At 37.4% G+C, this 57,671-nt stretch carries 54 protein-coding genes, 4 tRNA genes and 2 pseudogenes (1 of these 60 running past the window's edge); 14 read left to right on the top strand and 46 right to left on the bottom strand.

The window, feature by feature from the left end; translation table 11 throughout:
* Both rlmD and CP363_RS06330 read right to left on the bottom strand, forming a co-directional pair.
* Nucleotides 1-530: the 5' end (the start) of a 23S rRNA (uracil(1939)-C(5))-methyltransferase RlmD gene (rlmD, locus tag CP363_RS06335; protein WP_089146971.1), read on the bottom strand. It extends 820 nt beyond the left edge of the window; only the first 530 of its 1,350 coding nucleotides appear in the window; its start codon is at nt 528-530; the stop codon falls past the left edge of the window.
* A gap of 83 nt (nt 531-613) precedes the next feature.
* Nucleotides 614-1,649: pseudogene (locus CP363_RS06330) on the bottom strand (serine hydrolase domain-containing protein).
* A 400-nt stretch (nt 1,650-2,049) separates the two neighbouring features.
* On the opposite strand from CP363_RS06330, the gene nhaC reads away from it, so the two are divergent.
* Together nhaC and CP363_RS06320 are read left to right on the top strand one after the other, a co-directional pair.
* Entirely contained in the window at nt 2,050-3,423 is a 1,374-nt protein-coding gene (gene nhaC / locus CP363_RS06325) for a Na+/H+ antiporter NhaC (protein WP_005725243.1), read from the top strand.
* 84 nt (nt 3,424-3,507) lie between these two features.
* Nucleotides 3,508-4,542, top strand: a complete 1,035-nt coding sequence (locus CP363_RS06320; protein WP_089150005.1) for a hypothetical protein — start codon at nt 3,508-3,510, stop codon at nt 4,540-4,542.
* Here CP363_RS06320 and CP363_RS06315 read toward each other — a convergent pair.
* A complete protein-coding gene (locus CP363_RS06315; protein ID WP_005725239.1) occupies nt 4,517-4,864 on the bottom strand; it encodes a hypothetical protein in 348 nt (115 codons plus the stop codon). The two genes, CP363_RS06320 and CP363_RS06315, sit on opposite strands and share 26 nt — an antisense overlap.
* Before the next feature lie 162 nt (nt 4,865-5,026).
* On the opposite strand from CP363_RS06315, the gene CP363_RS06310 reads away from it, so the two are divergent.
* Nucleotides 5,027-5,737, top strand: coding sequence for a Bax inhibitor-1/YccA family protein (locus tag CP363_RS06310; protein WP_005725237.1), 711 nt, complete (start codon nt 5,027-5,029; stop codon nt 5,735-5,737).
* Between the two features lie 69 nt (nt 5,738-5,806).
* On the opposite strand, the gene CP363_RS06305 is transcribed toward CP363_RS06310, so the two are convergent.
* The 18 genes from CP363_RS06305 to CP363_RS06220 form a co-directional block, all read right to left on the bottom strand.
* Nucleotides 5,807-6,727 (bottom strand): diacylglycerol kinase family lipid kinase, encoded by a 921-nt coding sequence (locus CP363_RS06305; protein WP_098036015.1) that lies wholly within the window; start codon nt 6,725-6,727, stop codon nt 5,807-5,809.
* A gap of 24 nt (nt 6,728-6,751) precedes the next feature.
* Nucleotides 6,752-8,182: an Asp-tRNA(Asn)/Glu-tRNA(Gln) amidotransferase subunit GatB gene (gatB, locus tag CP363_RS06300; RefSeq protein ID WP_098036014.1), complete on the bottom strand. Its 1,431-nt coding sequence runs from the start codon at nt 8,180-8,182 to the stop codon at nt 6,752-6,754.
* 4 nt (nt 8,183-8,186) lie between these two features.
* Complete coding sequence (gene gatA / locus CP363_RS06295) at nt 8,187-9,626, bottom strand: Asp-tRNA(Asn)/Glu-tRNA(Gln) amidotransferase subunit GatA (RefSeq protein ID WP_098036013.1); 1,440 nt, start codon at nt 9,624-9,626, stop codon at nt 8,187-8,189.
* Nucleotides 9,626-9,934 (bottom strand): Asp-tRNA(Asn)/Glu-tRNA(Gln) amidotransferase subunit GatC, encoded by a 309-nt coding sequence (gene gatC, locus CP363_RS06290; RefSeq protein ID WP_089150004.1) that lies wholly within the window; start codon nt 9,932-9,934, stop codon nt 9,626-9,628. The genes gatA and gatC overlap by 1 nt, the downstream gene beginning before the upstream one ends.
* A gap of 11 nt (nt 9,935-9,945) precedes the next feature.
* Nucleotides 9,946-11,094 carry a CamS family sex pheromone protein gene (locus tag CP363_RS06285; protein WP_081305082.1) on the bottom strand — a complete coding sequence of 383 codons (1,149 nt, stop codon included), beginning with the start codon at nt 11,092-11,094 and terminating at the stop codon, nt 9,946-9,948.
* Nucleotides 11,095-11,106: 12 nt separating this feature from the next.
* Nucleotides 11,107-13,113 (bottom strand): NAD-dependent DNA ligase LigA, encoded by a 2,007-nt coding sequence (ligA, locus tag CP363_RS06280; RefSeq protein WP_098036012.1) that lies wholly within the window; start codon nt 13,111-13,113, stop codon nt 11,107-11,109.
* A 34-nt stretch (nt 13,114-13,147) separates the two neighbouring features.
* Nucleotides 13,148-15,394, bottom strand: a complete 2,247-nt coding sequence (gene pcrA, locus CP363_RS06275; RefSeq protein WP_098036011.1) for a DNA helicase PcrA — start codon at nt 15,392-15,394, stop codon at nt 13,148-13,150.
* An 85-nt stretch (nt 15,395-15,479) separates the two neighbouring features.
* On the bottom strand, nt 15,480-16,127 hold the full coding sequence (locus tag CP363_RS06270; RefSeq protein WP_005720931.1) for a glycoside hydrolase family 73 protein: 648 nt from the start codon (nt 16,125-16,127) through the stop codon (nt 15,480-15,482).
* Between the two features lie 85 nt (nt 16,128-16,212).
* A tRNA-Leu gene (locus tag CP363_RS06265) sits at nt 16,213-16,297 on the bottom strand.
* Between the two features lie 76 nt (nt 16,298-16,373).
* Nucleotides 16,374-16,832: a SprT family protein gene (locus CP363_RS06260; protein WP_065989442.1), complete on the bottom strand. Its 459-nt coding sequence runs from the start codon at nt 16,830-16,832 to the stop codon at nt 16,374-16,376.
* Between the two features lie 59 nt (nt 16,833-16,891).
* Nucleotides 16,892-17,590 carry a glycosyltransferase family 32 protein gene (locus CP363_RS06255; RefSeq protein WP_057726159.1) on the bottom strand — a complete coding sequence of 233 codons (699 nt, stop codon included), beginning with the start codon at nt 17,588-17,590 and terminating at the stop codon, nt 16,892-16,894.
* 2 nt (nt 17,591-17,592) lie between these two features.
* Complete coding sequence (locus tag CP363_RS06250) at nt 17,593-19,023, bottom strand: oligosaccharide flippase family protein (RefSeq protein WP_098036010.1); 1,431 nt, start codon at nt 19,021-19,023, stop codon at nt 17,593-17,595.
* 1 nt (nt 19,024) lies between these two features.
* Nucleotides 19,025-20,179 carry a CDP-glycerol--glycerophosphate glycerophosphotransferase gene (locus CP363_RS06245; protein WP_005720925.1) on the bottom strand — a complete coding sequence of 385 codons (1,155 nt, stop codon included), beginning with the start codon at nt 20,177-20,179 and terminating at the stop codon, nt 19,025-19,027.
* An 89-nt stretch (nt 20,180-20,268) separates the two neighbouring features.
* A complete protein-coding gene (locus tag CP363_RS06240; RefSeq protein WP_098036009.1) occupies nt 20,269-22,938 on the bottom strand; it encodes a calcium-translocating P-type ATPase, SERCA-type in 2,670 nt (889 codons plus the stop codon).
* A gap of 186 nt (nt 22,939-23,124) precedes the next feature.
* Nucleotides 23,125-23,955: an ammonia-dependent NAD(+) synthetase gene (nadE, locus tag CP363_RS06235; RefSeq protein ID WP_005727201.1), complete on the bottom strand. Its 831-nt coding sequence runs from the start codon at nt 23,953-23,955 to the stop codon at nt 23,125-23,127.
* Nucleotides 23,952-25,430, bottom strand: a complete 1,479-nt coding sequence (locus CP363_RS06230; RefSeq protein ID WP_005722468.1) for a nicotinate phosphoribosyltransferase — start codon at nt 25,428-25,430, stop codon at nt 23,952-23,954. The genes nadE and CP363_RS06230 overlap by 4 nt, the downstream gene beginning before the upstream one ends.
* Nucleotides 25,431-25,516: 86 nt before the next feature.
* The gene (locus tag CP363_RS06225) at nt 25,517-26,608 is read right to left on the bottom strand and encodes a glycosyltransferase family 4 protein (RefSeq protein ID WP_013085951.1); all 1,092 of its coding nucleotides are present in this window, start codon (nt 26,606-26,608) and stop codon (nt 25,517-25,519) included.
* A gap of 10 nt (nt 26,609-26,618) precedes the next feature.
* Nucleotides 26,619-27,350, bottom strand: a complete 732-nt coding sequence (locus tag CP363_RS06220; RefSeq protein WP_023488291.1) for a WecB/TagA/CpsF family glycosyltransferase — start codon at nt 27,348-27,350, stop codon at nt 26,619-26,621.
* Nucleotides 27,351-27,476: 126 nt separating this feature from the next.
* Here CP363_RS06220 and tagD point away from each other — a divergent pair, with 126 nt between their 5' ends.
* A complete protein-coding gene (tagD, locus tag CP363_RS06215) occupies nt 27,477-27,863 on the top strand; it encodes a glycerol-3-phosphate cytidylyltransferase (protein WP_005720918.1) in 387 nt (128 codons plus the stop codon).
* Between the two features lie 47 nt (nt 27,864-27,910).
* Here tagD and CP363_RS06210 read toward each other — a convergent pair whose 3' ends face one another.
* The 5 genes from CP363_RS06210 to CP363_RS06190 all read right to left on the bottom strand — a co-directional run bounded on the left by CP363_RS06210 (nt 27,911) and on the right by CP363_RS06190 (nt 33,824).
* On the bottom strand, nt 27,911-28,612 hold the full coding sequence (locus CP363_RS06210; protein WP_005720917.1) for a GntR family transcriptional regulator: 702 nt from the start codon (nt 28,610-28,612) through the stop codon (nt 27,911-27,913).
* Nucleotides 28,613-28,699: 87 nt separating this feature from the next.
* Nucleotides 28,700-29,815 carry a hypothetical protein gene (locus CP363_RS06205; RefSeq protein ID WP_023488289.1) on the bottom strand — a complete coding sequence of 372 codons (1,116 nt, stop codon included), beginning with the start codon at nt 29,813-29,815 and terminating at the stop codon, nt 28,700-28,702.
* Between the two features lie 110 nt (nt 29,816-29,925).
* Nucleotides 29,926-31,509: a peptide ABC transporter substrate-binding protein gene (locus CP363_RS06200; protein ID WP_098036018.1), complete on the bottom strand. Its 1,584-nt coding sequence runs from the start codon at nt 31,507-31,509 to the stop codon at nt 29,926-29,928.
* A 356-nt stretch (nt 31,510-31,865) separates the two neighbouring features.
* Complete coding sequence (locus tag CP363_RS06195) at nt 31,866-33,017, bottom strand: tyrosine-type recombinase/integrase (protein WP_068813864.1); 1,152 nt, start codon at nt 33,015-33,017, stop codon at nt 31,866-31,868.
* A 156-nt stretch (nt 33,018-33,173) separates the two neighbouring features.
* Entirely contained in the window at nt 33,174-33,824 is a 651-nt protein-coding gene (locus CP363_RS06190; protein WP_089143574.1) for a helix-turn-helix transcriptional regulator, read from the bottom strand.
* Nucleotides 33,825-33,970: 146 nt separating this feature from the next.
* Here CP363_RS06190 and CP363_RS06185 point away from each other — a divergent pair, with 146 nt between their 5' ends.
* From CP363_RS06185 to CP363_RS06155, 7 genes are all read left to right on the top strand, one after another.
* On the top strand, nt 33,971-34,192 hold the full coding sequence (locus tag CP363_RS06185; protein WP_089143575.1) for a helix-turn-helix transcriptional regulator: 222 nt from the start codon (nt 33,971-33,973) through the stop codon (nt 34,190-34,192).
* Nucleotides 34,185-34,403, top strand: a complete 219-nt coding sequence (locus CP363_RS06180) for a hypothetical protein (RefSeq protein WP_089143146.1) — start codon at nt 34,185-34,187, stop codon at nt 34,401-34,403. The genes CP363_RS06185 and CP363_RS06180 overlap by 8 nt, the downstream gene beginning before the upstream one ends.
* A 2-nt stretch (nt 34,404-34,405) precedes the next feature.
* Entirely contained in the window at nt 34,406-34,633 is a 228-nt protein-coding gene (locus CP363_RS06175) for a hypothetical protein (protein WP_089143145.1), read from the top strand.
* 2 nt (nt 34,634-34,635) lie between these two features.
* Nucleotides 34,636-34,842 (top strand): hypothetical protein, encoded by a 207-nt coding sequence (locus tag CP363_RS06170; RefSeq protein WP_089143144.1) that lies wholly within the window; start codon nt 34,636-34,638, stop codon nt 34,840-34,842.
* Nucleotides 34,843-34,846: 4 nt separating this feature from the next.
* Nucleotides 34,847-35,155 (top strand): DNA-binding protein, encoded by a 309-nt coding sequence (locus CP363_RS06165; RefSeq protein WP_198995781.1) that lies wholly within the window; start codon nt 34,847-34,849, stop codon nt 35,153-35,155.
* A 128-nt stretch (nt 35,156-35,283) separates the two neighbouring features.
* Entirely contained in the window at nt 35,284-36,651 is a 1,368-nt protein-coding gene (locus CP363_RS06160; RefSeq protein WP_089143143.1) for a VapE domain-containing protein, read from the top strand.
* A 356-nt stretch (nt 36,652-37,007) separates the two neighbouring features.
* On the top strand, nt 37,008-37,355 hold the full coding sequence (locus CP363_RS06155) for a hypothetical protein (protein ID WP_089143142.1): 348 nt from the start codon (nt 37,008-37,010) through the stop codon (nt 37,353-37,355).
* Between the two features lie 1,116 nt (nt 37,356-38,471).
* Here the strand turns inward: CP363_RS06155 and CP363_RS06150 are convergent.
* The 8 genes from CP363_RS06150 to CP363_RS06115 form a co-directional block, all read right to left on the bottom strand.
* A complete protein-coding gene (locus CP363_RS06150) occupies nt 38,472-38,843 on the bottom strand; it encodes a hypothetical protein (RefSeq protein WP_089150532.1) in 372 nt (123 codons plus the stop codon).
* Between the two features lie 453 nt (nt 38,844-39,296).
* Nucleotides 39,297-39,368 (bottom strand) — tRNA-Gln (locus CP363_RS06145).
* Between the two features lie 34 nt (nt 39,369-39,402).
* Nucleotides 39,403-39,484: transfer RNA gene (locus CP363_RS06140), tRNA-Tyr, on the bottom strand.
* A gap of 122 nt (nt 39,485-39,606) precedes the next feature.
* A complete protein-coding gene (locus CP363_RS06135; RefSeq protein WP_098036008.1) occupies nt 39,607-40,974 on the bottom strand; it encodes an FAD-dependent oxidoreductase in 1,368 nt (455 codons plus the stop codon).
* Nucleotides 40,975-41,180: 206 nt separating this feature from the next.
* Nucleotides 41,181-41,402, bottom strand: a complete 222-nt coding sequence (locus CP363_RS06130) for a hypothetical protein (RefSeq protein ID WP_233187144.1) — start codon at nt 41,400-41,402, stop codon at nt 41,181-41,183.
* 19 nt (nt 41,403-41,421) lie between these two features.
* Nucleotides 41,422-41,751 carry a PD-(D/E)XK nuclease family transposase gene (locus tag CP363_RS06125; RefSeq protein WP_233187143.1) on the bottom strand — a complete coding sequence of 110 codons (330 nt, stop codon included), beginning with the start codon at nt 41,749-41,751 and terminating at the stop codon, nt 41,422-41,424.
* Between the two features lie 145 nt (nt 41,752-41,896).
* A complete protein-coding gene (locus CP363_RS06120) occupies nt 41,897-43,294 on the bottom strand; it encodes an SLAP domain-containing protein (RefSeq protein WP_098036007.1) in 1,398 nt (465 codons plus the stop codon).
* 328 nt (nt 43,295-43,622) lie between these two features.
* The gene (locus tag CP363_RS06115) at nt 43,623-44,456 is read right to left on the bottom strand and encodes a MurR/RpiR family transcriptional regulator (RefSeq protein ID WP_005720908.1); all 834 of its coding nucleotides are present in this window, start codon (nt 44,454-44,456) and stop codon (nt 43,623-43,625) included.
* A gap of 152 nt (nt 44,457-44,608) precedes the next feature.
* On the opposite strand from CP363_RS06115, the gene CP363_RS06110 reads away from it, so the two are divergent.
* Nucleotides 44,609-45,292 (top strand): ribose-5-phosphate isomerase A, encoded by a 684-nt coding sequence (locus CP363_RS06110; protein WP_098036006.1) that lies wholly within the window; start codon nt 44,609-44,611, stop codon nt 45,290-45,292.
* Entirely contained in the window at nt 45,279-46,268 is a 990-nt protein-coding gene (locus tag CP363_RS06105; RefSeq protein WP_098036005.1) for a Gfo/Idh/MocA family protein, read from the top strand. The genes CP363_RS06110 and CP363_RS06105 overlap by 14 nt, the downstream gene beginning before the upstream one ends.
* Before the next feature lie 54 nt (nt 46,269-46,322).
* Here the strand turns inward: CP363_RS06105 and CP363_RS06100 are convergent, their stop codons facing one another.
* The 12 genes and pseudogenes from CP363_RS06100 to CP363_RS06040 form a co-directional block, all read right to left on the bottom strand.
* A complete protein-coding gene (locus CP363_RS06100; protein WP_089143502.1) occupies nt 46,323-47,495 on the bottom strand; it encodes an aminotransferase class I/II-fold pyridoxal phosphate-dependent enzyme in 1,173 nt (390 codons plus the stop codon).
* Nucleotides 47,496-47,626: 131 nt separating this feature from the next.
* Nucleotides 47,627-47,698, bottom strand: a tRNA-Gln gene (locus CP363_RS06095).
* A gap of 252 nt (nt 47,699-47,950) precedes the next feature.
* Entirely contained in the window at nt 47,951-48,637 is a 687-nt protein-coding gene (locus tag CP363_RS06090) for a glycerophosphodiester phosphodiesterase family protein (protein WP_057726149.1), read from the bottom strand.
* 47 nt (nt 48,638-48,684) lie between these two features.
* Nucleotides 48,685-49,344 (bottom strand): putative quinol monooxygenase, encoded by a 660-nt coding sequence (locus CP363_RS06085; RefSeq protein WP_098036004.1) that lies wholly within the window; start codon nt 49,342-49,344, stop codon nt 48,685-48,687.
* A 68-nt stretch (nt 49,345-49,412) separates the two neighbouring features.
* Nucleotides 49,413-50,003, bottom strand: coding sequence for a histidine phosphatase family protein (locus CP363_RS06080; protein WP_098036003.1), 591 nt, complete (start codon nt 50,001-50,003; stop codon nt 49,413-49,415).
* Between the two features lie 6 nt (nt 50,004-50,009).
* Nucleotides 50,010-50,585 carry a histidine phosphatase family protein gene (locus tag CP363_RS06075; protein ID WP_005720898.1) on the bottom strand — a complete coding sequence of 192 codons (576 nt, stop codon included), beginning with the start codon at nt 50,583-50,585 and terminating at the stop codon, nt 50,010-50,012.
* A gap of 75 nt (nt 50,586-50,660) precedes the next feature.
* Nucleotides 50,661-51,725: an SEC10/PgrA surface exclusion domain-containing protein gene (locus CP363_RS06070; RefSeq protein ID WP_089143386.1), complete on the bottom strand. Its 1,065-nt coding sequence runs from the start codon at nt 51,723-51,725 to the stop codon at nt 50,661-50,663.
* Nucleotides 51,726-51,886: 161 nt separating this feature from the next.
* The gene (locus CP363_RS06065) at nt 51,887-52,558 is read right to left on the bottom strand and encodes an SLAP domain-containing protein (RefSeq protein WP_005724342.1); all 672 of its coding nucleotides are present in this window, start codon (nt 52,556-52,558) and stop codon (nt 51,887-51,889) included.
* A 367-nt stretch (nt 52,559-52,925) separates the two neighbouring features.
* Nucleotides 52,926-53,742 (bottom strand): annotated as a pseudogene (locus CP363_RS06060) (PTS transporter subunit EIIC).
* Nucleotides 53,743-53,935: 193 nt separating this feature from the next.
* The gene (locus tag CP363_RS06055; RefSeq protein WP_089143388.1) at nt 53,936-55,255 is read right to left on the bottom strand and encodes an RNA-guided endonuclease TnpB family protein; all 1,320 of its coding nucleotides are present in this window, start codon (nt 55,253-55,255) and stop codon (nt 53,936-53,938) included.
* A gap of 4 nt (nt 55,256-55,259) precedes the next feature.
* Nucleotides 55,260-55,886 (bottom strand): IS607 family transposase, encoded by a 627-nt coding sequence (locus CP363_RS06050; protein ID WP_013085924.1) that lies wholly within the window; start codon nt 55,884-55,886, stop codon nt 55,260-55,262.
* Nucleotides 55,887-56,333: 447 nt separating this feature from the next.
* Nucleotides 56,334-57,206 (bottom strand): metallophosphoesterase family protein, encoded by an 873-nt coding sequence (locus CP363_RS06040; protein ID WP_098036002.1) that lies wholly within the window; start codon nt 57,204-57,206, stop codon nt 56,334-56,336.
* A gap of 141 nt (nt 57,207-57,347) precedes the next feature.
* On the opposite strand from CP363_RS06040, the gene CP363_RS06035 reads away from it, so the two are divergent.
* The gene (locus tag CP363_RS06035) at nt 57,348-57,548 is read left to right on the top strand and encodes a hypothetical protein (RefSeq protein WP_013085922.1); all 201 of its coding nucleotides are present in this window, start codon (nt 57,348-57,350) and stop codon (nt 57,546-57,548) included.
* Nucleotides 57,549-57,671: the final 123 nt, after the last annotated feature.

Genomic DNA, 57,671 nt, shown 5'->3' with positions numbered 1-57,671 from the left:
TTGCGCAACACATCACGCACTGCAACCAATACACGATCAATTTCCGGATCAGTGGTAAAGAAATTTGTCAAAGGCACTAAATCATGTGAATGTCGTCTAAAAAAGCCAATCTCAAGCTGTCCATTATATTCTCGCACAGGAACTTGGGCCTTGTTGCGATACCCTGTTTGCTCAGGACTAGGCAAAGTTTGTCCTACTTCAATCTCATCTAAATGTGCCTTCTTAAGTAAGTTAACAACTTGATTACGCTTGAATTCAAGTTGCTTATCATACTTGATATGAGCTAAAGAAGCGAGTCCCGTTTGAACCCATTGATTCAACTTGATCTTAACTCGATCAGGACTTTCTTTTTTTATTTCTTCAATTTTAGCAAAAGCAAAGTTCTTCTTAACCTTTAAAATCTTTGCACTAACCACTTCGCCTGGAAGTGCATTAGTAACAAATACGGTCATTCCCTCGTAATGGGCCACACCCATTGCTTCATACGAAAGATCGGTAATTTCTAAATCTATAATTTGATTCTTTTTCATACTCACTCAACCTTAAAAAAATAGCTCTCTATTATTATAATACTTGACCAATCTTTGTGCTTCAAAAAATAATCGACTGCTTTTTAGAACCAACTATCACCCATATACGCATGCAAAATGTGGTTAGCCGCTACTTTCAACCTCAAATAATTAATATTATTAGAAAATAGCATAATCATACGCTTGGTCTTGTAATTCGCAACAAAGCAGCAATTATAACCAGGGATACTGCCATTAGCGCGAATGATGTCACCATTAAAATACACTCCACCAAAATAAGCTACCGTCTGATGCTGGGCTTGGTGGTAATACTCGTTTACCATTTTAGGATTTTTCAGCACATCGTTATATACAAACTTCCAATAATCAATTGGTGACATGAATAAGTTCCCTGCTCCAAAGTCCGACGACGTCGTCACTGTCACTTGGTGCCAGTCAACATTTTTACTCATTGGCTGAGGGATCTCGTTTTGGTTAACCTCAGAAAAATCCTTAACTTTCTGGAGCTTAAGTGGCTTAGCAAAATCGGTCTGAATATAAGCATTATAACTTAAATTAGTCTGCTTGCTAATAATAGCTGCTAGCAATTCATAATCAACATCTTGGTAATCCCAAGTATGAAGATGATCATTCTCCATGTGATTAAGCATATAAGCTATTTGCTCTTTCTGATTTTTAAGCGGAGAAGATGGTCGAGCATTGTTAACCAAGCCACTAGTATGATTCATCAGCTCACGAATTGTAATATCTTTACTACCTGAAACTTGAGGATAATAGTTAGATAAAGAGGTATTCCAACCTAATAACTTTTCTTGTTGCAGCTGATAAATTGCAGTTCCTGTCATAATTTTTTGTAGCGAAGCAATCGGAAACAATTGATTAGCGTTAACTATTTGGCTTGAATCAGTGGTCTCCTTATTTTGGACAACAATCGGTTGCCCCTTTTTATCATTAATTAACATTACACCGTTGATATGATGAAACTTCATATAATCATGCAGCTGTTCTTTCTGATTCTTAATGCCATTATCCAGCTTATCCCCCTGGCTGCACAATGAATAAAAATATTGCAAAGGCACAAAGTGCCAAAAAGATGGATAAAGCTCGTTTTTTATGCATAAAGATTCCTCTTAATTACTATCCCAAGCAATGTAATAACTATATTTCCTCAATTGTAAATCTAGTATCTAGGAAGACTCAACTATTTGGTTAATTTTTGCATCTAAAAATATTTTACTTAAATCTATTGACATACTTTTTTAATCTTGCTACCATATTGCTCAACAAGAAACGAAAAGTAGCAACTTTGCTCAGCGTTCAGAGAACTGGTGGTAGCTGCAAACCAGACAGGCAAAGTTTGACGAAATACGTCGTTATAATGTTGTTCGGAAAAATTCAGAACCGTTACCATCTGATAGAGATTCAAGTTCTTATGCTTGAAAGAGTGGGTGGTACCACGGCTATTGTCGTCCCGTTGACTAATAAGTCAACGGGATTTTTTATTTGGAGGAATATAAAAATGAAGAAAAAGAAAGTTTCCTTTACTGAATCAATTATTATCTTAATTGCACTCCTCACTATTCTGGGATTGGCAGTTATCAAGCTTGCCCTTTCTCCAGAAGTGCCAGTTTTATTCATTGTCCTTTTACTTACCTTTTGGGCTAGACTGCGTGGCTTTTCCTGGCAAGATGTTCAAGATGGCATCAAAGAAGGAATTAGTGTAGCCATTATTCCGATTTTTATCTTTATTTTAATCGGCGCTTTGATCGGGATCTGGATTAAAGCGGGAATCATCCCTTCCATCATGGTCCTGGGTTTCCACTTAATCAGTGGTAGTTTCTTCGTTCCATCTGTTTTTATTGTTTGTTCAATTATTGGGATGGCAATCGGTAGTGGTTTTACCACAATCTCAACTGTTGGGATTGCGCTTTTTGGGATCGGAACTAGTATGAACCTTAATCCTGCCTTAGTTGCTGGGGCAATTATCTCTGGAGCTGTTTTTGGCGATAAGATGTCTCCTTTATCCGATTCAACCAACCTTTCTTCAGCAGTTGCCGAAAGTGAATTATTCGCCCACATTAAAAATATGATGTGGTCAACCATTCCTGCTTTTGTAGTTTCATTAATTTTATTCTGGATCTTAGGCAACAGTGGCAACATGGATCCAACTAAGATTGAACGTACTTCACATATTTTACAAACTAACTTCAGTATCAGCTGGTGGGCAATTGTCCCAATTATCTTGATGATCTTTTGTGCTTGGCGCAAAATTTCCGCAATCCCTACGCTCTTTTTAAACATTGCGATTACTGTAATCATGATTTTTATTCAAAGTCCCCACGAATCTATTCAATCGCTTAACAATTTAGTTATGAACGGCTTTGTGGCTAAAACTAGTGATGCTTCTGTTAATGCCTTATTAACCCGTGGTGGTATTTCCAACATGATGGCTACAGTAGCTTTGATCATTTCTACCTTATCTTTGGGTGGGATGCTCATGAAGTTCAACATTGTTCAAAGTGCAATGGAACCACTCGTTAAACATTTAACCAAGCCTGGTCGTTTAATTACGGTCACCATTTTATCTGGTATCTGTATCAACCTTTTTGTTGGTGAACAATACCTATCAGTTATCTTACCTGGTCGTGCATTTAAGCCGGCTTTTGATAAAATTAAGCTTTCACCATTAGCCCTTAGCCGCGTACTTGAAGACGGCGGTAGCGTAATTAACTACTTAATTCCCTGGGGTGTTGCCGGTTCATTCGCCGCTTCAACTTTAGGTGTGCCAGTTTTACATTTCTTACCATTCGTCTTCTTCAGTCTTCTTTCACCAATCTTCTCTATTTTGAGCGGAATCACCGGAATCGGCTTGAAGTGGGCTAAAGAAAAGTAGAAAATAATCATATCAGTAAAAAAGTTCCTAAGACCATCGTCTTTAGGAACTTTTTTACGCAATCTACTAGCTAACGGTTGTGTCATGTTGCAACCAATTATTACTCTTTTCTTGACATTACCATTCGATCATTCACAGCAGCTCTTTTTGGTATCACTTTATAACCTCGTCAAATTCACTTCACCAGCCTTCATTTTTGGGATTGTCTTTACCGTAATTAGGAAAAATGACCAGCAGGCAAAATTACCTTTAAAATCATATTTTTCCGACCAGTGGGATAATAACTTCTTTCCTACTTTTGCTTGGACTTTATTTTATCTCATTGCTATGCCTAATCTGCAGCAACACGGGCATTTTCACAATATTGCCACATTCATCTGGCAATTCTTCAGTGATAATGCCACACCTCATCTTTGGTACAGCGTCATGATGCTGCAATTTTTGCTTATCATGCCTGGAATCAAATCAGTCTGCAACTGGGTCCAGCATTCTTATCGACGACTACTAATCGCAGTTATTAGTTCCGGAATTATTTACTTTGCCTGGTTAATTTTTTATGATCACTTCATTTTAAATGGTCCCGAGGCTACCCATTGGTATTTATTAGATCGTATCTTTATCAGCTTTTTGATCTTTGGGCTCTACGGTGGCTTAAGCTGGAATTTTCATCATGAAATTCAAACTTTTCTGTTTACATATTGGTGGCTAATTGTGGGATTTTACCTTTTAACCTATTTTAGGACCAGAGATTTATTTTTAGCCACTTTCAAATTAACAGACCTAACCAACGACAGTTATTACCTACCTTCAATGGCAATTTATGCTTTAGCGGTTATCCTCTTGATTTACCTAATCTGTATTGCACAAAAAGTCTTTAATATGAACTACTGGCTAAAATCAATTCACTTTCTAGCTTTTTATGCTTATCGAGCATTTTTAGCCAATGTTTTTTGGGATCGTATCTTTTGGCAATATTTTAATTTTAAACAGCTAGCTTTACAAAATATTTATTTAGCTGTCTTACTACTTTGGATTTGTACATGGTGTGCTTCATATTTATCTGTTTATGTAATTCACCACCTTTGGCTTAAAATTAATGGTTCTGTCGGTCCATCCTAATTTGCGCACGTCGATATTCCTGACTGTCACGCGTAGGTTGAGCAACTATATCTGTAATTATTATTTCATGATCATTTCGTTCAAAGACGATTGCTTGGTCTAATTCCGCATTTACTTTTTTATTGATAGTGGTATCTTGATTAAATTTTAAATCATCAAGCTCCCGATCAATAAATGTTTTTTGCGAACTCGTCAGCTGATGATATTTTTCTGCCGCTTCTGGAGTAAAGGACAAGATCGTCTCCCGTCTGAATTCACCTATTTTATCTGGATATTCACTTCTTTGACCACGGATGTCATTGTCAATATATCTTTTTTCCATCAAAATCACTTCCTTTATATCTTCACTATACAGGAGGCGATTTTCTTTAGACATCTTTCTGCCTACTTTAGTTTTTTCATAAGAAAAACTTTACTATTATTCATTTGACCACTAAATACGGTAAAATAGATAAGACAAGTAAATAAAAGGAGTGTATATTTCATGGATAACTTTTCAAATACTCCAGGACGGCGTCAAGTCCAGGATATTTCTGCAGTTAACAGCTTCTTGACTAAGATGTACAGTCTCATGATTTTGGCTGTTTTAGTTTCTGCAGCAACTGCATTCTTGACTACGACTGTGTTTGCATCTGCAATTGCTAACATGTCACAAGCCGTTTACTGGATCATCGTATTTGTTCCAATTGTTTTATGTATGACAATCAGCTTTAAGGCAGCAAAGAACCCAACATTAGGCATCGTTCTTCTGTTGATTCTTTCCGCAGTCTACGGCTTCGAATTTGCCTTTATCGCAGGAGCATTTACTTCCGCTTCAATCGCTGGTGCCTTTTTATCAGCAGCTGGCGTGTTCGCAGCAATGGCCGTCTTCGGTTCTGTAACTAAGCGCGACTTGAGTAACTGGGGTTCATACCTTGGCGCAGCTTTGATCGGGTTCTTAGTTGCATGGCTCGTTAACGCCTTCTTCATTAGAAGTGGCGCTGCAACCTTTATCTTCTCCTGCATCGGTGTGTTAATCTTCACTGGCTTAACTGCCTACGACGCACACAATGCTAAGAAGATTTTCATGACCTACGGCGGTCAAGTTTCAGATACTGGTTTAGCCGTTATGGGGGCTTTAAGCATGTATCTCGACTTCATCAACATCTTCATGTTCTTGCTACAAATCTTTGGCATGGGCGGAGATCGCGATTAATTAATTTCCATACAAACATAGCGTTGATTAGCTTTTACACTAGTCAACGCTATTTGTTTTGCTTAAATTTTATCCACCAACATAAAATTCAATATGCTGTTGCAAATTGTTAAATTCAACTGGACAATAACCACCGATCTCACCATCAAGATTAACTGGTAAGTCTTGCCCTTCACTTTTACCAATCAACTCGGCCTTCAGGCTACGCGTTTTGGTATAAATGATATTGGGATCATCAACATGTTTACCATTCAAAGCCAATGCCATCAACTTCATCATACTAACAGGGTCAGAAGGCTTAACCACGATCAATTGGAATAATCCATCACTAAGCTGTGCATCAGGCATAACTTGCTCAAAACCACCAATTGAATTAGTCATTCCCAATAGGAACATTGATAACTTACCTTCATAAACACCGTCATCATAAGTCAGCCGCATCTCATTTTCAGTCAAGTGTGGCAACATTTCTGCCCCCTTGATTAAGTATGCGGCATAACCCAAAGCTGACTTAACCTCAGATGGTACGCCATATGTTAACTCAGTTAAAGAACCGCTGGCAGCAATATTAACGAAATATTGAATTTGGTCACCAAAAACAGCTTTACCGATATCCATTTTACGAGTTTTATTCTTTAAGATTACTTTAGCAGCATCTGGAATATTATCACGTGGAATGGCTAATGCACGAGCATAATCATTAGTAGTCCCAGCAGGAATAATTGCCATTTTAGGCCTGTTTTCTAAAAAGGCAATCCCGTTAACTACTTCATTGATTGTACCGTCCCCGCCAGCTGCTACGATTAAATCAAAGCCTTCCTTAGCAGCACGAGTAGCTTCATTGCGAGCACTATCTTCTTCAGGTGTAGTTCTAAAAGCACTAGCTTCGTAGCCAGCTTGTTCTAATACATCTAAAATATCGGCCACATTCTTTGGCATCTGTTCGTGACCTGATACAGGATTATAAATTAATCTTGCTTTTCTAGTCATAATTACTACCTAACGTTCTAAAAATTAACGACTTTGCAATTCTTGGTTAAGTAACTTGTTAACCATCTTAGGGTTAGCCTTACCACGAGTTTGCTTCATGATTTGACCAACTAAGAAGCCGATTGCACGATCCTTACCATTCTTAAAGTCTTCAACAGATTGAGGGTTATCATCAACAACCTTCTTAACCATTGGAGCTAAAACAGAAGTATCTGACAATTGAACCATACCGTTGTCTTCAACGTACTTCTTAGGATCAGTACCGTTAGCAATAGTTTCAGCAAAGACCTTCTTAGCAATCTTAGATGAAATAGTACCGTCCTTGATTAACTTGATCATTTCTGCCAAGTGTTCAGGAGTTAACTTAATATCCTTCAATTCAATACGGTGATCATTCAAGTAACCATTAACTTGAGTGTTCATCCAGTTAGCTGCAAGAGTTGGATCTGCGCCAGCTGCAACAGCTTCATCAAAGAAGTCAGAACTTTCCTTAGTTTGAAGCAAAACGTTAGCGTCATATGGCTTCAAACCATATTTATTTACATAGTCATCGTAACGAGCAAATGGCCCCTTTGGTAATTCCTTAGCAATTTCATCGATCCATTCTTGTGAAATATGATCTGGTGCAATATCTGGTTCTGGGAAGTAACGGTAATCCGATGCGCCTTCCTTAACACGTTCCAAAACAGTCTTACCAGTTGCTTCGTCAAAACGACGAGTTGAAAGTTGAATATGACCACCAGCTAATAGAACTTGTTCTTGACGCTTTTCTTCGTAGGCAAGTGAACGACGTACGTGATCGAATGAGTTCAAGTTCTTCATTTCGACCTTAGTACCAAGTTCCTTTTGACCTGCTGGACGGATGGAAATGTTAGTATCAACACGCATTGAACCTTCTTCCATCTTAACGTCTGAAGCACCAGTAAACTGAACAATCTTACGTAACTTTTCAAGGTAAGCGTAAGCTTCTTCTGGATCTTCCATATCTGGTTCAGAAACAACTTCAAGAAGTGGCACACCCTGACGGTTTAAGTCAACGTATGAATAACCGTTAGTTCCGTGAGTGTTCTTACCGGCATCTTCTTCAATGTGCATTTCGTGAATACCGATTCTCTTCTTCTTACCACGAACTTCAACTTCGATGTAACCATCACGAGCAAGTGGTTGGAAGAACTGAGTAATCTGGTAAGCCTTTGGGTTATCAGGGTAGAAATAGTTCTTACGATCAAAATGAGTAGTTGGCAAAATGTGAGCGTGGGTTGCGATGGCAACCATGATTCCCAAACGGTAAACGTTCTTGTTAACCATTGGCAAGGTACCAGGCATAGCCCAGTCAATTACATTAGTCTCCGTGTTTTGTTCAGCACCATATGTTACTGGTGAAGGAGAGAAAATCTTACTCTTTGTCTTTAATTCGAAGTGGACTTCAAGTCCGATAGTCGATTTAAAATTCATTCAATTAGTCCTCCATTCCAGTTGGTGTTTTTTCATAAAACTTGTTAGTGCGTTCGATAAAGTCAGCAGTCTTGAAGACATTACCTTCATCAAAACGCTTAGCCATAACTTGTAAACCGACAGGCATCCCATCAACTAAACCAGCTGGAACACTAGCTGCAGGAATACCTGCTAAGTTGGCAGAAATAGTTAAAATATCATTGTTGTACATCTTAATTGGGTCTGAAACTTCTTCGCCAATACCAAATGCTGGCTCAGTAGTAGTTGGTCCAACAATTACATCATTTTCTGCAAAGATCTTGTCAAAGTCATCACAGATCAAGGTTCTAACCTTAGCAGCTTGTCTAAAGAAACGGTCATATGAACCAGCTGAAAGGGCAAATGAACCAAGCATAATTCTACGCTTAACTTCAGCACCAAAGCCTTCAGAACGTGATTTAACGTAAACATCAAGTAAGTTCTTAGTGTCCTTAGCACGGTAGCCGTAACGAATACCATCGTATCTTTGCAAGTTTGAAGAAGCTTCACTTGAAGCAATGATGTAGTAGTCAGGAACAACGTATTTAGTATGTGGCAATGAAACCTCATTGATCACTGCACCAGCATCCTTCAAAGCATCGATTTGCTTTTGAATAACTTCACGCATTTCGCCGCTAACTGCTTCCATGTATTCCTTAGGAACAGCTACACGGAGACCCTTAACATCTTGACCGATAAACTTGGTAAAGTCAGGTACTTCACGGGTTGAAACAGTTGAGTCATGCTCATCTGCACCAGCAATTACGTTTAATACTTCAGCTGAATCCTTAACGCGCTTAGTCATTACACCAATTTGATCAAGTGAAGAACCAAATGCGATAAGACCCCAACGTGATACACGACCGTAAGTTGGCTTAATACCAAAAATACCGTTAAATGCGGCTGGTTGACGAATTGAACCACCAGTATCTGAACCAAGTGCTGCTACAACTTGACCACTAGCAACTGCAGCTGCTGAACCACCAGATGAACCACCAGGAACTTTATCTAAATTCCATGGGTTGTGAGTAGCACCATAATATGAGTGTTCAGTTGATGAACCCATGGCAAATTCATCCATGTTGGTCTTACCTACAAAGGTTACGCCAGCCTTCTTAAGCTTAGAAATAACTGTTGCATCATACATTGGCATGTAGTTGTACAAAATGTGACTAGCAGCAGTTGTCTTAATCCCGTTAGTGATGATGTTATCCTTAATTGCGATTGGAATACCTGCTAACTTACTCTTGGAGTAGTCAAGGTTATCTGCAGGCTTAGCATCATCTAAAACAGTGATCCAAGCATTTAACTTCTTATCTGTATCCTTAATGTTTGCCACAGTGTCTTTAGCTAACTTATCTGCTGACAAGTCACCGCTGGCAAGCTTTTTGTTTAATGAATCAATATTTTCGTTTAAGTAATTCATTACTCGTCCTCATCCTTATTAATAATTACAGGAACCTTAATGTAGCCGTTTGCCTTTTCAGGAACGTTAGCCATCAATGTTTCTCTGTCTTGTCCTTGCCAGTGTTCAGGTTTATCTTCTCTGAAGACAGTATCACGATCAACAACTTGAACTGTTTCATCAACACCCTCAGTATCAACTTCACTAAGTTGATCAGCCATATTGATAATTGATCCCATTTGATCAGTAAATTTATCTAATTCTTCTTCATTAAACGTAAGTCGCGAAAGAGTCGCAACGTGTTTAATGGTATCTTTTGTGATTTCCACGCAAATACCTCCTATTCGCCGCCATAAACATGGACTTGATAATCACTATCGCCGGTTTCTTTTGCAACTAAAGCTTGTACATCATCTACTGAACCAATTTTGATTTCAATTGGGATATTGCCAGACAAGTACTTTTTAGCTGACGACAAAACCAAACGGGTAAAACTTTGAATTTGTTCATAGCCATAAAATTGCGTTGTTACGGAAATGTTTTCTTGTGAAAGCTTACCGTTTGTATAACGCAAAGTTGCCGTTACCCCACTAATATTAGGGAAGTAGTTTTGAATAGCCGTCTTGAAATCATTGAAGTGCGATGCATCATCACTGTTAATTGCTTTTTCACTACCAGTTGTCGGTAAAACTTGCATTTTTTCCGACATGGATTTCCATTTAGATATTTTACTACTATTAGCGGCCGCTGTCCCGTAAGCGAAGTAAGTTCCACCAACTAATGAATCTTTTCCAGTCTTGGAGAATAAACCAATCGTAATCGGAATATTCTTTAAAGCTTTCTTCTTACGCAAGCGAGCAACAATTTCATTAGCTATTTTTTCACCTTGAGCTTTTTGCTCAGCACGTGAAATAGTAGTTTGAAATTCTGCACCGTTACGCTTTTTCTGATAATAATCAACCGAATTCATGGCTAAGCCCAAGCTCATACCACCTAAATTATACTTGGAACCAGATCCAGTCAAATAATCTTGTTCGATAATTTCTTCCAAATAAATTGGATTACGCGTATCGGTTCCGGTCTTACCATTATTTACTGGGTTTAAACCATCAGGATTTGATTTGGATTTACGCATTAACCAATCAGTTACAGTTGAGGTATCCAAATATTGTCCTTCTTGGAAGACGTATTGATTAGGCGAAAATTGATTCTTAGAAATTTGAATCAGCCCTCGCTCTAATTCACGCGTATCAACAGAATTATCATTATCAGTAGCTGTTAATCCTGCAATCGGACTAATATTATAGCGACCATTTTTCATTAAAACGGTATAGCCATTCGTTCCCGTGTTAGTAGTTTGATAGCTTTTTTTCTTAGTGGTTGAAGTGTTTGTCGCATTATTTGCTAAACTAGAATCCTTCAACTTACCACAACCACTTAGAGTAAGCGCGATTCCAGCTAAAGCCATTACTTGCAAATATTTTTTCACAATAATTGTCCTTTATTCAATTTGTGCAATTGCTTCTTCTTCAGTCAAAAGTGGTACGCCTAAAGTCTGCGCTTTAGTATACTTAGAACCAGCATCTTTGCCATAAATCACGTAATCGGTCTTATGCGAAACTGAACCCGTAACTTTGGCACCTAAAGCTTGTAATTTTTTCGTAAACTCACTTCTAGTATAATGCTCTAATTTACCTGTTAGCACTACAGTCTTATCCTTAAATGGATTATCTTCAATTTCTGCAGGCTCATCTGCACCTAGGTAATCCATATTCAGGCCGCTCTCACGCAGCTCATCAATTACCTTCTGTGCTTCTGGTTGAGCAAAATATGTTGTCATTGATTCCGCGATCGTCATGCCTATTGTATCGATAGAAGCTATTTCTTGCACGTCTAGAGACATAATCTTTGCCAGATTTTTAAACTTTTGAGCAATTAAGCGTGCTGCTTTGGCCCCAACATGGTCAATTCCCAATCCAGTAATCAATAATTCAACTGAGTTTTGCTTTGAATTGTCTAAGGCAGTTAACAAATTATTGATCGATTTTTCCTTAAAATGATCGAGTTGTGCTAAATCATCTGCAGTTAAGTGATAAAGATCAGCCACATTATGCACTAAATCTTTAGCAATCAATTGTTTAACGATCTTTGGCCCCAAACCGGCAATGTTCATAGCTGGTCGAGAAGCAAAGTGCGTAATGCCCTCCTCAACTTGAGCTGGACAAGATGGATTGATGCAGCGCAAAGCTACTTCATCTTCTAGGTGAACTAATTTTTGCCCACAGGATGGACAAGTCGTTGGAATCTGATAAGCTACAGAATCTGCCGGTCTTTTAGCCATGACGACTTCAGAGATTTCTGGAATAATATCGCCTGCTTTATGCAGTTTAACGGTATCACCAATCCTGATGCCTTTTTCATTCAAATAATCTGGGTTGTGCAATGAAGCCCTAGCTACAGTTGTACCAGCTAGTTGCACCGGATCCATGACCGCAGTTGGAGTAACTACTCCGGTACGGCCGACAGTCCAAACGATATCCCGCACTACAGTTTCTTGTTCTTCAGGTGGAAATTTATAAGCAATTTCCCAGCGAGGCACCTTAACAGTGTTGCCGAGCTCTTGTTCAATTCCTAGATCATCAATTTTTAACACAATGCCATCAATACCATATGTTAGGCTGTTTCGTTTAGCTGTGTATTCATCGATAAAGGCAAAAACTTCATCTAATGTTTTTAACTTACGACCGGTTTCATTGGTATGAAAGCCTAAATCATGCATTTTTTGAATTGCTTGGTGCTGACTAGTAATTTCTTCAGGCGGATTAACCCAAGTATAAATAAAGGTACTAAGTTGACGCTTCTTGGTAACTTTAGGATCAAGTTGACGCAAAGAACCCGCTGCAGCATTACGTGGATTAGCAAAAACTGCTAGACCTTGCTCTTCTCTTTCTGCATTCAACTTGGCAAAAGCTTCCTTGCCCATGTAACATTCACCGCGCACTTCAGTTGTTAACGGTTCAGACAAAGTCTGTGGAATATCACTAATATACTTAGCATTAGCTGTTACATCTTCACCAACATAACCGTTACCCCGCGTTGAGGCACGAACCAACTTACCATTTTCATATTCAAGCGATAGTGATAAGCCATCGATCTTTAATTCCACGTTATATTCAACTAGATGACCAACTAATTTTTGCATCCGTTGATCAAAATCCTTCAGTTCAGCTTTGGAAAAGACGTCCCCCATTGACAGCATTGGAATCGGGTGCTCTACCTTGGTAAAATCACTATCAATCTGTCCCCCAACTCTTTGGGTAATGGAGTCGGGTGTCACAATCTCTGGAAATTCTTTTTCTAATTCAAGCAAGCGGTTGTAGCTTTGGTCGTAAACATTGTCTTCAACCTCAGGCGCGTCCTTAGAGTAATAGGCCTCAGCCCATTCATTAAGCTGTTTTCTAAGTGAAGCCGCTTCTTTTTTAGCTTCATCAAGAGTAATTTCTGCCATTTTTCCCTCCTGATCCAAATCAATCTTTCTTTAATTATACCTTCTTAATTGGCGCAAAGGCAGCCAAAAGCCGTTTGATTCCTTTACCAGGGAAAGCAATATCCAGCTCCATATCTTCACCAGTGCCGTTAACTTTAGTTACAACACCATGTCCCCAAGCTTTATGCTCGACTTGGTCGCCTACATTCCAGCCCTTCTTTTCAGCACCGATAGCGCCTGAAGCTTTCTTAGCAGTATAAACTTCAGCGCGAGCTCGTTCGGCTTTGCGAGCAAATGGTGCCATCCGCTTCTCAAAGCTAGATTGGATAAAGCTGCTTTGTAATTTTTCATTTTCTTCTTTGTGCAGATCCTGTTCATCAATTTCGTCCAAGAATCTTGAAGGCGGATTATTTTGCATTCTGCCATACATCATCCGTGAGTAAGCATTAGTTAAAAACAGTTCTTGCTTAGCCCGAGTAATTCCCACGTAAGCTAGGCGCCGCTCTTCTTCTAATTCATTGTCATCCATCATTGCACGTTGCAACGGGAAAAGCCCATCTTCCATGCCAATTAAGAAAACCACTGGGAATTCTAGTCCCTTAGCTGCATGTAAAGTCATTAAAGCTACTTGATTGTCATCTTCATCAAGATCATCTTGATCGCTAAGTAGAGATACTTCAGCCAAGAAGTCGCTTAATGGATTAGACTCATCTTCTTCGGGCTCATAATGATCATCAAAACGCTTAGTAACTGACAAGAATTCATCCAAGTTTTCTAAACGCGTTTCTGATTCAATTGTATTTTCAGCTCGCAAGGCATCGGTATAATCAAAATCAGTTAAGATTTTTTCAGTTAAACCAGTTACTGTACCATTTTGAGCATAAGTAATTGCATCACGTAATTTAGTACCAAAATCGCTTAATTTCTTGGCTGCTCTAGTATTAATTGAACTTTCAGCCACATGTCCCATCGCATCTAAAATGTTGTAGTGATTTTCATCCGCAAATGTTAACAACTTATCCACAGTAGCGGCACCGATTCCCCGCTTTGGAGTATTAATAATTCGGTTCATACTCATCGTATCAGCTGGATTAGCAACTAACTTCAAGTAAGCCATCACATCTTTAATTTCTTTGCGGTCATAGAATTTATGTCCACCAACGATTTGATAAGGAATATTGCTTTTAACGAAAGCTTCTTCGACTGTTCTAGACTGAGCATTAGTCCGATAAAGAATTGCGAAATCTTTATAAGCCCGTTTTTTATCTTTAACTTCTTCTTGGATCTTTGAAATGATGTAGTGAGCTTCATCATCACCGCTTTGGGCTTGATAGTAGGTTACCTTTTGCCCATCACCTTGATCAGTCCACAAGTTCTTAGCCTTCCGGTTCTGGTTATTTTTGATGACCGAGTTAGCTGCGGATAAAATGTGACCAGTAGACCGGTAATTTTGTTCTAGCTTCACAGTCTTAACATCATATTTCTTGTAATCCTGCTCAAAATTCATGATGTTTTCCATATTAGCACCGCGCCAGCCATAGATTGACTGATCGGCATCCCCAACTACACAAATATTCTTGTATTGTGCAGCCAAAGCATGACAGAGTTCATATTGAGCCTGGTTAGTATCCTGATACTCGTCAACTAAAAGATAACGGAACTTGTTTTGATAATAGTGCAAAACTTCGCTATCTTTTTTAAACAAAACTAGGGTCTGCATAATCAAATCATCAAAGTCCATAATTTGATCACGGCGCAATCTACGTTGATATTCTTCATACACCTTAGCCGCCATCTTCTCAAATGGTGACGATGCACTCTGCATAAAAGCTTCAGGATCCAGCAAGTCATTCTTGCCATTAGAAATCGCGGCTAAAATACCGCGTGGATCATACATCTTAGGATTGATATTCAAGTCTTTTTCAATATGCTTAACCAAAGTTAATTGCTCGGCCGAATCAGCAATTGAAAAATTATGACTATAACCAATCTTATCTGCATCCCGACGCAAGATCCGCACACATAAAGCGTGGAAAGTCGACATCCAAATGTCGTTAGCTGCTGGCCCCAGCAACTTTTGCTCACGCTCACGCATTTCACTAGCCGCCTTATTGGTGAAGGTAATGGCTAAAATATTCCAAGGTGCAACATGATTTTCTTCAACTAAGTAGGCAATTCGTCTCGTTAAAACAGAAGTCTTACCTGAACCCGCACCAGCAACGACTAATAAAGGTCCTTCAGTGGTTTCTACCGCTTCTTTTTGTTGCGGATTCAGACCAGCTAAGATAGATTTTTCGCTCATTATTTTCCCCTTCACTAAAAATTATTTCATTAATGCAACTTGAATATTATACCAAAAAAGCAGCGACTAATTCGCTGCTTTAGATTTACTTATCATATTTTTCAAGATCAAACTGTTCAATCAAATTAATCAGCTTATCGGCATAGTCCGGATCAGTCGCATAGCCGTCGGTAACCAAAGCTTTAGCTTGTGTCTTATAATCTTTGGATGCTAGAACATGCTTATACTGATCGTGGTTCCACGTTGTCCCATTCTGGAATAATCTAGCGTGAGCCCGAATAGAAGCCTCATATGAGTCATATATTTGGAAACGCGCCTTCACGGTAACCCACTTATTCTTTACATATTCCTTAGTTGTCATCACTGCCGAAGTGTTCGGGTTGGATCCTTTAACACCAAAAAGATTGTTGTATTTTTGCGACAAATCACTTTGTCCATAATTACTTTCTAGGCAGGCTTGAGCAATCGTGATGCTTGGCAATAAGTCATACGACTTGTCCACTTCGCGCGCAATCGGACCAATTTTTTTGATAAAGTCTTTTTTCTGTTTTAATAGTTTTGCTGCTTCCTGTTCTTTTTGCAGCTGTGCTTGTCGAATCTGCTCTGATTGAATCGCGTAACGCCTATAATATCTAAAGCCGACAAAAGCAACCATCAGAATAAATAGAATTACGAATACACGCACAACGGTTTTGACACTTTTTGGTACTCTTGATTTACGTTTTCTTGCCATAGTTTTATTCCCTTTAATTACTAATTAAAGTATAACCGATTTTTGAGTAAAAAAAAGAAGTCGCTCACTGCGACTTCTCAATCAGTGCGGGCGAGAAGACTCGAACTTCCACGATCTAAAGCGATCACAAGATCCTTAGTCTTGCGCGTCTGCCATTCCGCCACGCCCGCGGCACATCAACTATAATAGCCTAAATACAGTTGAGATGCAAGAAAAAATATAAATTATTTTAAATTTCTGATCATTTTACGCAAAAGTTTGCGCTAAACGCAGGTGTCCCCTACATTTACCACAACGATACTTTTGTGTATTAATCCTGCGCATTCTTGGATATCTCAACCCACAGTTTTCACAAAGATATAGGTAACGATATTTTTTCTTTTTACGTAAGCCAATATCAGGTGCATAACGACTGCCTCCAACTTTTTTCAGCAAGATTTTAAAATTGCGATCACGGTGTCGGTAACCCAAGCCCAATAAATGCAAATGATAGTGGGTTAATTCATGCTTAATGATTCCTACTAGATAATCATGATATTGTGGTACTAAAAAATGCGCGTTGATTTCAAGATGGTGATCATCCAAATGATAACGCCCACCTGTTGTGGTCATTCGCCGATTAATTTTTACACGGTGCTTAAAAGGGCGATCAAAATATTTTAACGAAATTTCTTCAACTAAATTTTGTAATTCATTCTCATTCATGGATAAAATTTTATTCCAAAAATAAAAATCAGCAAGAATTTAATCTCGCTGATTTTTTGCTACCTAAATATCTTGGCATACATCCCCGCCTGCTTAGGCGTACTAATGTGTCGTTTCAAGAAAGTTACTAAGTCATGTTTGAATGACTTTTTACCATCCATCCAGGTTCCAGTGAATAAGTGAATCGATTTGGAGTCCTTAGAAGGATTACACAGAACTCCATCTGAATAGACATGAATGCCATCTTTTAACACTTGCTCCTGATTACCTAGCTTTAAGCCATACTTATTTACCAGCATTTCAGTAACGGAAATACTATTTACTCCCGCCATCTGATTCTTAGTGTCATATTCAAAATCACGATCTTGATAATAATCCAAAATATCCTGCATAAATGGGTGGCCTTTTTCTGCACCAAAAATTGCAGCTGACAGATAATCATGGTTTTCAAAACCAATAAAGGCAGAATCATTCAAAAGACTATCTAACTTATCCACGACTCTAACATCAGTATCTAAATATATCCCACCTTGTTCATAAATAGCCCGTGCTCGAACATAGTCTGACACGAAGGCCCATTTTTTTGCAGCATAAGCTTGTTCAATATAACGGTTCTCATGCATATCAAAATTATCTTCATTCCACTCAATAATTTGATAATCAGGCAATTTTTTCTTCCAGGTTGCAATACATTCTTCAATTATCGGGGATTTAGGATTGTGTCCTACCCAAACATAATGAATTTTTTTAGGAATCATTTTTAACCTCGCTTCAAAAAGTTCTTAATTAGCCTCACAATATCATCATTAAAATCAAGCTTGAACAAGAACATCAATGTCAGATAAATAATTAACATGACAATTGACTTAAAAGCCATATTGAAAAAGGCAGACGGAATTATATTAGGCATAAACATTCCAATAGCCAAGGTTAGCACCGCAATTAACAAATACTTGGGCACGTCATGGAAAACATAACTAAATTCATAGCCATCACGTACAACCCAGAGCCGCAAAATTAAAACTACTGCTTCAGTAATTAATATTGCAATCATAGCCCCAACTGCACCATATGGCCTATCTAAGAGATAACTCAAGACAATTTCTAAAATTGCCCCAATAACTACTGGCACAGCATAATCCTTGTCTCGCTGGTTAGCCAAAGCAAATTGGTTAGCAAATACCCCGCCAGTCGGAATCATGATAATTGTTAAGGTAAACCAAAACATTAATGGAGTCATCGGAACATATTTATTACCAAAGAAAAACGGTACAAACTGCTTGGTATTTGCCATAATAATTACGGCGAACAAGGTACCCAGCATTACAGTAGCTTCCAGTGATTTTTTCATCACTATCTTTTGTGCCTTTTTTCCTTCGCTCGCCATCTTAGGCATAATGACTAGCGAAATACTGGTAATTACACCCAGAATCATATTTGAAATTCGTTGTGAATTGTCATAAAAAGAAACCTGAGTCGAATTAGAAAACCAACCCAAAATTGGTTTATCCAGCGAAGTATAAATTTGAGTCGCAATCTGTGGAATCATCAAAGTACCAATTGCAATTGCCGTCTGTTTAAATTTGTAAAAATGAGCAACTGGTTTTCCTACATAGCGCCGAATATCAAACCAAAAGACAAAGGAACCTAGCATTGTCGACACTGACATGATCAGTAAATATTTCCACAAGTCAGCAGGTGATTTTACCCATAATAAAATTAGAACCACACTAACTAACTTTACCGCCGTGTTTTTCAAAACAACACGACCAAAGTCAGCTAGTCCTTGAAAGAACCATGAAATATCAACCTGTGCTGAGATCAAGTATGGCACCATCAACAAGATATAAAACCAATATTGAACGTGAAATACAGTCGCTACAAAAACCGTGACTAAAATGGTGATAATACCGGCGATTCCTTGGAAATACCATAACCCCCAGAAAGCATTGGTTAGCTCCTGCGGTGTACCATAAGTGCGCGTCCGTGAAATTGTTCGCATCCCTACATACGACACAGACAGAATACAAAAAATCATCAAGAATTGCACCGTATTGTTCACACTGCTATAAATCCCATAAGTCTTAGGACCTAAGACACGCGATAAATACGGTACAGTAATCAGTGGCACCAATACAATAAAAATCTGATAAACCGCATTATATAAGATGTTTAAAAATGTTTTACGCATTTTAACCTCGATATTCCTGCGTCATGTACTTAAAGACGTTCTCACAATATGAATCACCATGCACCTGGTTAGTCAAATGTAGCCAGTAAAGACGGCGATTAGCAATCTGCTGGTTATCAAGTTGATCCAGATTGCGAATTAGTTCATCCTCTGAATTAACACAGATTCCGGGAGTAATCTCAGCATATGGTCCCATTAGTAATCCGCGCGTTTTTTCATATTGCTCTAAAAAGTTAGTCACAAACACAATCGGTTTGTTCAAGTGCAAGTAATCAAAGTAGATTGACGAAAAGTCTGTCATCAAGAAATCAGTATCACCGAGCAATTCGTACAAATCATAATTATGGTCAAACAAGTAATCATTGTTCATGAAAGCAATGTTAGAATAACTGCTCTTGAAATTGGCAAATAAACGCATTTCATAGGGATGCAATTTTACAATCAGATATTGATGCCGCTTCTTTAATTCTGTATTTAATTTTTCAACATCAAAATCCCGAAAGGCAAAAAAGTTTCTCTCTTTGATTTTCTCCATAATGGATTTATCTTCCAATTCATAACGAAAAGTTGGCATATAGATCCCGATCTGTGCCTGATCGTCCTCAGTTTTAAATAAGTCAGCCAACAATTGTTTCTTCGAAATTACCGGCTTAGCCAATAAATCCAAACGCGGAAAGCCCAGCTTGCGGTATTTTTTTGTCTCAATTGCCATACAAGCACTCATTAGTGATTCATATAGATCAGAGCTAGAAGCAACAATATCCGCATTCTTGTGCCACAATTTTTCGTTACGGCGATTGTCGCGTCGCTTAGTATTATTAGCCATAATTCCCATGCGCTTGAGTGGAACGCCATGCCACAACTGGACATTAATTTGATGCTTGCGCACCTTAAATGGTTGGTGCGTTGTAATTACATATCGCGCTGCTCCGATTTTCTGCCAGGTTTTCCACTTCAAGTGTGACGATGGCCACGGCTCAACTAATGTAACGTTATATTCAGGATGATTCAATTGCAGCCACTTGTAAAAAGCATAGCCGTTAGATCCAGACCTACCTGAACCATTCAGGATAACCACATTATTGTTTTCCATCGTGGTAAATCTAGCCAAAAAACTCATCCAAGCCAAATAAAGACGGAATAAAAAGCTTTTCATTAAAATACTTCCTTAAAATAGTCTAATACCTAAAGCATATAAAAAAAGCTTGAGCAAACTCAAGCTTTTTTCTTTATTTTTGTTAAACTTTATTCTTTACCCATTTTTCTCTGGCAGAATTTAACAATTTCAACAATCAAAACCATCAAAATTCCGGCAATTAAAATGACTAACCACTGTGGTCCATCAAGTTCAGTCACATCAAAGAACTTAGTCATAAATGGCAATTCTACCGCTGCCATAATTACAGCAGCAATGATAATTGCACCATTGAACCACTTGTTAGAAAAAGTATGCGGTCTAAAAATCGACTGATGTACATACTTGGAATTAATTGCATGGAACAGCTGAATCAAGCCCAAGGTTAAGAAGGCCATTGTCAATGCATCCCCATGTTGCAACGATGGATCACCCACATGTGGACCGACATGCAAACCAATTTGGTATGCACCTAAAACTAAAATTCCTTCCAAAATTCCTTGGTAAATAATTGAACTGGCAACACCACCGCTAAAGAAGTTAGACTTCTTACCACGCGGCTTGCGCTTCATAATTCCAGCTTCCACTGGTTCAACACCTAAAGCAATAGCTGGCAAAGTATCCGTTACCAAGTTGATCCACAAGAGCTGCACAGGAGCTAAGATATCCCAACCTAGCATTGTCATCATGAAAACTGTTAATACTTCACCCACGTTACAACTCATTAAATATAGAATGGCCTTTTGGATATTACTGAAGACCTTGCGTCCTTGCTTTACTGCTTCAACGATCGTGGCAAAGTTATCATCAGCCAAAACCATATCGCTGGCTCCTTTAGAAACTTCGGTCCCAGTAATTCCCATGCCAATTCCGATATCAGCTTGCTTCAAACTTGGAGCATCGTTTACCCCATCACCAGTCATTGCAACAATCTTGTCATTAGCCTGCCAAGCCTTGACAATTCTAACCTTGTGCTCTGGTGAAACACGAGCATAAACGCTGTAGTCACCAACATGCTGTTTGAAATATTCATCATCTAGTTTATCAAGTTCAGCCCCAGTTAAAACGCGACTATCCTGACCTTTTTCAATAATACCTAGGCGTTCCGCAATTGCTTGAGCAGTTGTTTGGTGATCACCAGTAATCATTACTGTTCTAATACCAGCACTCTTTGCTTCAGCCACGGCCGCTTTAGCTTCACCACGTTCTGGATCAATCATTCCGACTAACCCAGCAAAAATTAAATCTTGTTCAACATTATCAGTTGTTGGATCGGTGTACAATTGGTCGACTTTCTTATAAGCAAGCCCTAAGACACGTAAAGCTTGTTGCGCCATCTGCTTGTTTTGCGCTAAAATATTTTGCTTCTGCTTATCTGTGATCGGCTCTACTTGACCACCATTTTCAATCCTAGTTACTCGCTGTAACAACATATCTGGTGCGCCTTTGACCGCTACAAAGTATTGCTCGCCATCTTTATTAACAGTACTCATCAATTTCCGTTCTGAATCAAAAGGCACTTCTTGAATTCGTTTGTATTTTTCAAGCAAGTCAATTACATCAATGTTTTGATCAAAAGCAAATTGAATCAGGGCGGTCTCTGTTGGGTCACCCAATAAGTCTCCGCCATTTTCAATCTTAGTATCATTAGCCAAAGTCATTGCCAATAAAGCTGGGTTATTTTCGCTAATACTTTCACTATTATCATGTAACTTTTTATCATAGAAGACCTTTTCAACTGTCATCCGGTTCTGGGTCAACGTACCAGTCTTATCAGAACAAATAATGTCTGTAGCACCCAATGTCTCAACAGCAGGCAATTTACGGACAATCGCCTTATGTTTGGCCATCGTTTGCGTACCTAGTGCCAAAATAATCGTTACAATTGCTGGCAAGCCTTCCGGAATTGCAGCTACAGCCAAGGAAACGGCAACCAAGAACATGTTAATCATTAAAGTAGAGTTACGCTCTGCTGGATCAGCCTTGAGCACTCCTACGATAAAGACAATAACGCAGATTGCCAAAATCATGATGGTTAGGGTCTTTCCCAGTTGATTCAAGTTTCGCTTTAATGGTGTATCAGTTTCATCAGCATTGTTCAACATTGTAGCGATTTTACCAACTTCGGTGTGCATTCCCGTACTAGTTACGATTCCTTCAGCACGACCATAGGTCACATTAGTATTGGAATAAGCCATATTTACGCGGTCAGCTAAAGCAATGTCTTCACCTTCTAAAGTTTCTGCATGCTTTTCAACTGGAACTGATTCACCGGTTAACGCTGATTCCTCAATCTTCAAGCTGTGGGCTTGATTCAAGCGTAAGTCAGCAGGAACCACATCCCCAGCTTCTAGTAAAACTACATCTCCAGGAACTAACTCTGTGCTTGGAATAGTAACGATTGTATCATCACGGCGCACATGCGCATCCGGCGTAGCCATTTCCTTCAAAGCATCAATCGCAGCTTCGGAACGTGCTTCTTGAAAGACGCCTAAAATTGCGTTCAAAATGACCACAATCATAATAATTGTGGCATCAGTCCACTCATGAGCTAATACCCCAGACAAAATCGCGGCAATGATCAAAACAATAATCATAAAGTCTTTGAACTGATCAATAAAACGCATGAACATGCTTTGCTTTTTCTTGGAAGCTAAGGCATTGGGACCATATTGCTCTAATCTAGCTTTGGCATCACTAGCACTTAACCCATCCTTAACGGACGTGTTAAGATCTTTTTCAATATCGGGGATCGACTCGACATAATATTTTTTCGCCATTTTCCTCTCCTCAAAAATAAAAAAGAGACTTACATGCTTGTAGCACATAAGTCTCACGAATTAAGATAAATCCAGAAGTATCTTACTTCGGCTGTTGGATTCATCGCAAGCAATTGCTGTTACTCCCTTATGACAAGTTAATTATAAGCAAAATTTTAGCTATCTACAAGTTTTAGCGAATTGCTTTTACTTTTTATAAAAGTCATCAAAGACAGTAACTGGCAAATGACGCTTGTGTTTACTCTTATTCCATAATTTTTCAATTTGATCAGCTGCCTTATCTGATACTTCCTTACCCTCAAGGTAATCATCAATCTCTTGGTAAGTTACACCGAGGGCAACTTCATCTGGCAAATCTGGCTTTTCTTCTTCAAGGTCTGCGGTTGGAGCCTTTTCATATAAATGCTTAGGACAACCTAATTCCTTAAGCAAAGCCTTGCCTTGACGCTTGTCCAAACGGAACAATGGCGTCAAATCAGCGGCACCATCACCAAACTTAGTATAAAAGCCACTAAAGTTTTCTGCAGCATGGTCGGTACCAACAACGGCACCCTTATTAGCACCAGCGATGGCATATTGAACTACCATTCTTTGCCGCGCCTTAATATTGCCTTTGTTAAAGTCAGTAATCTTTTGACCAGTTGCTTCTACAACCTTCACCATAGCATCAACTGGTTCCTTAATATTAACAATTAAATCCTGATCTGGCTTTTGAAAAGCGACTGCATCTGCGGCATCTTGGGCATCTGCTTGAACGCCATAAGGCAAACGAACAGCGATAAATTGATAAGAATCATCGCCAGTTTCCTCACGCATTTCTTCAATTGCCATTTGACACAATTTACCAGTCAAAGTGGAATCTTGACCACCAGAAATACCTAAGACGTATGACTTAAGAAATGGATTAGCCTTTAAATAATCTTTCAAAAAATCAATTGAACGTCTAATTTCTTTTTTAGGGTCAATTTCTGGTAAAACATGTTCATAAGCGATAATTTCTTTTTGTAATTCTCTCATCGACCAATGCTTCTTTCTCTAATTTTACGCCGAATGTCTTGAATCAAATCCATCTTGGATTCGTATAAGTTTTGTGATAAATCCACTGGATATTCCTGCGGATTCAGGCTACGCTTATATTCATCCCATAAACCATCAAGGTTGTCAGCACAGAATTTTTTAATTTCATCAAGACTAGGTTGATCATAAACTAATTTTCCATCTTTAAAAATATCATGTAAAAGTGGAATAGCAGTGTAATCAGTTACCACCTTATTAATATAGTTATATTGTGGGTGGAACATGAAGAGCGCGTCAAATTTGCGTGGATCTTCATTATACCGAGATACCCAGTCACCTTCATTTTTCTTAGCAGTGTTTGCGCTAATCCGCCATACTTGTTTTTTACCTGGGGTGGAAACTTTGATGGCATTTGAAGAAATCTTCAATGTATCCCGCATGGCGCCTAATTCATCTTCCATGGCAACCAACTTGTAAACAGCACCAAGGGCTGGTTGATCATAAGCAGTGATATACTTGGTCCCAATGCCCCAGACATCAATTTTAGCGCCTTGCATTTTTAAGTTAGTAATGGTGTTTTCATCAAGGTCATTTGAAGCAAAAATCTTGGCATCTGGATAGCCAGCATCGTCTAACTCCTTACGAACTTGCTTAGAAATGTAAGCCATATCCCCAGAGTCAATTCGTACGCCCAAGAAGTTAATCTTGTCGCCCATTTCATTAGCCACCTTGATAGCATTAGGCACACCACTACGGACAGTATCGTAAGTGTCAACCAAGAAAACACAATTCTTATGTGTTTCCGCATATGCCTTAAATGCGTCATATTCACTGCCAAATGCTTCAACTAAAGCATGAGCATGAGTCCCTGAAATAGGAATACCAAACAATTTACCAGCACGAACATTACTAGTTGAATCAAAGCCGCCAATATAAGCAGCTCGAGCACCCCAAATGGCCGCATCGGTTTCTTGCGCACGACGAGAGCCAAACTCCATTAGACCATCATCTTTAACAGCTAACTTGATTCTAGCAGCTTTAGTTGCCAATAAAGTTTGGAAGTTAATAATATTTAAAATAGCAGTTTCAACTAACTGACACTGGGCAAGTGGACCTTCAACTTGCAAAATTGGTTCGTTAGCAAAAACCAGCTCGCCTTCCTTCATTGAACGAATAGTGAGCTTTAATTTTAGATTGCGTAAATAATCAATAAAGTCATCATCGTAACCTTCATTTTCTTTCAAATATTGCAGGTCACTTTCGGTAAACTTTAAATTCTTTAAATAGTTAATGATGTGTTCCAAACCAGCATAAACAGCATAACCGTTGCCGAATGGTTCCCTGCGGTAAAAACTTTCAAAAACGGCATTGCGATCAGCAATCCCTTTCTTGAAATAGGTATACATCATATTAATTTCGTATAAATCAGTGTGTAAAGCCAACGAATCGTCTTTGGCTAATTCTGGATAAAACATTGCTTCTCTTTCTGTCATTAAAAATTAACAATTTCGTTTTTCATTATACAGCCATTACAGTCCATTGGCTATTCTCAAAACTATTTTTACCTCAAAGTTAAATACACTTTTTCAATTGAGTCCAATTGATTTTTAATAGAAAAATGCTCCTCCGCATACCGCTTTTCTGTATTAGCCATCTGGCGTAACTCTTCATGGGTTTTATTAACGGCCAGATTAATCTCTTTAGCAATTGAATCAATGTCTCCCGTTTTAGCAATGAAACCATATTCGGGTCCTGGAATCATTTTATGAATATCACCTACATCTGTGGACAAAATAGGGATTAAATTGTCTGTTGCCTCTAAAAGCACAAGTGGAAAACTCTCTGAATATGAAGTTAAGACGGCTAGATCAATTCGCTTATATAATCCGCTCAATTGGTGTTGAGTCATAAAACCGTGAAAAGTTACTTGTGGTGCCATGTCCAATTGCCGCGTCAAGGCCTTCAATGCTTCAAGCTGACTACCATCACCCGCGATATGCAGACGAATATGCTGATCATCTAATTTTTTCACAGCTTTTAAGAGCAATTCTTGTCCTTTAACCTTTTCCGTACGAGCAACGTTAATAATATTAAAATAGGTATGTTCATATTTAGCTGGAATTTCACTATCACTGTGGAAAAAGATGCCATTATAGATGACATGTACCTTGTTTTTATTCACATGTGCGCGATTAATTAGTAGCTTGGCAAAACGCTGAGTTACTACGAAAATACAATCAGCTTTTCTCAACGCACGTAAATTAAGTTTAGTAAAAATATTGCCAATGATTCCCCTACCTTCAAAGTCTAGATAAGGATCTGAATGTACAGTAATACACCAAGTTGCACGAATTCGCTTGTGAATCAAAGATAAAAATAAGTTGGCACGCGCACCATGAGTATGCACAATATCATAGTGCCCCTCATTGATAAACTTAGTCAGTCTACCTAAACTGCCTAAGTCATAACGACTATTAGCTCCTAGCACATGTGTAGTAATCCCAGCCGCTCTTGCTGCTTGTGCTACTGGTCCTTCTGCCAGCGTTAATAATTCAAAATCTTTGCCTTCATTTTTGGCTTCAGTTAACAAATTAACAATATGTGATAAACCGCCGCCATTTTCTAAACCAGCATTTACATGCAAAACCTTCATCTTAGTAAAATTATTTTCCCTTCTTTTTTGACTGTTTAACTCGCACAACAAACTGTGGCAAAACTAACATCCGCTTAAATCTGCTAGGATTAGTAATCAAGCGATAAAACCACTCTAAATGCGTCTTTTGAAAAGCTTCTGGTGCTCTTTTAACGATACCTGAAAAGACATCAAAACTGCCACCCACACCCATCATCAAAGCTGGTGTTTCGTTCTTACGTAAGATTGATAGTAGTTTTTCTTGCTTAGGGAAACCTAATGCTGCAAAAACCATATCGGGTTGTGCCTTCTGAATGCGCCGTGCCACTAGTTCCAAATCTTCAGTAAAGTAGCCGTCTTCTGCACCAACTAGATTAATATTTGAGTATTCCTTAGCAATTTTGCTTTGTACTGCATGAATTACTTGTGGCTTAGCTCCAATTAAGTAAACTCGGCTACCACGATCGTTAGCAACATCCATCAGCCAAGTAAACAAATCATATCCAGTCACCCGCTCAGGTAACGGCTGCTTAAGCATTTTAGCTGCTTTTACAATGCCAATCCCGTCAGCAGTAATATAATCGGGATCATTTTTTAGAATTTTCATAAATTCAGGATTCTCGTTTGCTGCCATCACAATCTCCGGATTAGCGGTCACAACAAAGGTCGACAGGTGATTATTTAGTCGATTAATAAATTCATTTTGGAATTGGTTAAAAGTTTTATTATCAAAATCAACACCTAAAATATTAACTTTGCTCATTTTCACACCTCATGCGTTTTCTTATCTAGTTTCTATTCTACCATTCCGACACGCAAGTACGAGAAACATGTTCAAGTTTTATATTTTATTCAAACATGATAAGATTGTTTTAATAAAGGAGAAAAAATGAAAAGAGTTATTACCTATGGCACCTTTGACCTACTTCACTACGGTCACGTGCGACTGCTTAAAAGAGCTAAAGAATTGGGCGACTATTTAATAGTAGGTTTATCTACCGATGAATTTAACGAATTCAAAAAACACAAGGAAGCCTACAATACCTACCCTGAACGTAAATACATTTTGGAAGCTATCCGTTATGTCGACCAAGTCATCCCCGAAAAGGATTGGGATCAAAAAATCACCGATGTACAAAAATACCATATCGACACTTTTGTCATGGGCGATGATTGGAAAGGAAAATTCGACTTCCTTAAGCCTTATTGTGATGTGGTTTACCTGCCAAGAACGCCAGGAATTTCCACTACTAAAATTAAAGAAGATCTTAAATAAAAAAATACTCCAATTCCATTCAATTTGAATGAGATTGGAGTTTTTGTTTACTTAGAAAAAGTGAATTCAAATCGTTCTGCAACGTAACGTGCGCGGGTGTATTCGAATGGTTGCCCATCTGCTAGTTCAGTTACCTGTCGTCTAGTAATTAACGGTTCACCTTTTTTAGCTTTAAGAAGACGCGCATCTTGCTCGTTGGCAATTGATGCAGAAATATGTTCCGTCACTCGTCCAATGGCAAAACCACCGCGCTTTTCTAAGGTTTTATATAAGTGCGTTGAAACATCTTCTTTAGAAAAATTCTTTACTAAGTAGTATGGCACCGTTACGACTTCATAACAAATTGGTGTCTTATCAGCGTAGCGAATCCGCTCCATCCGCAAAACGTTCTCATTATCTTTTAGCGCAAGACGCTCTTTTTCAGATAAAGATGGATTGCCAATCTGATAAGAAATTAACTTACTTGAAGGAACTTGACCATTAGCCTTAGTAATCTCAGTAAAGGACATAATTCCTGACATTTTTTCTTGAACCTTTTGACTAGCTACATAGGTTCCGCTACCCAAGCGCCGTTCTAAAATTCCTTCATCTTCTAATGTTTTAATCGCTTGGCGTAAAGTCATTCTCGAAACGCCAAACTTAACTGCCAATTGACGTTCTGCTGGAATACGATCCCCTACTTGATAAACGTGATTCTCAATATCACGCTTAATCTGATTGTGAATCTTGATATACATCGGTTCTTCCATAGTCGCCACCCCCAAAGTTTAGTACTGCTATTATTATAATCTAAATTGGTCTAGCTTGCATTAATAACACTGCTTCAATTTTACAGACTATTTTTTCTTAGCGGTCCACTTCACTCCAAGAATATAAACATTTGGACGCTTGTTATATTCCACTTCAACTTGTTCATTATCATTAGCAACTACACTGGCACTAAATTTTGCTTCATCTTTAACAGCTAAGTTAGCCTGATTAGGATTCAGCACAATATTGTGGCCCTTCATATTAGCTTCACCGCTCAAAGCTAAAAAGTACTCATAGTTCATATTTCCAGTGAAGGTAACACGTGTAGCATCACATTTCGCCTGATCTTGAAAATCTGCATGAGCTAAAATTACGGCATTGTTCATTGTAACTTTTGCTTCATCAACTACTATCATTCGATTGATGGTTGAATTTTGAATGATTGTCCGTGTCTTTTTATCAATATAAACCCCACCCAAAAAAGTAGAATTCATAATATTGCTCCAGCAGTCATCACTTAAATAAAGGCAGGAATCGCTAGCAGACTTAACTTTTGAATTAAGCATATTCATCCAAGTTTGCCCATGCAGTAATACATAATCTACTTCCGAATTATTAAGATCCAACTCCGCATTCGTTTTGGCAAAAGTATTAATACTGCCGTGAATCTTTGAATTATTTACAATTGCTGTTCCTTCGCCTTCAATTGCCAAAGCACAATATTTGTCCGAGAAATAATCAATTTCTGAATCATTCATTTCCAAACGGAAATTGGCATGGTCATACATGGAAACTGAACCGTTAACAATTTTGGTTGAATAAAGTTCCAACGTGATCTTACCATTAACCGCGATAGCTGCTGTATCAGTTCCCGTGCCCTTAATAAAGCAATTACGCAAAGTTAAATAGCCATCAACGCCTACTGGTACAGATAGGCTATTATGTTCGGTAGTTGTATCAATGCATAAATTTTCTAAAGTTACATAACGACTATCTTCTGAAACACTAATATAGCCATAAATAGTCGTGTCTTCTGGCAAAGAGCCTGTTCCCTTAATTGTGATATCTGTTAGTGTGATGCCCTGCGGCAAATAATAATATCCGGGGCCCAGCATCAACACATCATCGGCACGCAAATCCTTTAAAGCCTCGTGCCAACTGACTGAACTGCTAGATCCCCCTACTCTAATTATCCTAGCCATCCATTATCCTTTCATCTCGTAAAAACCGATTACTATTGTACTAATTTTCTTCAATTTATGTTGTATTTTTGCTCATCAAAAAAGCTAGGTGCGATTCCTAGCTTCTTATACTATTTCATTTTAACATTCCAGTAATAAGCCACATTACCATAAGGAGAAAGTTGAAAACCTTTCACTCTCTTATTCAATAAGTATGACGTACCTTGTTGGAATAGTGGTGCCGCAAAGGCATCCTTTTGAATTAATTGTTTTTCAGCGTTAACTAAGGCATTCAATCTCTTCTGCGGATCAGTGGCATAAGTTGAACGAGCCAAGTCAATTTGCTTCCAGAAGTTAGCATTGTGATAATCTGGCGCTAAATTAAACAAACCACCAACTGTCAAGAAATCAATTGGATCTTCATAACTTGGCTGCCAAGTTCCGTAAACAAAGTCGTAATTGTGATTAGTTGTGTTAGATAGCCGTGACTTCAAAGGAATTGACCGTACCCGTAGAGTTAGACCAGGTAAATTTTTCATCAAATTGCTTTGAATAAATTCACCCACGCGCTTAGCATCGTCAATATCTGAAGTAAGCAATTCTAAGGTTAGCTTCTTCTTACCCAATTGCTTCAAACCAAGTTGCCATTCCTTTTTAGCTTCCTTGGCATTATAGGTAACCAAGTCGCCAGCATCCTTGCGGTAATCGTTGCCAGTTGCCTGATCGGTAATAAAGTTTGTGGCAACAATTCCATTTGACACCTTGCCTTGATGCAAAACGGTCTTGACTAACTGTTGCTTATTAATTGCCCGGCTAATGGCCCGACGAATATGAACATTGCCTGTACTCTTACGCTTCAAGTTGAAAGAAAGATAACCATTAGTTGGCGTAACTTTGGTATGATAGCTAGAATTATTTTGATACTGCTTAACAAAATCAGAAGTCAATGTCGTGTAATCAAGTTCACCACTTCTGAACAAGTTAACCCCAGTTGAAGGAGTTTGAACCACTTGTACGTTAACTTTATTCAAATCAACAATTTTCTTGTTCCAGTAAGTTGGATTTTTCTTGTAAGTCCACTTCAAATTTGAACCTGTCCAACCAGATACGGTAAATGGACCATTGTAAACTAGATTCTTACTGCTAGTCCCATACTTAGAGCCTAACTTTTTAACCAATTTAGAATTCTGAGGATAGAATTGTGCACCCTCTAAGATTTGTGGCAAATATGGAATTGGATTAGCTAATGTAACTTGCACCTTATACTTGCCGAGTGCTTTGATTCCCAATGAATTTACCGGTGCTTTACCTTGAGAAATTGCCTCACCGTTTTTGATAATGGCATAAGAATCGGCATCTAAAGATGAATTTTTTGGGTCAACGGTTCTGCGCCAAGCCGTTACATAATCCAGGGCAGTAACTGGATCACCGTTAGACCACTTAGCATTATTGCGTAAGGTAAAAGTATAGACCTTCTGGTCTTTAGAACGTTCAACTTTTGTCGCACCAGCTAATTCTGGCTGATTTTTCTTATTAAAACGGTAAAGACCTTCCATGGAATTCTGCAAAACTTCTGAACTAGTCGTATCTCCATACTTGCTCGAATCTAAAGTTGAAATTTCATTTGTGACAGAGGTATTCATTGTCTCAGTCGGTGCAGCATTACTGCCATTGTTAGAGCAAGCTGCCAGCACCAATGCGGCAGCTGCTGTCATCACTCCTGAAAAAATCCATTTTTTACGTCTCAATCTTCTCACCCTTTACTTACTTTTTGTTTAATACTTACATTTTACAAGTATATCTAATACGGAAGAAATTTCAAATACTTTTTCCGTATAATAGCTATAATCAATACGTATACAAAAATGGCAAAAAAAGAAACGTCACATAGGACGTTTCTTTTTTCGGGTTGGGTGTAATCATATTGCATCCCTCGAAAAGCGCATTATATCAAGTGTTTAGCTAACCTTATTTAAAATGTTGCTCCGAATATTGCTCCTAGCATGCCAACACACTAGAAAAATATTGCTCCTGAAATTAAAATATTGCTCCTAATAAAGTAATATTGCTCCTACATCTCCATGAATCTACTAAATTTATCGGCACTTTCTTTCTCTTTTGTCTTAGTAACATGGGTGTAAACGTCCATGGTTGTTCTTATTGAAGCATGTCCCAAACGGTTTTTAACATCTCCAATAGCTAAACCAGCTTCAAAACACAATGAAGCGTGGGTATGTCTAAAGCCGTGTAGTTTGATATGTCTCAAATGGTGCTTATTACATATAGCCTTATTCCATTTTTCCACTGTATAACTTTCAAGCGGTTCATTATTTAGATTGCTAAAAACCAATTGGTTAGCATTAAAGACATTTTCACCTAATCTAATCAAGTTCCCTGTTTGTTGTTTTCTCCATTCTGTTAACACCTTTAATGTTTGATGCTCTACATGAATTGTACGAAAACCGTTAACAGTCTTAGGTGTAGTAATGAAACGTCTATTGTTTAGCCCCTTTGAATAAGTCCGCTCGATGGTGATTGTGTCTTTTGATAAATCTACATCGCTCCACCGTAAAGCCATTAATTCACCAATACGCATGCCACTATATGCAAGCAGCCTAAACACCGCATATGCTTTAAATGAGTAATCTTTAGCCCAAAATAAAAAATCTTCTAATTCTTGCTTACTGTAAAAAGCATCAAATTCTTTCTTATCCTTTTTAGGTTTGGGTAAAATTACTTTTTTCATTGGATTAGTTTTAATCAGTTCTAGGCTAATCGCATAATCAAGAATCTTAGATGTGTACATTGCATAGCGCTTAAATACTTTAGGTGAGTTCTTGAACCATTTCTTAACGGCTTTATCGCATAGCCTTACATTCAATTTATCAAGGTAGTAACTACCAAGCTCTTTTCTAATGTGATTATCAATAATCCGCAATGTGGTTGCGTAGGTGCTTTCTTTCACCGTTGGTTCATAGACTGGTAACCAATCATCAATAAGCTTATTTAACTTAATATGAGCGTTAACATTCGGATTATATTCACCATTCAAAATGTCTTGCTGATAATTCAAATATGCTTTTTGTGCATCTTGTAAGCTCTTGTAGCCCCGTTTTCTAATTTGGATTGATTGCCCTGTTGAATCATCCTTACAAACATAGATTGAAAACATATAACGTTTCTTACCACTAGGTGTTGTATATTCCTTAATATCATTATTCATGTTGTTCTTACCTCGATTAGTTTAAAAAGCGTGCAAGTGGGCTAATCTTAAGTATTTAACATGTGTGATGTGCGGCTGCAGGGATGCAAGATTGTTAATTATCAGTCAATCAGAATGAACGTGGCTTTAGAATTGCGATGTCAGCAGATGTCAGCATTAAGAATTTAAATTTAGTGTTCCATCATTTGTTATATGATCGTTAATAAATTCTTGGCGTTCTGCTAAATAATGTGATGGGCTTTCTAACCATTCTCCATATTCATTAGTTCTCTCTCTTGTGTCAGTTGAAAGCTTAGATATTTCAATTTGAAGAGCTTCATTGATTGCTTTTAATACCTCTTCTTTTGTTACCTCAATAGGTCTACTAATTAACCAATTCATAGCCACGCTATTAAAAATAAAAGAAAAATTATTTTGCCAAAACTCTAATTTAATCACATCATCAGGACTTAACATCCCTATGAGATATGGTTCATTAGGTTCTATTTCACCGTTAGCAATCATTATTAAATCCACGTTGAATGCAATACTGTTTTGAACTTTATAGTAGTTATCTTCATAATAACGAGTTGCTTTAGAATACGATTCTTGAAGCATTGCTAATATTTCTTCTCTTGAATATGCACCTAATAAATAATTTTTCGAAACACTAAAATATTTAGTTAATGTATTAATATCTTTCTGTTTTAATTGTCGTTTACCCTGTTCATATAAACTTACCGCCTGTCGAGTAACTCCAAGTAGTTTGGCTAAGTCATTTTGACTTAGCTTATTTTGTTTTCTTAGTTTCTGCAAATTATTCTTCATTTTTTCTCACCTCTTCTCAATATTAGTTTAAATATTAGTTTGTCTTTTTGCAACACTTTTTGTTGACTTATAAGAATTAATGATTTATATTTATTTATGTCAACAAAATGTGTTGCTTTTTTTAAACGAGAAATGAGGTTTTATTTATGGAAATCACAAGCCAACAATTAGAAACGTTAAGAATTGAACGAGGTAGAAAAAATTTAACTATCTCATCACTAGCCCAACAGTTAGGCGTGAGCCGCTACACCATGGGCAATATCATTAATGGGAAAACCAACGGTTTACGAACTGAAACGGTTCATAAAATTAATTCATGGCTTACCGCTAACGTGCATCCCACAAAGGAGGTGGCAAACAATGAATAACTATAGCCCCTATGGTACTGGCGTAGTTGAACGCTGGTATCACGATAATACGCTTTACTGTGCGTTTGTTGATGGAACTATTGTAGAGTACGGCTCTAATCAAATTGAAGAACGATTTATAGAGGTTTGGCGGTCAGATTTAACAGAGACCATTCAAGACCTTAAGAGCGGTAGATATGATTTTGATGACTATGAACCTATGGAGGCTTAACAATGAACGATGAAATTAAATTGCATCAAGCATTAGATGAAATGAAAAACGCAGCAGAACAGCTTTACCCACTTTTTAATGCAATAAACGATGAAATAGACAAACTCAAAGAAGAAGACCCTAGCGACCCCTTGACCACCAAGAAAACACTTAAGTATCTAAGTAAAAGCATTTTGGAGCTAGGCGGTAACCTTGAAGATCAAGCTAAATTTATTGAAAAGGAGCAATAATTATGGAATTTGATAAACGTGATAAAAAAATGACCCAAGACATCGAAACTTTAAAGATGTTAATTGAAAGTGCAGAAAATGAAAGTACTGAAATTATAGACGGTGTAACCTATCCTGCATCCCATATATGGCGAGAAATTGCAAAAAATGCTTTAGATTTAGCAGACCAACAAGAATGGTTTGAACGTTATGAAGATAAGGAGAACTAACACAATGGAGTTTAAACTAGACGAAAACCAAGAAACCGAGATTAAAACTTATGTGATGGGCGTGGTCAAGGACGCTATTAAGCAAGCCACTACCACCAGCAAACCATACTTAAACCGCAAAGAGATTGCTAAATATTTTGGCGTGGCTGAATCAACTGTTACATATTGGGCTTCATTAGGGATGCCAGTGGCAAACATTGACGGTCGCAAACTCTATGGAAAACAAAGCATAACTAATTGGCTAAAGTCCCATGAGATGCCCTCACAAAGGCAAAATAAAAAGCCCGTAACCATGGGCGTAGTTAAGGACTAACAAGAAATATTATTACAGCGTGCAAATGAGCTAATCTTAGGTATTTAATACTTAACCTAAAAAAATAGAAATGAGGTAATTAATCTATATGAATAATCATAAATATTTAGAAAGGATGATTTTTCCTTATGACTAATAGTAAGAAAAATAAACCGCTAAAGCAAGCAAAAAACATGGTAAAGATTGATAAAGAGTTTAAGAAACATAGTGAAGATTTACCATTTTCTTTGCCTGAAAAATCGGTAGAAAGTATAAGAAAAGATAATGAAAGACGTTCTAAAAAATACACTTTGTTACGTTCTATTTTTAATCTAAATTCTACTGGCAATATTAAGAAAGACAGTATTAAAAATGTTGTGGCTATTTTAGATAATGACCCAATATTCAAAGGCGCATTTAAATATAATGAATTTTCTGAAGAAAATGAAATTACTAAGGATATACCTTTACTTCATATTAAAAAAGGCGCTTTTATTGATACTTATGATGATGAAATTGCTAATTATATTGAAAGTAAGCAGATTTATGATTATACAGCTTTTAATAAAGCAAGAATTGAGAGTGCTATAAATGTAGTGTCTCATCGCCACGCCTTTAATCCCATGTTTGATTATATGAATGAAGCTTATAAGAATTATGATAAAAAACGTAGGCTAGACGACTTTTTCCCCGATTTCTTAGGCGTAACCAAAAGCGATGCATCTATTTTAATTACAAGGCTATGGTTTATGGGCGGTGTGGCTAAAGTTTATCATCCCTTAACTAAAGTAGATCAGTCATTAGATTTAGTTGGTAGTCAAGGTGTAGGTAAAACATCACTTTTACAGAATATTGCACCGCTTGGGCTATATACAGACCAATTTAATTCATTTACTGATAAGGACGATTTAAGCAACTTAATAGGTATGTTCATTATTAATGATGATGAAATGACCGCCTCTAGTAAAAGTTCATTCGAAGAAATGAAACGTTTTTTAACTGATAATAATTTTAAATATCGCCCTCCATATGCTAAACACCCAAAACAATTTACTAAAAAATTTATCTTTGCTAGAACTACCAATAATAGAACCTATTTAAAAGACAAAACAGGTACTAGGCGCTTTTTACCGTTAATGTCTCATAAAAGCAAACAAAAAAAGAATCCTGTTACTGATTTAACCCCTAAATATGTTGAACAGTTATGGGGCGAAGCTGTCTGGCTTTACAAACAAGCTAAAGACCCGTTTTTACTTTCACCTAATCAAGAAAAAATGTTAGCAGACCACCGTAAAAAATTTGAATATGTTGACAGTGCAGAAGATGAATTATTTGATGTTTTAGAAAATGATTTTAATAACGCTGATTTCATCCCTACTAAACCACTTATGTTGTTACTTAATCAATACCAAGATACTAAAATTCGCAATTTAATGACCAACGTTTTTAATTATGATGGTAGCAAACGCGGATATTACAAAGGTAAACAAGTTCACGGCTTCAGAAAAAGAAAGTAATAAGACGATGTAAGACGGTATAAGACGGCTTTTTTATATAAAGTGTCTTGTTAATAAACGTTGATATACCAGCGTTTACATCACTTTACAAGACAATAAGACACCTATTTTATATAAAAAGTATATAAATAATACGATGTGAAACAACGTGGAACGTATAAAGGAGATACAGGGGAAAGTTAGAAAAGTGGTGTCTTGTCGTCTTATACAGTCTAATCCCTTGGGGCTGTACGGTTTACGCCTGTCTTGTAAGGTGTCTTGTGGTGTCTTGTTGTTAATATATTTGAACTAACCACCCCGCCAAAATAAACCACTACTACGCCAATAGCGGTGGTTTGCTAGAAAGGAATTACAAAATGTATTACACATTAACTACTATTCAGGATTTAAGTTCTGAAAAAACTTTAAATGATATTGAAAGCAAGCTAGGCAAAACAGCACGAAATAATTTTACTCATTTTGTCATGTCATTAATTGATAAAGCTAGCCACTCCATTTATCTTAATGAATTAAGCAATGGTATGTGGTTAACTAGAATCGCTTTAGAAAAGACGGGACAGCCTACCATATTTACTTTTAATGAAAATCATGAAGGGTATAAATATTATTTTGTAGGCAAAACACCAAAACGAACATTAATTAATAAAAAAGATCTCGCAAATTGGAGTAAAGATATTAGCTTAATGAAAGACTTACTAAAATAAAAATAATATGGTGTGTCCCGTTTCAGGGATGCACCTATTTTGTTATCATGATAGTAAGAAGACGGTGACTAGCTAAAGATGGAATTGACATCGTTGATCTTTTAAATGCGTCTGACGCATTTAGGGGCTTTTCAAAATTAAATTGATTAAAATTTATTTATGGAACTGACTAAAATAAATACTACAAACTACTACATTATTGTTTTGAACAAGAGCGGATTTACTCAACCAGTCCCAATTTGGGACTTTAGCTCTACTTATACAAATAAATACTAATATAATTCTCTACCCTTAAAATGACCGTTTTAGGGGCTTTTTACTTACTTAGAAAACCTCATGTAAATTAAGTCATATCAATGGTTAGGGCGATTTTGATTAATGGCGAATTCGCACAATTTAGGGTAAAGAGAAGTAAAGATTTCGGGGCTTTTTGATTGGGAGAAATTGTTAAGATCTTGGCTTTTGAGTCAGATTATTTCCGCATTTTTCCTAATATGGGACTTTTTTTAATACTAGGTATGTAGTACAAATATTTGAGCTGCACGTACTGGAACAGATTTAATAAATACCAACTGTGGAAATATTCAGGTTTATTCAGGTTTTCGCCCTTAAATGTTGCATCCAAAACGGTGGCTAATCGTTGATATTATCACAATCACGGTTAACAAAATCTAACATTTACGGGTTTTTTGCTGAACTGATTCTATTGCAGAAAAAGGCAGATTTTAGGGGCTTTTTATTTAGCCGTATTTATTGGGCAAAATTGGGCAAAATTCAGGCTTTTACGACCTGACAAAACCTGACCAATCCTAACTTAATGTGTCATGCTTAAACCGTAAAAAAAACGTAATTTCATGGGCTTTTTAATGAAACATTATGAAACAATCAGGTGCAGAAAAGTTCAGGTTTCGGGGCTTTTTTCAGATTAAATAAAACCATTGCATCCCTTGTGTGGCGTGGCTTTTAACCTTGTCTATTAAATTGCAAGACTGAACCGTTTTTGCGCTATTAAGTATAGTCATACTAAACCGCTAATAAAACCGCTCTAGCCCCTCTTAAAATCAATCTGACAGCATACTAAAAGCACTAGTAAACCTAATTACTGGTGCTTATTTTTTACTCAAATTCTAACAGCGGATAGACCTTATTCTTAATCTGTTCTTGCTTAAATATTTCAGCAAACTTTTTTAATGCTTCATTTTTCCTATTCGATCCCCAAAATCCACTGTGTTTATACGTATTTACTATGTCTTTTATAGTTACATGGTTAATACAATGTTCTACAATAATCGTTCTATAGGGATGCTGTGGCGTGTCTTCAAGTCTATTGATAGTTAACCATGTTATAGCTAGAACATTCCAATAATAGCCAATACGGCTTTTATCATCTAAATTAATATCGGTGGGTATCTGGCTACCAGACAACAAATATAATTTAGGATAATCATTTTTAAAGAAGTCCCTTACTCCCTTGTTGTGCTTAATCATAATTAATATTCATCCTTGCCTTAATTCAATACCTTTTAGTTATATTTTACTCAAAAAGAAAACCAACGTCCCAAAACGCTGGTTAACATGAACAATGATATTGACTTAATTATACCATGGTTAAATATTTAAGATTAACCCACTTACACGTTAAAAATATTGTTCCTAACTATTTAGGTTAGTGAATTCACTGTATAGCCCTATATATTAATGTTTTTTGCTGTTTCATCTCCAATAATTCTCGGGTCTAAATATTGCTCCTAGACCAATTCACTTTTTATCCATTTTTGCGGTTAAATTTTCAAGATATCACTTCTAATATTGCTCTTTTAATTCATTTTCCAGCAATTTCATTTAATTTAGAAAAACAAAAAAGCGCATTATATCAAGTGTTCACACCACTTAGATACATTAGCGCTTTTTTAATTCGGGTTGGGTGTTCTTTTAGAACTATTGGGTTAGCTGGATTCGAACCAGCGCATGATGGTACCAAAAACCATTGCCTTACCACTTGGCTATAACCCAATACCAGCTGAACTTTTTACTTGTCGTTCAACAATGGAGGAGGGTGGATTCGAACCGCCGAACTCAGAGAGAGCGGTTTTACAGACCGCCGCGTTTAGCCACTTCGCTACTCCTCCGTTAGCTGACTTAATTATAATAACGAAAATCCAAATCAAATGCAAGACTTTTTTGAAACTTTTTTCAAAAAAAAGAAGAAGCCATGACGACCTCTTCTCAAAATTTAAAAATTGATTTATATCTAAACAGTTAATTTTAAGCCTAATGCCTTTTGTGCTACTTGATTTACCAGACTCCATTGCTTGTCATAAGTTGGTGAAAAGAAGAAATCTGCTTCTGCTAAATCTTCCAGTGTCAACTTATTTCTAATAGCTAAGCTCAAAACATTGGCTTGGCCACTAATGTCATATGATGAAAGTACGCTACCGCCTAAGATTTGGTGGCTGTCTTCATTATAAACAACAGCAATATAGCAAGTAGGATTATCTTTTTCAGGAATATAGTCTGGACGAAGATAACTCTTTAAGACTGTTTCTTTTGCATTAATTCCTGCTCGCTTGGCATTCTTTTCACTGAGTCCTGTTGTTACTGCATGTAAATCAAAAGCTTCAAGCAATTGTGCACCAACTAAGCCCTTAAAGACACGTTCTGGCTTGTCTTCAAATAAGTGCTCAACAACATATTGAGCCTCATGCCGTGCAGCAATGGCAGATGGCATCGGTACTCTTCTGTTAGCTGGAATGCTAAATGGGAAGATTGCATCCCCAATTGCATAGACATCCTTTACATTGGTTCTAAAGTAATTGTCTACCTTAATGTAGCCATTGTCATAAAGATCGATCGTGTTTTTCAACCAATCAGTATTTGGCTTAATACCAACTGTAATAATGACACAATCAGCAGTAATATCACCCTTATCAGTCTGAACTGCATTGACCTTTCCATTGCCAACAAAGCCAGTAACTTTAGTGTTCATAGCCAGGTTAACACCATGATCAGTCAATTCTTTTTCAAATAAGCTAGTATAAGTATCATTCAAATAATTTTCTAGTGGTTTTTGCCCACCGTCAATTAAAGTAACATTCTTGCCTGCTTTAGCGAAAACCTCGGCAGCTGCAATTCCGTTACCAGCACCAATAACTGCAACATTTTTAATAGCTTCATCTTGAGCAGCTGCATTGATCTCTGTAGCGCAATCATAGCCTCTCATCAACATAATATTTTTCAGGTCTGCTCCAGGAAGAGGCAAACTTGCGGGGTTAACACCTGAAGAAATAATTAGCTTATCATAACTAACTTCTTTGGTTGTACCATCTTTTACGTTTTTGACAGTAACCGTCTTTTTAGCTGGATCAAGAGCTGTTACTGCTGTGTTATTAACAACTTTACCACCCCGTTCAGCTAGATCTTCAGGAGTAAAGTTTCTAACGTTGTCTTGGCCTGTAGTTTTTCCTTCAAGGAATAGCTTCATTCCGCAAGACATAAAGGAAACGAAGTCGCCTGCTTCATAAACTGTGACATCGACATCGTCATAACGATCTAAGATTTCATAAGCTGCCTCTTGACCGCCATGAGATGCACCTACAATAACGATTTGCTTTTTCGACATAGCCTGACCTCCTAATAATGCAGCAATAATTGTCGTTTTTAAGTAATAGCAGTTATTGTAACTGGTTACATTATTTATCTTTTAATAAGATATTTCAATTAATTTGCTTTTGATTAGTGCGAAGCAGCAATATATTTTTTATATAAAAAAGAGCACTACTGATAGTAGTACTCTAGAGGGAAATTTTCCAAAATTATCTTATTTAGCTAATTCTGCTGATAGATTTCGTTCACTAATTTAGTGATTTCATTACGATTAAGAACTTCATCATACATATCCATTGTTTCCTGGATTGCATTTTCTAAATTAGTACCATGATTTTTGGCATAGCCAATGAACTTTTTTGCATCTACTATTTTAGCTTCTTTAGTCGATTTTTCTGCAGCTCTTTTAGCAACTTCATTCATCTCATATTCTAGCTTATTCATGTCTTAGACCCACTTTCCGCTATTCACGTAGTAGTCGATATCCTTCTGCAGGCTGGCAATATATCCCTGCGTAGTACATCATCCGTTTTTCTAGATCATTTTTACGTGTTGTTTGCATCTCAATATCATACACTCGACCTTGATCATCTTGTGCCCAGATATCTAAGCGAATGTTTTTAGATTCTAGTCCAATGTTGCCGTCATACTGGGTAATGACATTAACTTTTGTCAATTTTAATTCAGGAAACATCCGACGTAGCAGTTCCAGACAATTCTTTTTATTGCTCATAACATGACCGAATACCAAGTTGTTAGTAATTCGAGGATATCGATTAATTCTTCTCCTCATATTTTACCTCTTTTCTTAAGCAAGAAAATTACCCTCCACTATTTATTACGCAAAAAAGTGCAAATTTTTTCAGAAATTTAAAAATTTAGACACGAAAAAAGCCGATGCAAATGCATCGACTCTTTCAGTTAAATTATTCTACTTTTTAATAGAAGTTTACAGCCTTGATGTAACGCTTATTGTTGTTTCTGCAGCCTTCAATTCTGTAGTACTTCTTACCGTTCTTGAATCTCATTTGACCACCGTAAGTAGTTACAGTTTGGCCTCTGTACATCTTACCAGTACCTGGAGTACGACGGTATGATGACCAGTAAATGTAAGCATTGTGCTTTAAAGTACGTTGGTTACCAGTAATGTTGGTTACACGAACGTATTCGTCCTTGTTAGCTACCTTGTAATAAGTCTTGCCGTTGATAGTTACGATAGTTGGAACAATTTCAATGTCATTGTAAGCATAGTACATGTGACCTAAGTAGTTACCGTTCTTGTCGTAAGCTCTTGAATCAACCATCACTGGCAAAGTCTTGGTGTTAGTGTCCTTGGCAGGTGCATTATTAAATACACTACTTAATACAAATTCATTTGAATTTGCACTATTGATACGAGTGTATGAAGTGTTACCTACAGTTACAGTACCAAAGGTTGGAACTTGAGTGCCACTCTTAATAGTAGTATTAGTTTGACTCACAGCATTACCATAAATTGTATAAACTGGAATATCTGCATTATTAGCTGTAGTTGCAGTTTGGTACTTAGCTCCAGCCACACCTACTTGAACATTAAACGTCAAGGTTACAGTACGCTTGGTGTTCGCATCGGTAGCTGAAACAGTTACAGGATAAGTACCACCAATTGAGGTATTAACTTTAGAAGCATCAACAGTCACAGTTAATGGAGTACTACCACCTGCTGCAGTAGCAGTAAATGCACGTTGAATTGCTGCAGTATCAACAGTACCATTTAACGCAACATTAGCAAATGCAGCATTTATGTCATTTAAAGTTTGTGAACTCTTGTATTGCTTATTGTTATAGGTAATAGTTGGATTCAAACTTGTATCAGTTGATGCATCATATGGCATCACCATCAAGTTTAATGATGCAGCAGTAGCATTGCCACTTGCTACAGCAATACTAATAGGAAACGATACAGCTGGTGAAGTAAAATTACCTTGTGCATCAACAGTTACCTGTGCCGTAGTTAAAGCATCTCGTACAGCTTTTTCAACTAAATTTTTATCTAATTTTTGTGCTTTTCCATTACCAACTTTATATTGGTAATTATCGATAATTCTATTAGTGATTGCACTCACACTATTTTCATTACTACTTAAATTTAAAGTACTTGAATAACTGTTACTGTTATTGTCTTTGGTAAGCTCTTTTCCGTCCTTATTAACAACTGAGATAATAGCAGCTTGTTTAGTAGTTGCTGCATTCCCTGAAGCTTGTACACTAGCTGCTGGAACAACACCAGCTGCTACAGGAGCAACTGCTAGCAATGCGGCAGCAGCCATACTTACAATTCTTGTATTCTTTCTCATAATTATGTGGCCTTTCCTTTCTGAAACAGAAATTCATCCTAAGCAGTAAGTTATATCTTCTTCTGCTTGTGAAATAATTATAGCATGTTACGAACCCGATTACTAAAAACAGGATCGACTCGTGTGTGTGATTTTAAGAATACCTCCTAAAATCACCAGTAATACCCTACCCTTTATTTGTTAAACTGTAGTTACCGGACTTTTACAATTAAGATTCAAAACATTACATTTTTGTGAAGTTTTAAACAAGTTATTGATTTATGACAGAACTTATGTGTGTTAAGAAAATGTAATTTTAACACTTGTTCGCTTAAAAAAATTAAAGCTCTTAGATTTTTTGATTAGAAATAATTGCTTCATGTTCTTTAATATGCTCAACTCGCCCTGCATCCCCCGCAATAAGTAACAAATATAATGCCTCAATCATTGTCATACTTGCCACGCGTGAGAAATAATACTGCGATTGCATCACCGTCTGCCGCACTGCTGTCTTTAAATGCACATCAGCTAATAGTGCAATCGGTGAATCATCGCGATTGGTGATCGCAATCACCGGCATCCCTTTTTGTTTGGCTACCTTAATTTGCTTAATGATTCCCGCTGCTTCACCTGAATTCGAAATCACCAACAAGCAATCCTTTTTACTCAGGTTCATTGTCTGCGCAATTGCCGTTTCAATCGTGCCACCCGAATCAATTGCCAACAAGCCAATCTGATTAAACTTATACACTGCATCAGCGGCCACCGGATAAGTATCGCCCTCCGCACTAACCTGCACAATTCTGCTTTCAGTCAAAAAATGCAGCACCTGATCTAATTTGGCTTCAGTCACATTCTCCAAAGTCGCCTTAATCTCGGCGACTTTATTTTTCTCAATTAATTCCAAATTAGCACTAGCATCATCACGTGACATATTTTGAAGTGACACACTTTCAGTTGCATTCTGAGCTAGTTGAATTTTTAAATCATGAAAACCTGTCAAATCTAAATTATGACAAAAACGCGTCACCGAAGCATCACTCACCTCAGCTTCAGTTGCTAATTTTGAAATTGTATAATTTACCACCTGTTCGGGCTGTTTTAAGATCACTTGAGCAATCTTCTGATCACTGGCTGACATTGTCGCTAATTTACTATAGATTGTATCGATAATTTTAGTCATTATTCTCACCTTTTCTGTGCCAAAATTATATCATCAATGTAATTAATTTTCACAATTTTATTTTTAAAGAAAATAAATTTATATTTTGATTGACGAAAATCATTTACCAAGGTAGTATGTATTTGTAAATAATTTTCACAGGAGAAAATAAAATGAAAATTAATTCGATAAGTGCCCTCGCTTTAAGTAAAATCAAGCCGAAAATGACTATTTCTCTTGGCGGCGGAAGCAATGTATTTAAGTTAGCTCAAGCTATTGCACAGCATAACTTAGACATCACATTATATTCTCCATCCGAACTTACTCGCTTTAGGTGCAAAGAACTCGGATTAGAGCTTCTTCCTTCTACTGCAGCAACCAAAATCGATATTGCTTTTGATGGTTGTGATAGTATTGATAAGAATTTTAATGTTCTAAAAAGTTTGGGTGGAATTCATCTTTTTGAAAAACAGGCAGCACAAATTGCCAAACAGTTTATCCTACTCTTACCCAGTGAAAGGATACAACCGATTCTGAATCCTAAAATTCCACTTTGTCTTGAAGTGGCACTGCCTTGTGTTAATCAAATACAGAAGTATTTAAGCAGTTTACATTTAACTAGTAAGATTCGACAAGATAGTTCAGTAGCTGCATTTGCCCGTACGCCTTTGGGCAACTACTTAATCGATGTTTTTAACGAAGATTGGCACAATATCACTGAACTTAATCGTCAACTTTGTTTACAAAATGGCGTAGTTAGTTCTTCACTATTTGAAAACTTAGCTACTTCATTAATTACCGAAAAAGATGGAAAAATTATTGAACTTAAGAGAGGTAATGATCATGAAAAAATTTAATTGGGGAATTATTGGTACTGGCTGGATTGCACATGATATGGCTGATGCTTTGAACAAAGTCAACGGCGAAATTTATGCTGCCGCAAATCCAAATGAAGAAGCACTCCGTGCCTTTGTCCAAGAAAAACATGTACAGCATGCTTTCACTAATCCTGATGAAATGATTAAGGATCCTAGCATTGATATCATCTATATTGCTACCCCACACACTTTCCACTACGACTACATCAAAAAGGCCCTCAATGCCGGCAAGCATGTCTTTTGCGAAAAGGCAATTACCGTCAATGCGCGGCAATTTGATGAAGTGGCTCAATTAGCCAAAGAGAAACAACTAATCTTAATGGAAGGCTTTACCCTTTATCACATGCCAATCTACCAAAAGATGCAAGATATGATTAAGACCGGCAAATTTGGCGATATTAAAATGATCCAAATTAATTTTGGTTCACTGAAGGAATACGACCCGCAGAATCGCTTCTTTAATAAGGATCTCGCTGGTGGTGCATTGCTGGATATTGGCGGCTACGCAACTGCTTTTGCTATTAGTTTCATGGATGAATATCCTGAAAGTATCAATACCACGGTAAAATTCTTTGAAACTGGTGTTGACGAAGAAAGTGGCATTATTTTGAAAAATTCGAAAGGTCAAATGGCAGTAATGTCATTATCGATGCGGGCCAAGCAGCCTAAGCGCGGACTGGTTTCGGGCACCAAAGGTTATTTCGAAATCAATCAATATCCTCGCGGCACTGAAGCTGATATTACTTACACCCAGAGTGCTCATGAGGAAAGCTATGATAAGGTTACTGCTGGAGAGGCTGACCAAGCACTTGAATATGAAGTCACTGATTTTCAAAAGTATATTGAACAAGGTCATGACGAAGGCGAATTAGAAAAATCTCGCATGATCGCCCATATTTTAACCAGTATTAGAACTGCCTGGGGCATGACTTATCCATTTGATAACGAGGAATAATTAGTTGGATTTCAAAAGGGATCGATACATAACATCGGTCCCTTTTATTTGCACTTATTGCTTATTTTCTGCGACATATTTTTCTAGTCGTTTCAAGCCTTCTTTGATCTGATCCATCGACGTTGCGTAAGACAAACGAATATATCCTGCTCCACCTTTAGCAAAAAATGAGCCCGCAATTACAGCAACATGCCCCTTTTCAGCCAGGTCATAAATAAACTTGGTATCATCTTGTTCCAAGCCTGCTGGAATTTTGGCAAAAATGTAGAAGGCACCTTTAGGCTTAACGCATTCAAAGCCTAACTTGGTTAATCCTTCATAAAGCACATCACGCCGCTTTTGGAATTCTTTCTTCATCGGCTGTGCATCGTTCATTCCATTGCCTAGTGCTTCTTCAGCTGCATCCTGCATTGGCGTTGGTTCCGTCGTTGTGATTGCTTGGTGAATCTTAGCCAGTTGATCCAAAATCGGCTTAGGCGCAGCTACCACACCGATTCTATAGCCAGTCATTGCCCAAGCTTTTGACACGCCATTCATTAAAACAACTTGATCATGTAAAGTCTTTTCCATCGAAGCATGTGGCTGATCATAATTAAGCTCACTATAAATTTCATCACAAAGAACAAAAACCGGCTTATCTCGAACAACATCTGCTAAGGCATCAAGTTCATCTTGTGAATACATCACACCTGTTGGATTGGTAGGATAATTCATGACAAGCGCCTTAACGCGATCACCATACTTGTCCAATGCTGCCTGCAATTTTTGCGGCGTTAATTTGAAATCATCAGCTGAAGTATCAAGCTGTACCACTTCAGCTCCCATCGATTGTGCATCCCCAATGTACAGTGGGAAAATCGGCGTTGGTACTAAAACTACATCGCCCGGATTAATGACTGCAGTTAAAAAATCATATATAGATTCCGTAACCCCGTTCGTAATCAAAATTTCATCAGCAGCATATTTTTGATCATATTTTTCCGCTAAAAACTTTGCTGCAGCTTGACGCAATCCCGGTGTACCATTAGACGGTGCATAGTGGGAATGATTGTTAGCGATGCTTTCTTGGGCAGCTTTTTTAATATGCTCAGGCGTATTAAAATCTGGCTCACCCACCGTAAACTTGACAATATTTGGTATCTTACTGGTATAAGCAGCAAAAGCTAAAATCTGGCCTGGCTTTTGTTCAACTAATCCCTTTTTCATATGCTTTGTTAAGTCAACCATACTAGTCACCTCATAATGTAAATAAGAGCAAAATCAAAGTTAGCTTAAATATAAGCACTTATTCGTTTCTTGTCAAAGCATTTTCAATTTTAAATACAAAAAAGATCAAGCTCACCGCTTGATCTCACCTATTGGGTTAGCTGGATTCGAACCAGCGCATGATGGTACCAAAAACCATTGCCTTACCACTTGGCTATAACCCAATCTTCAAACCTTTTACTTGATTGGTTCTATTTGAATGACCTCTCGATCACCCAACAGATATTAGTATAGGGGAATGAAGAAAAAATAGCAAGAAAAAATTCAAAAAAGTTTTGTTTTTTTCAAAATACCTACATTTGCTCGAAGGATACTGAATCTTTCTTTTATGAATTATAAAATTAATTTGTTTTTTTACATTATAATCGTAAACATTATTATTACGATTATAATAATCATGCCCATTATGTTTACGATTATAACTTTTGTGACTTCTTAACCTTATTCATTAATTCAAAGTCGTTGGTAAAAATTCCAGCTACACCAAGTTTAAAGTACCTTTTTGCTATGCTTACTTTATCTACTGTCCAAATTCTTTGCGTAACTTTGCTAGGTAAATACCAATGCGGATGGATCGCTGCAAAATGATTCTTAGCCGCAAACTGTTCAGGAAACGGCACCGGCCATTTGGTTAAAAAGCAATATTGTTGGTGGGGATCAATTCGCTGGCAATTTTTTAAGGTTTGATAATTGAAGGAAGAGAAAATAATGGGATGCACAAAATGGTATTCTTGTGCTAACGCTAAAACGATGGCTTCAATCCCCTCATCATGAATCTTGTTAGTCTTAAATTCCAAGTTAACATACAAATCCTGTCCCTGAAGAATTTCAAATAATTCACTTAACATCGGTACCGGTTCACCGTTAGCTAAACGAAATCGCCTGATTTCACTTAAGGTATAGTCCTTAATGTAACCCGTGCCATTAGTTGTGCGGTCAATTTTTTCATCATGCATTACTACTGGCACCTTGTCTTTAGTTAAATGCACATCAAATTCCACGCCTTCTGCGCCATGCTCTACCGCATATTTAAATCCTTGCAAAGAATTCTCCGCAAATTTCACCGGCAGTCCTCTATGAGCAAATACAATTGTCTGACCCATTTTTCACCTATAAAAAAATACCGCTCTCGCGGCATCCCTTCTCTAACTTAATCTAATACGATTGCACCTTGAGTTGCTAAAGTATCACGTACAAGATCCTTAACATCTCTTCTAGCCACCATTCCATCAGTATTTTCAATGTATTCAACATATTGTGGTGACTTGATATGAGCGTCATAAGCCTTGTCATCAAAGTAAACTTCAACGAAGTACCATTCGTTTTCGTTCTTCTTATTGACTCCAGACATCATAATTTCCATGCCTGGTTCAGCAGCCATGCTGGTGGTCATTTCTTTCTTAACTTCATGTGCAAACTTTTCTGCATCTTCTGGTTTAACTTCAACTTTAACTAAGCGCATTACAAAATGATCCGCGTTATCATTCAAAGCATCATGAGCCTTTGTGGTAATAACTTCGGGCTTTAATTCGATTACTTCTTTGTCTGTGGAAATCTTGTCGATGGTTTCCGCAAAATTGTCGGCATGATCTGCTGCAATGTGCAAATCTTCTGCCAAGCTGTTACGGAACAATTCAATCTCATAGTTGTCTTCACCATGAGCATCGTCATGTGCGCTTCCAATTAACAAAGTTCCTTCTTCAGCTGGAATTGAGTTGTGCATGTTATTTTCAACTTCACGGATATATTCACCGCGATCGTTTTCCTTGATATTTAATTTAGTAATTCTAAAAATTGGTGTTTCATCCATTTTTCTTGCCTCATACTATAATCTTTCCACACCTATCATTATAAACTAATGCAGAAAAATAAAAGCCCCTATTCACCAGTTATTTGATCAATTTTAACCGCTTTAGCTGGCCATTCAGTCCGTACATATTCTAATGTACTGCCTTCATTGCTAGTTAGCTGCACAAAAGAACAATTGGGCAGACCTAAAAATTCACGATGGTTAGTTTTTTCATTAATGTATTGCGACAAACTATCGCCATGACCAACAACTAAAATATTATCGCCATCTTGTGCATCTCGCATGATCAAGTTAATCCCGCGCTCCATTCGCTCAACTACCTCATGATTATCTTCCACGCGAAATTTACCCAAACGATGCAGCGGCCAAAGTAGCACATTGCGTGCCTCAAAAGCGCCATAGCTTTTCTCTTTTAATTCCTTTAATCGAACATACTCCATCTCAGGCCCAGCAATAATCTCTAAAGTATCACTTGCCCTTTCTTGGGGTGAGCAATATGCTCTAGCAAAATTAATTCTCTGATCTTGAAAATAATCCCGTACGGCTTCCGCCTGCTTAATGCCTAATGGTGTTAGCGCTGAATCACAGCTTCCCTGCATGCGGTGTCCTTTATTAAACCAAGTTTGACCATGTCTGACTAAATATAAATTAATTGCCATTTCGTCTTACTTTAAACCCTCTGCTGGCCACACGTATGAATCAAAATGGATCTTTTTACCATCAACTGTTAGCTTCACGATTGAAGCATTGCCAAAACCGCCAAAGTTCTTATTCTCGGTAGCATCGCGCACAAACTTAGCTAAAATATCACCATGTCCTACAACTAAAGCAGTTTGACCATCCTCTAAGCCGCTTAAAATCTCGACTACCGCACGGTGCATTCTAGCAACAACGTCTTCGTCTTTTTCCATAGTTGGGTCTACGTTAGGATTATTATAATTCCAAGGCAATAAGAACTCATCACGACCTTCAAAAATGCCATAACATTTTTCTCGCAGGTCTTTTAAACGCGTATAAGGCATTTGATGATCAGTAATAATTTCCAAAGTATCGCAAGCACGCTCTTGGGTTGATGAAAAAGCTTTGTCAAAATGAATACCCTGCTTTTTAAAATAATCGCGGGCCATTTCAACCTGGCGGATGCCTCTTTCATTCAATGGTGAATCACAACGTCCCTGAACTTTATGGTAATAGTTAAAATAAGTTTGTCCATGGCGGACTAAATATAAAGTTTTTGTCATATTTTCCTCGCTAAATCGTTTTTCCTTTATCTTATCAAAAAAGCACGCGTCGTGCGTGCTTTCATATTTTTTTCGTTAAATTTTGAAGTTCTTGTTGTATTCACTCGAATTTACAACAAAACTTGGCACACTAATGAAGTGCATTGAGTAAATATTGCCAGTCTTGGAAATGCTAAAGCCATAATAATTGTAGTCCCCATCATGACGTGAGCCCTGTGTATTAAATAAATCACCGGCATGCTCCCATTCGCGGTAAAGGCTCTTATCATTACGCTGATTTTCCCCAGCTCCTGCAAAGCCAAAGATCATTTGCTTCAAGCCAAAGTAAATATTCCGCTTCATTTCAGCCATAGACATAATCTTCTTATTAGTAGAAAAACCAGCCATATCTTCGACATAATTATCGTTTAATTCTAAGCCATGTTTTTTGCAAGCCCGTACAATTCCGGCAACATAGTGATCGCCATCTTTGATACTCTTGCCATTTTGCTCGTATTCTTGCGCAATTGAATTAGCTAAGGACTCTACTCCAGAACTATAAACCCACGGCTTCAAACCTAATTGACTACGAGCACTATTAATTAGGCGCAAAGAGAATTCTGCCAGTTCTTTTTGCTCACTAGCGGAAAGATCAGCAGGATTAATCATCTTTTGATCGGCTTTGCTTTCACCTGAGCTAACACGTGAAAAGTTGTTTTGCTCCATTCCTTTCATGCAAGCCTGAATAAAACTAGCACTTGGCTTCCCCTTATATGCTTGCAATAAACTAGCTTTCGTATAGCCGCTCGGCATCTTCATTGTAGCTGTTACATAATTCTGCGTTGCAGCAGTCTTTTTAACGAGTTTGGCATTTTTAGCTAATAACCATTGAGAGTTATTTCCAATCTTATAAGCCAAATATTTTTTCTTGCCCAGCTTTAAATACTTTTTAGCAGAATAAGAATACTCTCTTTTAGCTACAGCATAATACTTAGACTTCTTGCCCTTATTTGTATAAAGTCTAACTTTCTTAGTTCCTTTAACCTGAACTTTTCCCTTAACTGCTGCTTGAACCGTTTGTGGTGTCGTTTCGTGTATTACACTAGCCGTCCCCATCAGGCAAACACTAGTCAACAAAGTCACAATTAATTTTTGCTTCATAGCTGTTCCACTTTCTGTATGTTTTGATTATTAATATTTGTTATTTAAATTATATCGTATCTATTTAATTAAAAAAATCAAAAAGAGACACACTATCATTTTGACAGCATGCCTCCTTTAAGTTAGTTTGATTTTATTTAGTTTTGAAAAGAGGTTTATTTTTAGTACCAGCCGTTTGCTTGCCAGAATGCCTTAGCAGCAGTCCATGAGCCATAACGACCTTTGACATAGTTATCAGCTACTCGCTCTTGGTTAGCTGCTGAATAGTCACCATTCAAGTATGAAGCTGAAAGTTGGTATTTACCAACGTATTGACCATTTGAAGCACCGTATGAGCCACCAGATTCTCTACCGGCAATCCATTCCTTAGCACTAGCTTCTGAACCACTTACAGTTGAAGTAGTAGTTTGAGTGTTAGTGTTATTTGCTACAGTAGTAGTTGCTGCAGAATTAGTATTTTCAGTTTGAGTTTGGTGTTGTACTGGAGCTTGGGTCACAGCAGCTTGAGTGTGGTAGCCGCGAGTTACATACTTAGCACGAACCCATTGGTTCTTGCCTAAGTCATACCACTTGTGACCTTTGGCATCGTAAGCAGTCTTAATTACTTTCCATGAGGTGTTGCTTGCCAAAGTTTGGCCAGTAGCCTCTGGATTCTTGTAGCTGTTGTAAACAGTGATTGCGTTGTCTGAAACGTTCTTAACTGTTACAACATCTGTATCGTTTTCTACAATAGCAGCTTGAGCAGTATTAGTGTTGTTATTAGCTGCTACTAAACCTGTAACTGATAAAGCAGTTACTGCAATTGACTTAACTAAGATAGATTTAATTTTCAAAAAAATTCTCTCCTTAAAATTTTAAAAGTCATAAGTAACGAATTTTCACCTTATTCGTCCGTCTCATTCAATTGACACAGCATATACTACCTTGCTTAAATTGCAGAACTATAACAGGAATATCACCTGCAGATTAAGAAACTATTGCAAATTATGACAAAATTGTAACAATTGTAATATTTATGTAAATTTATTTAGATGATACAAAACCGCATCAGATCGCCATTTAACGCGATTTTTAATTTTTATTTGCTATGTGCAAAAGCTTGTTCGCATTTAATATATTGAAACACTTTTGCAAAACGAAAAAAGAAAGAGTTTCCTCTTTCTTTTTTAATTCTCACAAATTTTTTATTAATTTATTCTATTATTCTGCCTTATCCTCTTCTATAAGTTGACGTTTATTAAGTGCCACAATAAATGGCAGGTAAATCAAAATGTCTAAGATAATATTGATTACTTGCAACATTGAGCCCGCAATACTGCCTGTTGCCAAAAAACCTGAAATAATTGGCGGCATTGTCCAAGGAATTACAGTCCCATTACATAATGGAACTAAGCCTAGGTTCATTGCACAATAAGTGGTAATCGCATTTACCATTGGCGCAATCATAAGCTGAAAAGCTCTTAGCTACAGCAGGTGGCACAGTAGCTGGCATTTTAATTTGGATATTATGATTAATAAACCATTGGAAAATCCATGCACTTAGGAGACCAAAGATAATAGCTACAAATAATCCTCTACTACCTAAGTAAGTGTAAGGGAAGCCTTCAACTGGAACTTTATCTCCACTCATAATACTTGGCGTCAAAATGAAGAATACAGATGCAGAAACAATTCCGGCAGAAACACCATCTGTCTTATATTGATTAGCATAACTCCAAGCAATTCCAAAAGCTGCAATTAAGCCCATGATCCCAAAGGAGCCATTAGTAATCTTGGCTAAAATCTGTGCCAGGCTTATACCATGAACAGCAGTTTTTGATAGCCAATCAGACCAATCGGCAACTGGAAATGAATTAATGATCATGAATAATGATCCTACAACAATTAACGGCATAGCCATAGCGATACCGTCACGAACAGCAATTAAAGGTTTAAAACTGCCTATTTTAGCTGCTACAGGCATAATGTGTTTGTTACCAAACGCATTCAAACCTCCGCTCGATTTACTATTAGCCATAATAATTCCCTGCTATGAAAAATATATGCAAATGTATTCCTTGATTTAGATTTGAATACATTTTGGACTTTCGTGCATTTTATTCTTCTTACCAACGTCTTCATCGGTTTTCCGATATTCCAACTTGGGAGTAATCGCATTGACCAACTCTTTTGGCTTCTTTATCGGACGTAGCCTCGCCCATAATCTTTATTTATAATGCTCTATTTAATTCGGGATGTTTTATCAAAATTGTTAAGTTGAGCATGGCGTTTTCGTCACGATCAACTTTTTTGTTATAGTTTGAACATGCTGGATTATAACAAATAAATTCGTTATGCTTAGTGCCGTGCTTTTTATTGCCATAAAGGGTGACCTTTTCATCGCCTTTTTTGACTAATCCGCAAACTGCACACCTTTGAGTTGAAGGATACAGTTTATTGGCTACGATTAGTTTCTTGCCATACCATTCACATTTATAAGATAAAACCTGCCTAAACTTGCCAAACATTGATCTGTGCATTCCTTTTGAGGCAACATGGCTCATCATCATCTTTTTGACATCTAAGTCTTCAATGACAATCGAATCATAATTATCAACCAGCATAGTGGTAAATTTTTGCATTAAGTCATTTTGGATATTTGAAGCACGCTGATAAGCCGCTTGAAGCTTGGTTTTCGTCTTCAAGTACTTTTTGCTTTGCATTGCTTGTTCTTTTCCATTGACTTCACGTTTTCTAGCTAACAGTCTTTGATAATGCTTTATTTTTTCATAAGTTTGCTCAAGTTTTTTAGGCAGGATGCTTTTATTTCCGCCAAGATAGTTGAAATGACCCACATTAAGATCAACTCCTGTTGCCTTTCCGGTATCAGCTTTCCTATCTATTTTTTGCTTTGGAATCTTATATGGGATAGACACAAAATAACGTCCATTTTCACGATAAAAGCTCATGACTCCAGTAGGATAATTCATTGGCTTTTCTGACAGAATAAGCGGCTCCCAATCTTTCTTTAAGCCTTGTGGCTTTTCCAAGAACAGCCGGCCATCAATCAGCTTGGCCTGATCGCTCTTAAAGCCTTGTCTGGGGGCACGTTTAGATTTAAAGTGAGGCTTGCCCCAATCAGGCTGAGCTTTATCGAAAAAGCTCTTCCAAGCTTTGCCCAAGTCTTGTACTGTTAGTTGAAGCAAGTGAGCAGAATAGGCAAACTGCCAATCTTCTTTTTCTTCAACCAGCCTGTCACGAACTAAGCGCCAATTAGGACTAGGATTTAAATGAACATCTTTTTGGATGATCTTTAGCTTGTTGCTTCTCTTATTCTTTTTAGGAGTGAAAGTAGTATAGCAGATCTTGTCATAGATTTGATGCGCTGAATACAAATCATTCCATAAAGCCAAAGCTTGATTCCAACAATATCTGCGGTAGTCGCAATTGCGGTCTAAGATATTTTTCATTGCTTTGCTTGCAAACACCTCATAGCTGCGGGTTTTAATATAATAATTAGACATAATTTCACCGCCTTTCTCTTTATTCATAGACCTATTTATTCTTTAAAGCAGGGTCGTCCTGTATTTTTTTCTTGTATCTTCTTAAGCCGTACAAGCGACAAGAAAAGACATGGATAATACTGATTAAATCGTCAACCATTTCTTTATCTGGCGAGGTATCTTCGTTGTTAAGCACAATTATCTTGCAATTATGCCAAGAGCAGAATTCTTGAAAGAACTTAAAGCCAAATCTGATAAACCGATCTTCATAAGTAACGTAGATTTCTTTAATTCTGTTTTGATCCACTTCCTTGATCAGCTTAAGCCATTTAGGACGCTTATAATTTAGACCTGAACCAATATCAGAAATAAATTCATCCGCAATAATACCTTTGGCATTAATAAACTGCCTTAAGAAGGCTATCTGATCCTGCAAATCATCTTTTTGACCATTAGAAGAAACTCTTGCATAGGCTACAGTTTTTCGATGATCAGCTTGGTCACGTCTAATACCTAAATAAGCGTCAAGCTCTGATTGATAGTAGAAACGTCTATTGTTTTCGGTTCTGTGCGCTTTTAGCTTGCCAGCACGATCCCAGCTTTGAAGGGTAAAAGGAGCTTTGCCAACATAAGCAGCAGCTTCTTTTAAATACATAATTCGATTAGAATAGTCAGTCATAAAAAATAATCTCACCGCCTTACGATGAGATTATATCACATATTAGAACACTATAGTAACATTTTATAATATATTTTCCTTGATTTGTTATTTATCTTCAATCTAAAAATAAGCTCGTGTTTCTTTGGTATATACCTATCTAATCAATAATATAATGAAAGCAATTTTATTACCACTATTTTCACAGAAATATTAATCTACCAAGAAAAATATTGCAGTTATGTCTGTAAGTGCTATAGTTTACATGTAATCATAAGAATAAAGTGAGGAAATGAAGTTATGGCTAAATACGAAGTAAAGTTAAGCGAAGAAGATTTACAAATGATCAAAGATTGTCATTCAAAGAACCCTTCAATCATGAAGGCTATGAACGAAGCCAAGAAAGTCGAAGATTAAGCAAATTTTGATCTCTAAATCGAAAAAAGGCGTCCGCAAGGGATGCCTTTTTTATTGGTTTTCAAATCTTGTACCGTGAGGATGCTTCCAGTTATAAACACGGACTATTTTACCCATGCCATCTAGCACTACAACATTTCCATCATTATGTGGATAAATCAATGGATCAGAATGTGAACCACCGTCAGTAAAAATTCTTGCTGGCTCACCTGGGTATTGCACTGTTCTAACGATACAATCATCAATTGATAGCCGCCTCATTTGTCGACCATCATCATATTTTCCTTCTAAAGCAGCTGTTGGCGTATGACCAGTCACAATTGTTTTGCCCGTTTTGTTATGAGCCATCATTTTCAATAAGGAATCGAAATACCAATACTTATCTCGTGCCCAAATACGGTAAAAATCATAGTCAAATTTCAAGCCATACTCTATCTCAGAGTAAGTTTCCGGATCATTATACTGTTCATCTGGCCGCACACCCGCATGAACAAAAATCAAGTGTGGCGTTTCATACATAATAGGACAGCCTTTTAGAAAGCGATAATACTCACTATCACGCAACTCATCAGGCAAAACTGTACTGCCAAACAGACTAACTAGGCTCTTGCCACCACCGTTATAAAACCAAATGCCATCTTGATGTTCCTGCTTCTCCGCAAAATTGAGTAACATTTGCTCATGGTTACCCAGTAGTACGATTGCTCCTTCGCTTTTTTGTTCAATTAAATAATCCAATACTTCCTTCACATGCTCGCGGCTATCAACATAGTCACCGCCCGCAACTAATTGTGCTTCTGGAAAATCTGCTGTTGCCTGCTTGATTAAGTCTAAGGTTTCTAAGTTGCCATGAATATCAGAAATGAAGATATAGTTCTCCTTCACTCGATCATCCAACAGCGTTCGATTGATAATTTTTTTCATTTCATACTACCCCATGGGCTAAATTAAACTAACATTCTTTTCTTAATTATAGCAGATGTACACTGGTTCTTTTTCTATGCAATCCTAAAATTAACCTCCGGCAAAAAAAGGCTACAATAGATATGAAAAGAAGTGATTGCAATGTTTAATGAAGAAAATGCAATTGATGCCAAGAACTTACACGTTGATTCTTTCAAATATCAATCAACTGAAGACATGCCATCTGATGCTTATTCTAGCTGGGAAGAAAAACATCCAAACGCCAGGGTATTCAAGCTTGAATTTCGCAACATCGGCGAAAGCAATGAATGGCAGGAAATGATCATTATCTACACTGAATAAATAAAAAGTGGAAGAACTCCAAGCCTAGTGTGTTTCTTCCACCTTTTTACTTATTTTGATTTTCTTTTGGTTCAGTATAAATTCTTGTGTAAATAGAAATTAGATAACAAAAAAAGAAGGGTT

The organism is Lactobacillus sp. UMNPBX12, assembly GCF_002553955.1.
GTDB lineage: Bacteria > Bacillota > Bacilli > Lactobacillales > Lactobacillaceae > Lactobacillus > Lactobacillus crispatus.
This window is presented reverse-complemented; position numbering and strand designations above follow the sequence as displayed.

Coding starts and splice junctions, on each gene's coding strand:
- nhaC (WP_005725243.1), top strand. CDS start 2,050: ATGAAGAAAAAGAAAGTTTCCTTTACTGAATCAATTATTATCTTAATT.
- CP363_RS06320 (WP_089150005.1), top strand. CDS start 3,508: ATGTTGCAACCAATTATTACTCTTTTCTTGACATTACCATTCGATCAT.
- CP363_RS06315 (WP_005725239.1), bottom strand. CDS start 4,864: ATGGAAAAAAGATATATTGACAATGACATCCGTGGTCAAAGAAGTGAA.
- CP363_RS06310 (WP_005725237.1), top strand. CDS start 5,027: ATGGATAACTTTTCAAATACTCCAGGACGGCGTCAAGTCCAGGATATT.
- CP363_RS06305 (WP_098036015.1), bottom strand. CDS start 6,727: ATGACTAGAAAAGCAAGATTAATTTATAATCCTGTATCAGGTCACGAA.
- gatB (WP_098036014.1), bottom strand. CDS start 8,182: ATGAATTTTAAATCGACTATCGGACTTGAAGTCCACTTCGAATTAAAG.
- gatA (WP_098036013.1), bottom strand. CDS start 9,626: ATGAATTACTTAAACGAAAATATTGATTCATTAAACAAAAAGCTTGCC.
- ligA (WP_098036012.1), bottom strand. CDS start 13,113: ATGGCAGAAATTACTCTTGATGAAGCTAAAAAAGAAGCGGCTTCACTT.
- pcrA (WP_098036011.1), bottom strand. CDS start 15,394: ATGAGCGAAAAATCTATCTTAGCTGGTCTGAATCCGCAACAAAAAGAA.
- CP363_RS06270 (WP_005720931.1), bottom strand. CDS start 16,127: ATGGCAAGAAAACGTAAATCAAGAGTACCAAAAAGTGTCAAAACCGTT.
- CP363_RS06260 (WP_065989442.1), bottom strand. CDS start 16,832: ATGAATGAGAATGAATTACAAAATTTAGTTGAAGAAATTTCGTTAAAA.
- CP363_RS06255 (WP_057726159.1), bottom strand. CDS start 17,590: ATGATTCCTAAAAAAATTCATTATGTTTGGGTAGGACACAATCCTAAA.
- CP363_RS06250 (WP_098036010.1), bottom strand. CDS start 19,023: ATGCGTAAAACATTTTTAAACATCTTATATAATGCGGTTTATCAGATT.
- CP363_RS06245 (WP_005720925.1), bottom strand. CDS start 20,179: ATGAAAAGCTTTTTATTCCGTCTTTATTTGGCTTGGATGAGTTTTTTG.
- CP363_RS06240 (WP_098036009.1), bottom strand. CDS start 22,938: ATGGCGAAAAAATATTATGTCGAGTCGATCCCCGATATTGAAAAAGAT.
- nadE (WP_005727201.1), bottom strand. CDS start 23,955: ATGAGAGAATTACAAAAAGAAATTATCGCTTATGAACATGTTTTACCA.
- CP363_RS06230 (WP_005722468.1), bottom strand. CDS start 25,430: ATGTTTTATCCAGAATTAGCCAAAGACGATTCGTTGGCTTTACACACT.
- CP363_RS06225 (WP_013085951.1), bottom strand. CDS start 26,608: ATGAAGGTTTTGCATGTAAATGCTGGTTTAGAAAATGGCGGCGGTTTA.
- CP363_RS06220 (WP_023488291.1), bottom strand. CDS start 27,350: ATGAGCAAAGTTAATATTTTAGGTGTTGATTTTGATAATAAAACTTTT.
- tagD (WP_005720918.1), top strand. CDS start 27,477: ATGAAAAGAGTTATTACCTATGGCACCTTTGACCTACTTCACTACGGT.
- CP363_RS06210 (WP_005720917.1), bottom strand. CDS start 28,612: ATGGAAGAACCGATGTATATCAAGATTCACAATCAGATTAAGCGTGAT.
- CP363_RS06205 (WP_023488289.1), bottom strand. CDS start 29,815: ATGGCTAGGATAATTAGAGTAGGGGGATCTAGCAGTTCAGTCAGTTGG.
- CP363_RS06200 (WP_098036018.1), bottom strand. CDS start 31,509: ATGACAGCAGCTGCCGCATTGGTGCTGGCAGCTTGCTCTAACAATGGC.
- CP363_RS06195 (WP_068813864.1), bottom strand. CDS start 33,017: ATGAATAATGATATTAAGGAATATACAACACCTAGTGGTAAGAAACGT.
- CP363_RS06190 (WP_089143574.1), bottom strand. CDS start 33,824: ATGAAGAATAATTTGCAGAAACTAAGAAAACAAAATAAGCTAAGTCAA.
- CP363_RS06185 (WP_089143575.1), top strand. CDS start 33,971: ATGGAAATCACAAGCCAACAATTAGAAACGTTAAGAATTGAACGAGGT.
- CP363_RS06180 (WP_089143146.1), top strand. CDS start 34,185: ATGAATAACTATAGCCCCTATGGTACTGGCGTAGTTGAACGCTGGTAT.
- CP363_RS06175 (WP_089143145.1), top strand. CDS start 34,406: ATGAACGATGAAATTAAATTGCATCAAGCATTAGATGAAATGAAAAAC.
- CP363_RS06170 (WP_089143144.1), top strand. CDS start 34,636: ATGGAATTTGATAAACGTGATAAAAAAATGACCCAAGACATCGAAACT.
- CP363_RS06165 (WP_198995781.1), top strand. CDS start 34,847: ATGGAGTTTAAACTAGACGAAAACCAAGAAACCGAGATTAAAACTTAT.
- CP363_RS06160 (WP_089143143.1), top strand. CDS start 35,284: ATGACTAATAGTAAGAAAAATAAACCGCTAAAGCAAGCAAAAAACATG.
- CP363_RS06155 (WP_089143142.1), top strand. CDS start 37,008: ATGTATTACACATTAACTACTATTCAGGATTTAAGTTCTGAAAAAACT.
- CP363_RS06150 (WP_089150532.1), bottom strand. CDS start 38,843: ATGATTAAGCACAACAAGGGAGTAAGGGACTTCTTTAAAAATGATTAT.
- CP363_RS06135 (WP_098036008.1), bottom strand. CDS start 40,974: ATGTCGAAAAAGCAAATCGTTATTGTAGGTGCATCTCATGGCGGTCAA.
- CP363_RS06130 (WP_233187144.1), bottom strand. CDS start 41,402: ATGAATAAGCTAGAATATGAGATGAATGAAGTTGCTAAAAGAGCTGCA.
- CP363_RS06125 (WP_233187143.1), bottom strand. CDS start 41,751: ATGAGGAGAAGAATTAATCGATATCCTCGAATTACTAACAACTTGGTA.
- CP363_RS06120 (WP_098036007.1), bottom strand. CDS start 43,294: ATGAGAAAGAATACAAGAATTGTAAGTATGGCTGCTGCCGCATTGCTA.
- CP363_RS06115 (WP_005720908.1), bottom strand. CDS start 44,456: ATGACTAAAATTATCGATACAATCTATAGTAAATTAGCGACAATGTCA.
- CP363_RS06110 (WP_098036006.1), top strand. CDS start 44,609: ATGAAAATTAATTCGATAAGTGCCCTCGCTTTAAGTAAAATCAAGCCG.
- CP363_RS06105 (WP_098036005.1), top strand. CDS start 45,279: ATGAAAAAATTTAATTGGGGAATTATTGGTACTGGCTGGATTGCACAT.
- CP363_RS06100 (WP_089143502.1), bottom strand. CDS start 47,495: ATGGTTGACTTAACAAAGCATATGAAAAAGGGATTAGTTGAACAAAAG.
- CP363_RS06090 (WP_057726149.1), bottom strand. CDS start 48,637: ATGGGTCAGACAATTGTATTTGCTCATAGAGGACTGCCGGTGAAATTT.
- CP363_RS06085 (WP_098036004.1), bottom strand. CDS start 49,344: ATGGATGAAACACCAATTTTTAGAATTACTAAATTAAATATCAAGGAA.
- CP363_RS06080 (WP_098036003.1), bottom strand. CDS start 50,003: ATGGCAATTAATTTATATTTAGTCAGACATGGTCAAACTTGGTTTAAT.
- CP363_RS06075 (WP_005720898.1), bottom strand. CDS start 50,585: ATGACAAAAACTTTATATTTAGTCCGCCATGGACAAACTTATTTTAAC.
- CP363_RS06070 (WP_089143386.1), bottom strand. CDS start 51,725: ATGAAGCAAAAATTAATTGTGACTTTGTTGACTAGTGTTTGCCTGATG.
- CP363_RS06055 (WP_089143388.1), bottom strand. CDS start 55,255: ATGAATAAAGAGAAAGGCGGTGAAATTATGTCTAATTATTATATTAAA.
- CP363_RS06050 (WP_013085924.1), bottom strand. CDS start 55,886: ATGACTGACTATTCTAATCGAATTATGTATTTAAAAGAAGCTGCTGCT.
- CP363_RS06040 (WP_098036002.1), bottom strand. CDS start 57,206: ATGAAAAAAATTATCAATCGAACGCTGTTGGATGATCGAGTGAAGGAG.
- CP363_RS06035 (WP_013085922.1), top strand. CDS start 57,348: ATGTTTAATGAAGAAAATGCAATTGATGCCAAGAACTTACACGTTGAT.